This window comes from Pedobacter chinensis (genome assembly GCF_003339865.1).
GTDB lineage: Bacteria > Bacteroidota > Bacteroidia > Sphingobacteriales > Sphingobacteriaceae > Pedobacter > Pedobacter chinensis.
This window is the reverse complement of the sequence record NZ_QPKV01000008.1, coordinates 115344-173014: the sequence shown is the minus strand read 5'-3', so window position 1 is coordinate 173014 and position 57671 is coordinate 115344. Positions and strand designations below refer to the sequence as shown.

45 protein-coding genes are annotated in these 57671 nt (G+C 37.0%); 33 read left to right on the top strand and 12 right to left on the bottom strand.

Going from position 1 to position 57671, the window contains the following annotated elements:
* The first annotated feature begins 199 nt into the window (after positions 1-199).
* Entirely contained in the window at positions 200-775 is a 576-nt protein-coding gene (locus DU508_RS18495; RefSeq protein WP_115404252.1) for a hypothetical protein, read from the top strand.
* Between the two features lie 398 nt (positions 776-1173).
* Here DU508_RS18495 and DU508_RS18490 read toward each other — a convergent pair whose 3' ends face one another.
* Positions 1174-2808: an ABC transporter substrate-binding protein gene (locus DU508_RS18490; RefSeq protein WP_115404251.1), complete on the bottom strand. Its 1635-nt coding sequence runs from the start codon at positions 2806-2808 to the stop codon at positions 1174-1176.
* A gap of 46 nt (positions 2809-2854) precedes the next feature.
* Between DU508_RS18490 and DU508_RS18485 the strand changes: the two genes are divergently transcribed.
* Together DU508_RS18485 and DU508_RS18480 are read left to right on the top strand one after the other, a co-directional pair.
* On the top strand, positions 2855-3307 hold the full coding sequence (locus DU508_RS18485) for a substrate-binding domain-containing protein (protein WP_115404250.1): 453 nt from the start codon (positions 2855-2857) through the stop codon (positions 3305-3307).
* A 114-nt stretch (positions 3308-3421) separates the two neighbouring features.
* Positions 3422-4495, top strand: a complete 1074-nt coding sequence (locus DU508_RS18480) for a DUF2891 domain-containing protein (RefSeq protein WP_115404249.1) — start codon at positions 3422-3424, stop codon at positions 4493-4495.
* Between the two features lie 644 nt (positions 4496-5139).
* On the opposite strand, the gene DU508_RS18475 is transcribed toward DU508_RS18480, so the two are convergent.
* Entirely contained in the window at positions 5140-5661 is a 522-nt protein-coding gene (locus DU508_RS18475) for an NADPH-dependent FMN reductase (RefSeq protein WP_115404248.1), read from the bottom strand.
* A 182-nt stretch (positions 5662-5843) separates the two neighbouring features.
* On the opposite strand from DU508_RS18475, the gene DU508_RS18470 reads away from it, so the two are divergent.
* The 8 genes from DU508_RS18470 to DU508_RS18435 all read left to right on the top strand — a co-directional run bounded on the left by DU508_RS18470 (position 5844) and on the right by DU508_RS18435 (position 16869).
* A complete protein-coding gene (locus DU508_RS18470; RefSeq protein ID WP_115404247.1) occupies positions 5844-6647 on the top strand; it encodes a ParA family protein in 804 nt (267 codons plus the stop codon).
* Positions 6648-6655: 8 nt separating this feature from the next.
* Positions 6656-7564, top strand: a complete 909-nt coding sequence (locus tag DU508_RS18465) for a ParB/RepB/Spo0J family partition protein (protein WP_115404246.1) — start codon at positions 6656-6658, stop codon at positions 7562-7564.
* The gene (locus tag DU508_RS18460) at positions 7564-8289 is read left to right on the top strand and encodes a DUF5683 domain-containing protein (protein ID WP_115404245.1); all 726 of its coding nucleotides are present in this window, start codon (positions 7564-7566) and stop codon (positions 8287-8289) included. The genes DU508_RS18465 and DU508_RS18460 overlap by 1 nt, the downstream gene beginning before the upstream one ends.
* A gap of 10 nt (positions 8290-8299) precedes the next feature.
* Positions 8300-9034, top strand: a complete 735-nt coding sequence (gene dapB, locus DU508_RS18455; protein WP_115404244.1) for a 4-hydroxy-tetrahydrodipicolinate reductase — start codon at positions 8300-8302, stop codon at positions 9032-9034.
* Between the two features lie 181 nt (positions 9035-9215).
* Entirely contained in the window at positions 9216-10409 is a 1194-nt protein-coding gene (gene lepB / locus DU508_RS18450) for a signal peptidase I (protein WP_115404243.1), read from the top strand.
* Positions 10410-10549: 140 nt separating this feature from the next.
* Positions 10550-11740, top strand: a complete 1191-nt coding sequence (locus DU508_RS18445) for an ROK family protein (protein ID WP_115404242.1) — start codon at positions 10550-10552, stop codon at positions 11738-11740.
* 140 nt (positions 11741-11880) lie between these two features.
* Positions 11881-14940, top strand: a complete 3060-nt coding sequence (locus DU508_RS18440; protein WP_233509672.1) for a SusC/RagA family TonB-linked outer membrane protein — start codon at positions 11881-11883, stop codon at positions 14938-14940.
* 18 nt (positions 14941-14958) lie between these two features.
* Entirely contained in the window at positions 14959-16869 is a 1911-nt protein-coding gene (locus tag DU508_RS18435) for a SusD/RagB family nutrient-binding outer membrane lipoprotein (RefSeq protein ID WP_115404240.1), read from the top strand.
* Positions 16870-16976: 107 nt separating this feature from the next.
* Here the strand turns inward: DU508_RS18435 and DU508_RS18430 are convergent, their stop codons facing one another.
* The 8 genes from DU508_RS18430 to DU508_RS18395 all read right to left on the bottom strand — a co-directional run bounded on the left by DU508_RS18430 (position 16977) and on the right by DU508_RS18395 (position 28365).
* Positions 16977-18071, bottom strand: coding sequence for an Ldh family oxidoreductase (locus DU508_RS18430; protein WP_115404239.1), 1095 nt, complete (start codon positions 18069-18071; stop codon positions 16977-16979).
* A 73-nt stretch (positions 18072-18144) separates the two neighbouring features.
* Complete coding sequence (gene bshC, locus DU508_RS18425) at positions 18145-19731, bottom strand: bacillithiol biosynthesis cysteine-adding enzyme BshC (RefSeq protein ID WP_115404238.1); 1587 nt, start codon at positions 19729-19731, stop codon at positions 18145-18147.
* A 69-nt stretch (positions 19732-19800) separates the two neighbouring features.
* Positions 19801-21648, bottom strand: coding sequence for an alpha-L-fucosidase (locus DU508_RS18420; RefSeq protein WP_115404237.1), 1848 nt, complete (start codon positions 21646-21648; stop codon positions 19801-19803).
* 88 nt (positions 21649-21736) lie between these two features.
* Positions 21737-22927, bottom strand: a complete 1191-nt coding sequence (locus DU508_RS18415) for an aspartyl protease family protein (protein WP_115404236.1) — start codon at positions 22925-22927, stop codon at positions 21737-21739.
* 545 nt (positions 22928-23472) lie between these two features.
* Entirely contained in the window at positions 23473-23952 is a 480-nt protein-coding gene (locus DU508_RS18410; RefSeq protein WP_147273662.1) for a DUF6705 family protein, read from the bottom strand.
* Positions 23953-23988: 36 nt separating this feature from the next.
* The gene (locus tag DU508_RS18405) at positions 23989-25512 is read right to left on the bottom strand and encodes a hypothetical protein (protein WP_115404234.1); all 1524 of its coding nucleotides are present in this window, start codon (positions 25510-25512) and stop codon (positions 23989-23991) included.
* Positions 25513-25634: 122 nt separating this feature from the next.
* Positions 25635-27518, bottom strand: coding sequence for a DEAD/DEAH box helicase (locus tag DU508_RS18400; RefSeq protein WP_115404233.1), 1884 nt, complete (start codon positions 27516-27518; stop codon positions 25635-25637).
* 379 nt (positions 27519-27897) lie between these two features.
* The gene (locus DU508_RS18395) at positions 27898-28365 is read right to left on the bottom strand and encodes a DUF4293 domain-containing protein (RefSeq protein ID WP_115404232.1); all 468 of its coding nucleotides are present in this window, start codon (positions 28363-28365) and stop codon (positions 27898-27900) included.
* Between the two features lie 217 nt (positions 28366-28582).
* Between DU508_RS18395 and truA the strand changes: the two genes are divergently transcribed.
* From truA to rlmF, 11 genes are all read left to right on the top strand, one after another.
* Positions 28583-29335 carry a tRNA pseudouridine(38-40) synthase TruA gene (gene truA, locus DU508_RS18390; RefSeq protein WP_115404231.1) on the top strand — a complete coding sequence of 251 codons (753 nt, stop codon included), beginning with the start codon at positions 28583-28585 and terminating at the stop codon, positions 29333-29335.
* Between the two features lie 211 nt (positions 29336-29546).
* Entirely contained in the window at positions 29547-31319 is a 1773-nt protein-coding gene (locus DU508_RS18385; protein WP_115404230.1) for an ABC transporter ATP-binding protein, read from the top strand.
* A gap of 36 nt (positions 31320-31355) precedes the next feature.
* Positions 31356-31943, top strand: a complete 588-nt coding sequence (locus DU508_RS18380) for an RNA polymerase sigma factor (protein ID WP_115404229.1) — start codon at positions 31356-31358, stop codon at positions 31941-31943.
* 92 nt (positions 31944-32035) lie between these two features.
* The gene (locus DU508_RS18375) at positions 32036-33214 is read left to right on the top strand and encodes a FecR family protein (RefSeq protein ID WP_147273661.1); all 1179 of its coding nucleotides are present in this window, start codon (positions 32036-32038) and stop codon (positions 33212-33214) included.
* Between the two features lie 260 nt (positions 33215-33474).
* Complete coding sequence (locus tag DU508_RS18370; protein ID WP_233509670.1) at positions 33475-36696, top strand: TonB-dependent receptor; 3222 nt, start codon at positions 33475-33477, stop codon at positions 36694-36696.
* An 11-nt stretch (positions 36697-36707) separates the two neighbouring features.
* Positions 36708-38099 carry a RagB/SusD family nutrient uptake outer membrane protein gene (locus DU508_RS18365; protein WP_115404227.1) on the top strand — a complete coding sequence of 464 codons (1392 nt, stop codon included), beginning with the start codon at positions 36708-36710 and terminating at the stop codon, positions 38097-38099.
* 50 nt (positions 38100-38149) lie between these two features.
* Positions 38150-39247 carry a cyanophycinase gene (locus DU508_RS18360; RefSeq protein ID WP_115404226.1) on the top strand — a complete coding sequence of 366 codons (1098 nt, stop codon included), beginning with the start codon at positions 38150-38152 and terminating at the stop codon, positions 39245-39247.
* 6 nt (positions 39248-39253) lie between these two features.
* Positions 39254-40279, top strand: a complete 1026-nt coding sequence (locus DU508_RS18355) for an isoaspartyl peptidase/L-asparaginase family protein (protein WP_115404225.1) — start codon at positions 39254-39256, stop codon at positions 40277-40279.
* A gap of 85 nt (positions 40280-40364) precedes the next feature.
* Positions 40365-41207 (top strand): cyanophycinase, encoded by an 843-nt coding sequence (locus DU508_RS18350; protein WP_115404224.1) that lies wholly within the window; start codon positions 40365-40367, stop codon positions 41205-41207.
* Positions 41208-41338: 131 nt separating this feature from the next.
* Complete coding sequence (gene dctA, locus DU508_RS18345) at positions 41339-42607, top strand: C4-dicarboxylate transporter DctA (RefSeq protein WP_115404223.1); 1269 nt, start codon at positions 41339-41341, stop codon at positions 42605-42607.
* Between the two features lie 307 nt (positions 42608-42914).
* The gene (gene rlmF, locus DU508_RS18340; RefSeq protein WP_115404222.1) at positions 42915-43886 is read left to right on the top strand and encodes a 23S rRNA (adenine(1618)-N(6))-methyltransferase RlmF; all 972 of its coding nucleotides are present in this window, start codon (positions 42915-42917) and stop codon (positions 43884-43886) included.
* Positions 43887-43964: 78 nt separating this feature from the next.
* On the opposite strand, the gene DU508_RS18335 is transcribed toward rlmF, so the two are convergent.
* Together DU508_RS18335 and DU508_RS18330 are read right to left on the bottom strand one after the other, a co-directional pair.
* Complete coding sequence (locus tag DU508_RS18335) at positions 43965-44396, bottom strand: cupin domain-containing protein (protein WP_115404221.1); 432 nt, start codon at positions 44394-44396, stop codon at positions 43965-43967.
* 47 nt (positions 44397-44443) lie between these two features.
* Positions 44444-45004: a hypothetical protein gene (locus DU508_RS18330; protein ID WP_115404220.1), complete on the bottom strand. Its 561-nt coding sequence runs from the start codon at positions 45002-45004 to the stop codon at positions 44444-44446.
* Between the two features lie 290 nt (positions 45005-45294).
* On the opposite strand from DU508_RS18330, the gene sucD reads away from it, so the two are divergent.
* The 11 genes from sucD (at position 45295) to fabG (ending at position 57329) form a co-directional block, all read left to right on the top strand.
* On the top strand, positions 45295-46167 hold the full coding sequence (sucD, locus tag DU508_RS18320) for a succinate--CoA ligase subunit alpha (protein ID WP_010599460.1): 873 nt from the start codon (positions 45295-45297) through the stop codon (positions 46165-46167).
* A 648-nt stretch (positions 46168-46815) separates the two neighbouring features.
* The gene (locus tag DU508_RS18315; RefSeq protein WP_115404296.1) at positions 46816-47208 is read left to right on the top strand and encodes a GxxExxY protein; all 393 of its coding nucleotides are present in this window, start codon (positions 46816-46818) and stop codon (positions 47206-47208) included.
* Between the two features lie 802 nt (positions 47209-48010).
* The gene (locus tag DU508_RS18310) at positions 48011-48514 is read left to right on the top strand and encodes a methionine-R-sulfoxide reductase (RefSeq protein WP_199562743.1); all 504 of its coding nucleotides are present in this window, start codon (positions 48011-48013) and stop codon (positions 48512-48514) included.
* Positions 48515-48657: 143 nt separating this feature from the next.
* The gene (locus DU508_RS18305) at positions 48658-49038 is read left to right on the top strand and encodes a septal ring lytic transglycosylase RlpA family protein (protein ID WP_115404218.1); all 381 of its coding nucleotides are present in this window, start codon (positions 48658-48660) and stop codon (positions 49036-49038) included.
* 451 nt (positions 49039-49489) lie between these two features.
* Complete coding sequence (locus tag DU508_RS18300; protein WP_115404217.1) at positions 49490-50461, top strand: ribonucleoside-diphosphate reductase small subunit; 972 nt, start codon at positions 49490-49492, stop codon at positions 50459-50461.
* Positions 50462-50659: 198 nt separating this feature from the next.
* Positions 50660-53044: a ribonucleoside-diphosphate reductase subunit alpha gene (locus DU508_RS18295; protein ID WP_115404216.1), complete on the top strand. Its 2385-nt coding sequence runs from the start codon at positions 50660-50662 to the stop codon at positions 53042-53044.
* Positions 53045-53282: 238 nt separating this feature from the next.
* Positions 53283-53510: a cysteine-rich CWC family protein gene (locus DU508_RS18290; RefSeq protein ID WP_115404215.1), complete on the top strand. Its 228-nt coding sequence runs from the start codon at positions 53283-53285 to the stop codon at positions 53508-53510.
* Positions 53511-53794: 284 nt separating this feature from the next.
* Positions 53795-54664 carry a carbon-nitrogen hydrolase gene (locus tag DU508_RS18285; RefSeq protein WP_115404214.1) on the top strand — a complete coding sequence of 290 codons (870 nt, stop codon included), beginning with the start codon at positions 53795-53797 and terminating at the stop codon, positions 54662-54664.
* Between the two features lie 131 nt (positions 54665-54795).
* On the top strand, positions 54796-55149 hold the full coding sequence (locus tag DU508_RS18280) for a four helix bundle protein (RefSeq protein WP_115404213.1): 354 nt from the start codon (positions 54796-54798) through the stop codon (positions 55147-55149).
* Between the two features lie 249 nt (positions 55150-55398).
* Positions 55399-56475, top strand: a complete 1077-nt coding sequence (locus tag DU508_RS18275) for an agmatine deiminase family protein (RefSeq protein ID WP_115404212.1) — start codon at positions 55399-55401, stop codon at positions 56473-56475.
* A 110-nt stretch (positions 56476-56585) separates the two neighbouring features.
* Positions 56586-57329: a 3-oxoacyl-[acyl-carrier-protein] reductase gene (gene fabG, locus DU508_RS18270; RefSeq protein WP_115404211.1), complete on the top strand. Its 744-nt coding sequence runs from the start codon at positions 56586-56588 to the stop codon at positions 57327-57329.
* The last annotated feature ends 342 nt before the right edge of the window (positions 57330-57671 follow it).

Below are 57671 nucleotides of genomic sequence, written 5' to 3'. Positions count from 1 at the left end.
TATGATAATCCATCATTCTGTGGTGTTTTATGTCTGAAGGACTGATATGATGATAAAAAAAATATATAATTTAAGTATTTAAACCACGAAGAGACTAATTGTAGATTTGTATATGTTGATCACGTTGGATACGGGAGAAATATTATATTTATTAATTCTTTTAGTCATATATCTTTAACTTTAATTTAAAATATTTCAAATGAAATTTAATTACATTCTTTTATTTCTAACTGTTTTAATTTATTCATGTAAGAAACGTCCAACAAATACTTCAATAATGGAATATGTTGGTCACGAGCTAAAACCTAGTGAGTATGATGATTATTTTGATAAGTTAGGTTATAAATGGGTTGGTGCAAACGAGAGTGGCAGGATTTATTATTTAAAAAGTACTCATGTTTCTAATGAATATAATACAGATACGTTAGATTCATATATTGTAAAAGATAAAAGAGACCTAATTGATCTAAGCAGTTTTGATGAATTTGGTATTCCTTTTAAAGTCAAAAAAGATTCCTTAGAATATCCCAAAGATTTCATTCCAGATTCTAATCAAAAATATAAAACTATAACATTTAAAACTTATAATTTAAATACGTATTTGAGAGTTATTAAGGATGCTAAAAATGAAGGTTTCAAAGAGTCTGATGAAAATGAACCTGATCTTTCAGGTTATGAAGTGTTTACTCTGAAAAAAAATGGGTTGACTTTAAAACATAATAAGGAGAATACTGAAAAGGGTATAATGTATCGAGTTGTGTTAACAATACAATAATTATAATCTATTAATGATTATGAGGCAAGTTAATCTCTCGTATCCCTTCCTTTCGTCCCATTGCTCATCGAAGATAATCTTAAAGCTTTCTCTATTGAAAAACAAATTAGAAGATATCCAATTAATGGGATGTGACACAGAATCCTTAATATGTATCAATATGATTAGCACAGACGGGTCTTTAAAAGAATCATGGAAAATTTATCCAGTGCTTTAATTTCCAATCAAGCTGGAAATGACAAAACGCCATATCAACGTCGTCTTTCCTGTGCAAGTTCAAAACGAAATGAGGCCCAGCACTAAATAATTCTTGATATTTGCACTTAAACTGCCAACTGCCAACTGCCAACTGATAACTGCCAACTGATAACTGCCAATTGCCAATTGCCAACTGAAAACTAATCCTTCTTAATATTCTTAAGGATCATTAAGCTTAATGCATTAAAAGCATATCCGCTAATGTTATTTTGCAACATCACTACCGATTGATCATAGAATAATGGAACAACAGGGGCATTGTCCATAACCATCTGATCCATTTTACGATAAAGCTCAAAACGTTTTTCATCATCAACTTCGTAATAACTTTGCTCAAATAATTTATCGAACTCCTTGTTATAAAATGCAAAATAGTTAGGGCCGTACGGAACTTTGTTTTTAGAATAAAACATGGAAAGAAAATTCTCGCCATCAGCATAATCAGCAAGCCATGAGCCACGGAAAAAATTAACACTGTTTTTCGACATTAAATCTCTTAAACTAGCGCTAGGGCTCACATCAATTTTAACTTTGATTCCAACATTGGTCAGTTCTCCTTGAATAAATTCAATTAAATCTTTATAGGTTGTTGTTGTATTTAAGGTAATTTCTGGTAACCCCTTTCCATCCGGAAATCCGGCCTCACTTAATAATTTAGCAGATAGAGCCGGATTATAAGCATAACCGTGCACAGCCAGACTATCAAAGCCAGGCATTCCTTTTGGAATGAAACCTGATGTTGCGGCAATACCAATCCCATTTCTTAAATATCTGATCAATTTACTGCGATCAATGGCATAGTTGATGGCCTGCCTGATTTTCCTGAGCTTTAACGGCGATTTTTTGACAATAGCGAGATTCGTATCCACTAAAATTCCAACGTACTCAGTGCATAGATAAGGGCTTTTTGTTAAGCTGAACTTTCCCTTATATTTCGAACTCATGTTGCCGCTTTTGGTTAAAATATCATCGCGATAACTTCCGTCAACGTTGTAATAAAAATCTAAGTCTTTTTTTAAGAAACTCATGAAGCCACTTTGCTTATCGGTAATAAATGTGGCCTTTACCGCATCAAGATAAGGCAATTGAATGCCTTTTTTATCCTTTTCGAAATAATGTTCGTTTTTTAGTAAAACTAAAATTTCGCCTTCTTTCCAGTACTTAAATTTAAACGGGCCGGTACCAACGGGATGACTTCTAAAATCTTTTCCATAATGTTCCACAACCTCTTTTGGTACTACAGAGCAGTATTGCGTGGTGAGCAAATTCATAAAAGGAGGAAACGGGCGAACGAGTTTGATTTGGAAAGTAGAGTCGGTCAGCGCAATGAAACTGCTTTGATCTTTAACTTTATCACTAAAAATCCAGCCACCCGATGAGGCTACTTTCGGATCGATTAAGCGATAAAACGAGTATGAGAAATCGCCAGCAACAACCTTTCTGCCCTTGCCATTTTTAAAAATCGGATCATCCTGGAAGTAAACATCGTTACGAAGATTAAAAGTATAAGTCAATCCATCAGCAGAAACCTGCCAGCTCCTGGCAATACAAGGAATTGTTTGCAGTGAGGAATCTATCTGAACCAAACCATTAAAAATTTGATTGGTCATCCAGATTGCATTTTGATTACGGGCAAAAGCCGGGTCCATTGAAGTTAAGCCTTGATCCAGATTGATATTGAAGATTTTTTTTTCGTTGTGGTCGCTATTTTGTTTGCAGGAGATAATGATAATGCAACAAAAAATCCAAAATATATACTTAAATGAGCCTCGCATGCGATAAGGAATGTTATTTTTGCACAAATTAATAAATTTAATGCAGATGTCTTTTTTAAACGATTTATTTATTGGCCTGGATGCCGCAAAGCAAGAAGATTTACAAGAACGTTTAGATATTGTGGCGCATAAAATTAAGTTTATGGATAAAATGCCAGTGGCTTTACTGGATGTAAACAATAATCCGAGTTACCTGCTTTCGGAAGAAATTGCATTGGCGGGTGGTATGGTTGAATCAGACATATTAAGTGCGGTATTCATTATTTATTATGAACCTGGTAAAACACTTACAGATTTGATGCGTGAAATCCCATCTGTTTTAGATTCAGATTGGCAGGCAGTTAAAAACAATAGAATTATTCTGCTCAATGATGATGTAAATCGCGAACGCTCAGCTGAAAATGCAGTTTCATTGATAGAAGATATGGCCGAGATGCTACATCCAGGATCATTCATTTTTGGGCATGAGGGCGATAAATGGATTAGGTTTGGAGCCTGAAAAGTTAGAGGGCAGGAAGGTTTAAGGGTTCAGTTAGCAAACAATTGATGGGTCTGTGTTTGTGTATTCACAGATCTAAACAATCAGTAATTTTTAATTACCAACAATTCGATCATGGGGAAATTTATAATAATTTGTGTTCTGGTATTTTTATGTTTCACGTCAAATGCTCAGGTGGTTCCAACCTTAACCGCTGATGTTGCTGAGAAACTTTCTAAAATGCCAATTGGTTGTATTGGTCAGGAATTTCCTAATAAAACTTCTCACGTTGCGAATACCGCAGTTGATGGTCGCTTGTTGCCAAGTGAGCTGCATCCGGCTTTTTACGGTTGTTTAGATTGGCACAGTTCAGTTCACGGTCATTGGATGTTGTTGAGGTTGCTTAAAACAGTTCCGGGTCTTTCGAATAAACCTGAAATCGTTGCGGTTTTAAACAACACCTTTACACCTGAAAAAATACGAGCAGAGGCAGAATATTTCACTAAATATCAGGTTGCGAATACTTATGAACGTACCTATGGTTGGGCCTGGTTATTAAAACTGGATCAGGAATTATATACCTGGGATGATCCGGATGCTAAGAAATGGTATGCAGCATTGCAACCTTTAACACAACAAATTTTAAAACTTTGGAAAGCCTACCTGCCTAAACAAACTTATCCTAACAGAACAGGCGTTCATCCCAATACTGCATTCGGTTTGGTTTTCGCTTTAGATTGGGCAAGAACTTTTAAAGATACCGCTTTCGGAAAGCTGATTGATGATAAAGCCAAAGCTTTTTATTTGGATAACAGTGCAACACCAGCTTATCTGGAACCAGATGGATCGGATTTCTTTTCGCCAAGTTTGGAAATTGCCGATTTAATGAGGAGAGTTTTGCCTAACCAGGAATTTGTTAAGTGGCTTAATAAATTCTACGAAAAACGAAGTATCGATCGGATTAGCGATTTACCCGTAATTAGTGATATTAACGATTATCAAGGCGTTCATTTGGTCGGCTTATCGTTTACCAGAGCGTGGTGTATGAAAGGAATAGCAAAAGAACTGCCTAAAAATCATAAATGGAAAAAGCATTTTGAGGTAACAGCAGATCGGTTTTTAGCTAATGCTTTGCCTTTGGTGTTTGCCGGCAATTATGGTGGAGATCATTGGCTGGCATCTTTTGCAGTTTATGCATTAGAGAAATAGTTGCCGCCGCAGATTATTGGTTTATATTCTCATACTTGATCGAAACACTTAGCTTTTTTGCTTATTTAGGCGGCGTCATTGCGAAGATAATCCTTCATTGGCTGTGGCAATCTCATTGCTAATAATGCTGTTTTCAGGCAGGGGATTGCCACAATCATTACCGATAGGGGATCGGGGAATGATTTCGTATTCCAGGTTTATCATATTTCCAAAAATTACGAGGGTTTCTATGCGGTTTATGGCGACATAACGAAGTAATAAATAGTCTGTGAGACACAAACCACGGGATAGATGTTCCAAGTGGCTCATCTCCGCAACGTCATTGCTGAGGAGGAACGACGAAGTAATCTGTTTTGCTGTAGCAATGTTCAGTATTGGAAAGATTGCTTCACACCACCTCGCAAGCTCCTGCTTCAGTTCGCAATGATGAGAATTGGTTTCAGGCTACCGTACAGCTGGAAACTCGTTTTACAAGTGTTAATATTTAAGGTCTTGTAGCTAATCGTGGTCGCATCTTTCCTGCTATGCGTTCATATCATTAAGGTTCTGAAACAAGTTCAGGATGACGACCGTTCGTGTATAGCTTTTTAGGCGTTTGTGCAACCATTACGTTAAATGCACCCTCCCGTATTACAAGTCCCTGGTTAGAATTTCACAAACTTATCAATCTGTTCATTTGTAAATTTAATCGTATCCTCTTTTATTAAATTTCCATTGTCATCTAATTCAGTTCTGATGTTTGGAATGTGCAAACGCAGGGGCAAAACATGCAAGTGGATATAATGGCAAACACCGGTAAAATGATCTACGCCACGTATATTCCCATATTTACCTGATGAAACGCCAACAAGAGCGGCTTTTTTATCATAAAAACTATCAGGGAAATTACAGGCATCAATCAGCACTTTTAAAACGCCTGGATAACTTCCGTTATATTCTGGCATGATGAAAATAAATTTATCAGTGGCAGAAATTAAGTCTTGAATTTTTTGAAAATCCTCAGATCGTTTACCATACATATCTGTATTTAATACATCGGCAGGTAAATGCTCCAGACTGAACAAGTTAGATTGTACACCTCTAATTTCAAGTTGTTGTTTGTAATATTGGGCAACTTTTAACGTATTGCTATTGGGTCTGTTGGTGGCAGCTATAATTGTAATCATGGGTAAATTGTTAATAAGATGTTTAAAACCCGAGAGCCCTTATTGCTAAAATTGCCATATAGTTTGTATCTTAGCTGATTGAGAAAAAGGGCGTAAACAACGCAAAAATAGAACTTTTTGTCGATTAAAAGGCATAAATAAACAGCGCCCAAATAAACGTTAAGTAAATTTCGGATAGATAGATGAGCAAAATTATTGCATTAGCAAATCAAAAAGGTGGTGTTGGTAAAACAACATCATCAATAAACCTGGCTGCGAGTTTAGCCGTGTTAGAATACAAAACTTTATTGGTAGATGCTGATCCTCAGGCGAATTCAACTTCAGGCATTGGTTTTGATCCCCGAAATATTAAAGATAGTATTTACGAATGTATCATCAATGACATTGATCCTAATAAGGCGATTCAGAAAACGGATACACCGAATTTAGATTTACTTCCTGCACATATTGATCTGGTAGGTGCTGAAATCGAAATGATTAACCTGAATAACCGCGAATATAAAATGAAAGCGGTTTTAGAGAAGGTTAAAGATCAGTACGATTTTATTATCATTGATTGTTCGCCTTCACTGGGTTTAATTACCATCAATGCTTTAACTGCCGCAGATTCAGTGATCATTCCTGTTCAATGCGAGTATTTCGCGTTAGAAGGCTTGGGCAAATTATTAAACACAATTAAAATTGTTCAAAATCGTTTAAACCCTGAACTGGAAATAGAAGGTATTCTATTAACCATGTATGATGTTCGTTTACGTTTATCAAACCAGGTGGTTGAAGAAGTAAGAACTCACTTCCATGAATTGGTTTTCGATACGATTATTCAACGTAATACGCGTTTAAGTGAAGCACCAAGCTATGGTGTTTCGGTAATCATGCATGATGCCAATTGCAAAGGCGCTATCAATTACCTGAATCTTGCCCGCGAAATCGTAAAGAAAAACGGCTTGTTAAAGGAAGAAGAAAACATAGATACAGCAACTTTATAAATTTATAGATGACATCTTTTCAGCGAAAAACAGGTTTAGGAAGAGGGCTAAGTGCGCTTTTAGATGATAGTGAATCTTCTCATCCGCCGAAACAGAATGTAAATCCTGTAAGCGAAACCGAACAGATTGGCAATATCAGTCACGTAAGTTTAACAGAAGTTGAAACCAACCCTTATCAACCCAGAACGGAGTTTGATCAGGTGGCTTTAAATGAGCTGGCAGACTCTATTAAAGTGCAAGGCTTGATACAGCCTATCACAGTTAGAAAATTAGCTGCAAATAAATATCAGTTAATTTCGGGTGAACGGAGATTCAGAGCTTCTAAACTAGCTGGTTTAACGCAGGTTCCAGCCTACATCCGCAGTGCTAACGACCAACAAATGTTGGAAATGGCGCTGATTGAAAACATTCAAAGGGAAAACCTGAATGCAATTGAAGTGGCTTTGAGTTTTCAACGGATGATTGATGAAGTTGGACTAAAACAAGAGCAGTTGGGCGAAAGAGTGGGTAAGAATCGTACTACCGTCACCAATTATTTACGTTTGTTAAAACTTCCGCCAGCAATTCAGGCGTCCATCCGCGATCAGCGAATTACGATGGGGCATGCCCGAGCTTTAATTAATGTTGATGGCGTAGACAAACAATTATTCATTCATCAGGAGATTTTGGAAAAAGGATTGTCAGTTCGTAAGGTTGAAGAACTGGTTCGAAACTTACAGCATGCACCCTTAAAAACGGATGATAAGCCCAAAGCTAAAGCCGTTTCTTTTCAATATCAAAAGTTACAAGATGATTTGGCATCGAAATTTGCTACCCGTGTGAAATTAAAAGTAAGTCAGAATGGTAAAGGGGCAATCGAAATCCCATTTATGAGTGATGATGATTTAAACAGGATTTTAGAATTATTAGACTGGTAATGCGATTAAATAAGCTTTTAATACTGGTTTCTTTATTTACATTTTTTCTTGTAGGCCAGGCTTCAGCCCAGGTTGAAGATACGGTGTTAAAATCTACTGATACCTTAAAAAATCGTGTAGTAAAGCCAATTGGAACGGCAACACCACCTAAAGTAATGACCCGGCAAGATTCTATGAAAACCCGGTACGTTAACCCGGGTAAGGTAGCAGGCAGAAAAGCGGTAATCAAATCATTAATTCTTCCCGGGCTGGGGCAGGTTTATAATATGCAGTTGCTGAATGATGGTTATGGAACAAGGGCTGGTAAAAGCCAAACATTCCAGCGAATTTATACCATCGGTAAAATTGGCGCTATTTATGGCGGTTTTACGGTGTTAACCATGTCGTATATAGAAAGCAGTAAAAATTATACGGCATTTTTAGAAGAGCTTCAATATCGCAATGCCAATAATGATCAGCCTCCTCCCAATAGTCCATACGCAAGATATTCAACACAAGGTGTAACAACCGCAAAAGATACCTATCGCAGAAATAAGCAAATTGTGCTTTTTTCTTATGGTTTGGTTTATTTTGCCAACGTGGTTGATGCTTATGTGGCTGCTCGTTTACACTTCTTTAATATTGATGATAAACTATCTTTCAAGGTAGTTCCAACAATGATTAATTCAAATAGCATGTATAGTTTTAATGCTGCGCCGGCAGTAAAACTTTCTCTAACATTTTAAATTTTGAATCATGAAAATTGCGCTTTTAGGATATGGTAAAATGGGACAAATTATCGAGAAATTTGCCCTTGAACGTGGTCACGAAATCGTTTTAAAAATATCAGTTGATAATCAGCAAGATTTGACCAGGCAGAACTTGAAAACGGCTGATGTTGCAATTGATTTTAGCACACCCGATTCAGTTCTGAATAATATCAACGCCTGTTTCGATGCCAATGTTCCTGTTGTGGTGGGCACAACTGGTTGGTACGGGAAATTGCAGGAGGTTAAAAATGATTGCAATACCAGTAACAATACTTTGTTGTATGGGTCTAACTTCAGCATTGGTGTTAATTTATTTTTTAAATTAAATCAAACATTGGCAAAGCTGATGAACAATTATCCTGCTTATGAAGTGCAGGTAGAGGAGATTCATCATACACAAAAGCTCGATGCACCCAGTGGAACGGCCATTACTTTGGCAGAAGGTATTGTAGAAAACCTGGATCGTAAATCGGAATGGCTGAATGAGGTTGTAGGAACAGATGTTGAACTTTTTCCAAAAGCTGAACAGTTGCTTATTGAATCGCATCGTATTGAAAATATACCAGGAACGCATACGGTAATTTATAGTAGTGAAGTAGATGAAATTGAAATCAAACACACCGCACATAGCAGAGCAGGATTTGCTTTAGGTGCAGTTGTAGCAGCAGAATGGGTAAAAGATAAAAAAGGCTTTTTTAGCATTACCGATATTTTTGAATAAAACTGATAGACAACAAATTGAAGAGAAGTCCGAAGACGGTGGTCTGAAGATTAGTATGCAGAATCTGAAGAGCAAGTAATAATACAAAACAAACCAGTGGAATCACTTAATCTATGTGATTCACACCGAAAGAAAAGACTAAACGAAAATCGGTTCATTCCGAAGGAAAAAAATAAAATATATGAATTATAAATTCTGGCAGCGAAAAAAGGATGTCACAAAAAAGAAAAAATCTAAATCAAGAGAATGGGTAGATGCAATTGTTTTCGCGGTGGTAGCGGCAACTATTATTCGCGTTTTCTTCATTGAAGCTTACACCATTCCTTCCGGATCAATGGAACGTTCTTTATTAATTGGTGATTTTCTTTTTGTAAGTAAAGTGAATTATGGTCCACGTATCCCGATGACACCGGTGGCCTTCCCTTTTGCTCATCATACCATGCCACTAACAACATCAACCAAGGCTTATTGGGATGGCGTTCAATGGAAATATCATCGTTTGCCAGGCTTATCAGAGATTAAGAGAAATGATGTAGTGGTGTTCAACTTCCCGGAAGGTGATACCGTTGCCGTGGAAAACCAGGCAGACAGTTACTACAATATGGTTCGTAACATGGGACGTGAACAGGTAAGAAATAGTTTTACCATAGTTGATCGGCCAGTTGATAAACGTGAAAACTTTATTAAGCGTTGCATTGCCATACCAGGCGATGTAATAGCTATGAGTAATGGTGTCGCAAGCGTAAACGGCAAACAAGAACCATTAAAAAACACAGGGATGATGCCTTATCGTGTCGAGTTTAAAACAATGGATTTTAATTATGCTGTACTTGATGAATTTAAACTGGATTTAGGAAATAGTCCTGCTGTTGCTGAGAACACGTATGTGATTAATGCATCGCCTGAAATTGTAGATAAGCTTAAAACCTTTGATTTTGTAAAATCCGTAACCTTGAGTCCCGATCCGGTTGGGCCTGAACAAGGTGGCGTTTTTCCTCATGATCCAAACCGAAGCTGGAACAGAGATAACTTTGGGCCAATTAAGGTTCCTGCAAAAGGATGGACAGTAAAAATTGATAGTGTTACCATGCCACTTTATTATAGAGCAATCAGAACTTACGAAGGCAACAAGGTTGAAAAAAAAGACGGTATATGGTATATCAATGATAAGGTAGCAACAAATTATACATTCAAAATGGATTATTATTGGATGATGGGTGATAATCGACATAATTCAGCAGATTCCCGCTATTGGGGCTTTGTTCCGGAAGATCACATTGTAGGTAAGGCATTGTTTATCTGGATGAGTTGGGATAGCGAAGCATCTTTCTTTAGTAAAATACGTTGGAGCAGATTATTCAGAGGAATTCACTAGTTTTTACTTCAAATTCAATATAAAAAAAGGCTTAAAGAGATTTAAGCCTTTTTTTATTGGGAAAAATACTTTTAAAAAAAATTAATAAGTTTTAATAAGTTTTAAAATTATTTATTAAGTTTGTTTAAAAACCAAATAAAATGTCTGTTATAATCGAGAAAGGTCAGCGGCTTCGGGCCGATATTATTAAGTGTCTTTATTATAAGGGAGTATTATCGTTAACCGATTTGAGTAAGCTTACCAAGAAAAGTTTGCCGTTGGTTACTTCAGTCGTAAATGGATTAATCGGCGAGGGATATATTATAGAGCAAGGTTTGGCACCGTCAACAGGCGGTAGGAGGGCTTCCATGTATTTGCTTAATCCAAGTCACAAAAAATACATTGTTGCGGTTGCAATGGATCAATTGATTACGAGATTAACTATTTATGATCTTTCCCGCCAGGAAGTTTTACCCATTCAAAATCTCGATTTCAACATGTCTGATGAGGCATGTGATGTGAATATTCTTATTGATTTCATAAACGAAAGTATTAACCAATCTAAAATTAAGCGTAGCGATATTATAGGTGTTGGAATCGGAATGCCCGGATTCGTTAACGCAGAACAGGGAATTAATTCGTCATATCTTTTCATAAAAGACGGATCGACCCTTCGTGAATACCTGACTAAAAAAATAAAACTTCCGGTATTTATTGATAATGACTCCAGTTTGATTGCACTGGCCGAATTGAATTTTGGCGAGGCGGTTAATTTGCGAGATGTAATGGTAGTTAACATTGGTTGGGGAACCGGTCTTGGCATGATCGTAAACGGGCAGTTATATCGGGGCAGTAGCGGTTATGCTGGTGAGTTTAGTCATATTCCATTGTCAGATACCAATAACTTGTGCTCTTGTGGTAAGCGTGGCTGTTTAGAGGTTGATACTTCACTACTGGTTATGGCTGAAAAGGCAGAAAAAGCATTGGCAGAGGGTGCCGAATCGAGCATGCAGGAGTTATTCAAGGATAAAAGCAAGCATCACAGAGATCACTTTTTAGATGCCGTAAAAGCCCAAGACCCACTAGCAATTTCAATTCTTTCCAAAGCCGCCTTTCAAATTGGGAAAGGTTTGGCCACGCTGATCCATATTTTAAATCCTGAATGTATTGTGCTGAGTGGCAGAGGGGCAAAAGCCGGGAAAATGTTGCTGCCTCCTATACAACAAGCGATTAATGAGTTTTGTATTCCTAGAATAGCAGAACAAACCACCATAAAATTATCTACCCTGACTGATGAAGCAGAGTTGCTGGCAGCGGCAAGTTTGATGGTAGAAAATAGCCAATTTGAATAACCATAAACCTAAGCTTATGAAGTAAAAAAGAACAGCTGAGCTCCGAAAATCCTTAAACTAATCAATACTAACTAAAAACAAAAATTATGAAAAAAATGTACTTAAAGTGTTTAAGTATATTGTTGTTAACTTGTTTAACAATGACAGCTTTCGCACAAAAAACAATTACCGGAACGGTAATGGATGCATCAGGCCCGCTGCCTGGTGTTAGCGTTTCCGTAAAGGGAACCACTAAGGCTACTCAAACTGATGGAAACGGAAAATTTTCAATTGCAGCAGATGAGGGCAATACTTTGGTTTTTAGCTATTTGGGCTATCAATCAAAAGAAGTGAGTGTAGGCACATCAAGCAGTTTGAATATCAGCCTCGATGCGGCAAACAATGATTTAAATGAAGTAGTGGTAACTGCCTTAGGAATCAAAAGAGAACGCAAATCATTAGGTTATGCCGTTCAGGAAGTGAAAGGTGAAACTTTGGTTGAAGCCAGAGAGCCAAACCTGGCAAATGCTTTAACGGGTAAGGTTGCAGGTTTGCAGGTAACAAGGTCGAGCAACGGTCCTGGCGGTTCTTCTAAAATCGTTTTACGTGGCTATAATTCATTAACAGGCTCTAACCAGCCCTTGCTGGTTGTGGATGGAGTGCCGGTTGAAAACTTTACAGGTGCAAACAACAATGATTTCTGGAACCCATCATTGGATATGGGTAATGGTATTTCAGACATAAATGCACAAGACATTGAATCGATCTCCGTTTTAAAAGGCGGTGCGGCAGCAGCACTTTATGGATCAAGAGCAGGTAATGGTGTTATTTTAATTACTACAAAATCGGGTCGCAGTCAAAAAGGTTTAGGTATTTCTGTTTCATCGAGTACTGGTATTGAAAATATTTTTACAAATCCGGAAATGCAAAACGATTTCGGACAAGGACTAAATGGTATTTATGATGAACGATCTAATTTAAGCTGGGGGCCAAAAATTGCTGGTCAAACTGTTAAGAACTGGGATGGTTCACAAGTGCCATTAACTGCATATGATAACGTTGAAAATTTCTTCAGAACTGGTGTTTCTTTAAATAATAGTGTTGCTTTCCAGCAGCAATATAAAAATACTTCGGTTTATACTTCCTTCAATAGAATGGACGATAAAAGCATGATTCCTGGGGTAAAACTAACCAGAACAAACTTAATGGCAAAGGCCAATACAAAATTTGGTAAAGATGACAGGTGGTCGGTAGATACTAAAATCCAGTACAGCAATTCGGATGCAGTAAACAGACCAGTTTCAGGAACCAGGGGGGAAAATACTTTCTGGACGATTTACAATTTGCCAAGATCTCTGGATGTTACTCAATTCTCGGCAGCAACAGATCAATATCGTAAGATGATCTGGTATGGTGGTGGTAATCAAAAAAATCCATACTGGAATAACATGTACAACACCAATAATGATGTTCGTGACCGTTATATTTTAAATGGTGCCATTAAATATAATTTTACTGATTGGTTAAATGCAGAAGTAAGGGGTGGGGCAGATATGTATTCGGTTACCACAGAAAATAAAACTTTTTCAGGTAGTCCAAGTCCAACCAATGGAAGTTATGGAACCGGCAAACAAAACTTTACCGAAAGTAACTACAGTGGTATGTTAAATGCCCGTAAAGATGATCTTTTTGGAAAATTTGGTGGAGCAGCTATGGTGGGGGTCAACTTAATGTCGAGAAACTTTAGTTCGTTATCTGGAGGCGTTGGAGAATTAAATGTACCCGACTTTTTCTCTTTAAATAACGGAATTAGTGCTGCGGTGGTTGATCAGGGATTTAGTAAAAAAAGGATTAATTCTGTTTTTGGATCGGCACAACTTAATTATGATGAATATTTATTTTTAGATGCGACTTTTAGGAATGACTGGACATCCACATTAAGCAAAAATAACCGTTCATTCTTTTATCCATCAGTTAGTTTATCGTATGTAATTACTGATATGATCTCGAAAAATGGAAATACGCTACCTAATTGGTTAAGCTTTGCTAAATTGAGAGCTTCATACGCTGAAGTAGGTAATGATATGGAACCATATCAATTATACAATACCTATTCTTTGGGGAAAGATCCAAATGGCAATACCACGGCAGGTAGAAATGGGGTTCTTTACAATCCTGACGTAAGAAATGAATTTATTAAATCTTTCGAACTTGGTACAGAGATCAGATTTTTCAAAAGCCGTTTCGGAATTGATTTTACCTATTACAAATCGAATGCAACCAATCAGTTGATCAATTTACCACTCGATCCGCTGAGTGGTTATAATTCAATGAAAATCAACGCCGGCGACTTACAAAACAAAGGATTTGAGATTTCAGCAGATGCCAGAATTCTCAATAATCCAAATAGCTTCAATTGGAATTTAAGTGTAAATTATTCTAAAAACAACAATACAGTAAAAGATATTTATAACGACATTACACAATACAACTTAGGCGGTTATGATGATGTGAGCATTCGTGCGGTGACCGGAGAGCGATATGGCGAAATTTACGGGAGTCGTTTTTCAAGAGTAACCGACCCTTCCAGTCCTTTCAATGGCCAAATCATTGTAGATGCAAGTGGTATTCCATTAAAAGATTCTAACCCAGTGAAGTTAGGTAATCAAGGTGCAACGGGCCTGTTGGGCATAAACAATACATTTGCTTACAAAAGTATAAGCTTATCTTTCCAGGTTGATGCACGTTTTGGCGGTCAGATTTTCTCAGCATCCAATGCTTTAATGCAGGCGAATGGTACAGCAGCAGTAACAGTTGTAAATGGCGAGCGTGCAAATATTGTAGCAGATGGGGTATTTTTGAATCCTGCCACCAATGCTTATGAGAAAAACACAAAAGGAATCTCTCCGCAATTATATTGGCAAGCGGTAGCTGCTAATGGAAATATTGGTATTACTGAGGCAAACTTATACGATGCCAGTAACATCAGATTAAGAACAATTAACCTAAGCTATGATCTTCCTGGTAAAATATTGGCTAAAACTCCTATACAGCGAGCTAAAATCGGTTTCTCCGTTAATAATGCATGGATGATCAAAAGCCATATGAATGGTATTGATCCTGAATCTGTTTTTGCAACAGGTACAAATGCTGTAGGGTTTGAAAACAGTAGCCCTCCAACAACGAGATCTTATTTCTTTAATTTATCTCTAGGTTTCTAATCGATAAAAAATAATCAAATGAAAAATATATTCAAAAAATCAACTTTGCTAATCGCGGCTGTTATTGCGGTCTCTTCCTGCAAAAAATTTGATGAAATAAATGTAAGCCCTACTGCGGCAACCGCAGATCAGGTTCAGGTAGAATATTTTCTAAATAATTCGATCATTCAAGCACAAATGAATCCGGATGTGGCAGAAAGGTCATTTATTCTTTACTGGAAAACGGCTGCGCATCAACACAGAAACGGTGGTTTATCATCAGGAACTTATAACGATGGCTGGACAATTGCATACTATAATCAAGTAGCTGATTGGTTAAACGCTGTAAATACGGGGATTCAAATTGGCGAAAAACAAATTGCTGATAATAATATTAAGGTTTACACTAAAAATCTGGTTCAAATCGGACGCATTTGGAGGGCTTATCTGGTAAGTGAAATGTCTGATAATTTTGGTCCGGTTCCAATTAATGCATTTAATGGCACTAATCCTGAGTTTGTTGATGTGAAATCTGTTTATTACTACTGCCTGGCAGAAATTAAAGATGCAGTTTCAAAAATTGATGAAAGTGTTGTTAATCCAGGTAACTTATCAAACTTAGATCCTGCTTATGGATATAACTATGATAAATGGAAAAGATATGGTAACTCATTAAGAATGAGATTAGCTATGCGTTTATCAGAAGTGGATGCAGCCAAAGCAAAAGCAGAATTTGAGGATGCAGCGAGCGGTTCTAAATACATTACCACAACTGACCACACTTTCAAAGTTGCTGAAAAAGGTGGATGGGATGCTTTAACTGGTGTAATGAGTAGAGAGTGGAATGCTCAGTTTTTATCAACAACTTTAAACAATATTTACATTGGTTTAGGCGGAATTCAATCGCAAGATCAATTGGATGCATCTTTTGCAAGTGCTATTAAACCTGCTAACTATATTGGTTTAAGATTTACTGATCAATTTACTACCAGAACCAATGATCCTTCGGCTGGTTATTGGTTAGATGGATTACCAAATACTATTGACCCAAGAGCTTATAAAACCTTCATTATTCCTGGCGATTTTACCAATCCAAACTTTAACTCCTACCCATCCTGGACTGATGATGCAAAAATTACTGTTCGTAATTTATTAAATGCAAGTGGTGCGGTTGTTAAAACCATAGAAGCTAAGAATACTTGGAATACAGGTGTAACAGGAGATTGGGGTACAAAAGGCTCTCAAAATCAACTTTTAGGCTATGAGGGCACAACACCACGTTTAAGCAATCAATTTAGAGCAAGTGCTTCTCAGCGTATCTGGTTTGCACCCTGGGAAACTTATTTCTTATTGGCTGAAGCTTCAGTAAGGGGTTGGACAGTTCCAATGGGCGGGCAGGCTGCTTATGAGGCCGGTGTGAAAGCAAGTTTCGATTATTGGGGAGTTTCATCTTTCGCTGCTGCTTATTTAGCTTCAACCAGCTATAGCAGAACAGGAACTTCAGTGAGCTGGAACCATACCACAGAGCCACCGGCAAGTTATACTGTAAATTATGTGGATGGTAATACAAATGTTGCAGGTACAGCAACTTTAGTTTATCCTAAAAATGATCTTTATAAAAGCGGAACGGTTAAAAATGATTTGTTAACGAAGATTATTACACAAAAATATATTGCGCAAACACCTTGGCTGCCGCTTGAGGCCTGGAGCGATCAAAGACGTTTAGGATTGCCATTTTTTGAAAACCCTGCAATAGAAAATAATTTACCAAACTTACCTGCTTTAACCACAAGCACCTACATGACCAGTAGTGTAAGTTTCTTTCCTCAGAGATTAAGATATCCATCAACTTTGCCAAATACTAATAGCGCCGGTTATACGCAAGCCGTTACAGCTCTTGGAGGGCCAGATGGAGTGTTAACCCCTTTATGGTGGGCTAAAAAACCATAAGTACTTAGTTAGTTATCGCCGTGAGTGCTGGTTACACTCACGGCTTTTTTATGCCCGGATTTTTTAACAAAAAATCACAGAAAAGTTTTCTTATTCAACCTGAAAAATCAGTTAAACGAATTTAAACCTGTAATTCCAAGCTTATCAGCCAGTTCATTTAAATCTTTAACAACCACATCAATTAGCGGTATTCCGCTCACTTTTCTTTCCAGTTCAAATTCATGTTCAGGTTCGCCTGGAATAATTACTTTTTTATCGGGATTTACCGTTTTTGCACTTTTGAAACGTTCTACCCAATTATCTAAATGATTTTTAAAATCTTCAACCGGGCGGAAACCATCAACACGCATGGCACCCAAGAAGTGTCCTAAACCTTCGCCAACCGGATTTGCGGAGGGCTCTAAAAAAGCCACGAAAGGAGGAACCCATGGCCCGTAATTGGCACCGGAAAGCACAGCCGATAAAATATCAACTGTGGCGCTTAAACCGTAACCTTTATGGCTACCATGATCTTTATCGCTTCCTAAAGGTAAAAGTGAGCCACCATTTTTTAACTCGTTAGGATCAGTTGAGCCTGCTCCATTTTTATCCTGCACCCAACCGTCCGGAATATTTTTGTTTGCCCTTTGTGCAATTTCCAGTTTTCCATTTGCAGCTGCGGCAGTGGCCATATCTACAATCACGGGTGGGTATTTTCCAGCTGGAAAAGCATAACACATCGGGTTGGTTCCCAATAATCTTTCATTTGCATAAGTAGGAGCAACAAGTGGACTGGCATTCGTCATGCTAATGCCGATCATATCTTTTTCAACCGCCATTAAAGCATGATAACCCGCAATACCAAAGTGATTTGAGTTTTTAACTGATACCCATCCACTGCCATATTTCTCTGCCTTTTCGATAGCTACCTGCATGGCAAAAGGAGCAACAACCAAACCTAAACCCGCATCTCCGTCAACAGTTGCTGTTGTTGGTGTTTCATGAACGATTTTAATGTTCGGTGTTGCATTAATTCTTTTTTTCTCCCATAAACGAACATAGCCACTCAAACGGGCCACACCATGCGAATCAATTCCACGTAAATCAGAACGGATTAATACATCAGTAGCTAAAGTTGCATGTTCATCTGAACACCCCATTTTTTTAAAAACGTGGTAAGTAAAGGTTCTAAGGTGTGATTCTGTGAAGGTTATGAAGTTCATTTTAGTATCAAGTATCAAGTATCAAGTATCAAGTTCAACTGTGGGTTTTGGACTACCGACTCCGGACTGACGTTTATGGTAAAAGTAACGTGAAATCTCCTCCGAGCGGTTCAAAGTTTTCTATACATGATGAAAGAAAATCTTCGCCATAATTAACATACATAGGTGCAATGTTCAGGATGCGCTCCTGTAAGGTTCCATTCGGGAAAAGCCTTCTCTTAACATTCTCGATTTGAATCAGAGCGGTTTCATGTTTGCGTTTTTCGGCCCGGAATAGTTTTTTTTCCAGATTTTCCAGTAAACGGTTGGTTTTCTGTTTTGCTGTATCACTAGAAACAGAAAGGGTTTTATCAATTTTATAAGCATTCAGTTTAATCTGATCGAAAATGCTGTTGATGGCCCTGATTTCATCGGATAAGCTTAATTGTGCGGTAGAGTTTTTTCGAACCCAAAGATTTTTCAATTCCTCCAGAGGCAAGAACACATCTTCTAATGAAAAACCTAAGTTGTATAAATTTTCAGCACTCCGCTTATCTATCAACAACGCCGAATTTCGCAACAGCAACACCGGGAAATCAACTTTATAAAAATCGAAGTTGGCTTTCAGTTGCATCCAGTAAGCCACTTCTGCACCGCCACCAATGTAAGCGATGTTAGGTAAAATAACCTCCTGGTACATAGGCCGTATCACCACATTCGGACTAAAACGTTCCGGATGGGTATTGATTTCAGTTTTTAGTTCTTCTTCTGAAAAACGAATTTCAGTGTGGTTCACCACATACTTCCCGTTTTCAAAAATTAATCGTTCGCGTAAATCATCTTTCAAATAAAAGAAATTGATATCGCGACCATTAACCTGTGTTTTATATCCCAGTTCTTCCAGGTTTTTAGAGCTTTGCTCAATGTTTTTTGAACTATTGTGTTCAATAATATCTGAAGTGATAATATTTGTGAAAAGCTTTTTGAGTGATGGTTCATCGGCATTTACAATGACCAAACCATATTTTTCGAATAATTTATTAACCAGATAACGGGTTGCATCTGCTAAATTATCATGGTTTAAATAAGCACGCTCTACAAGTTTGGCAATGTGTTTGCCATTTTTTGAAATGCCTAAATAACCTTTATATGCGGTAACCGCTGCGGCAACGGTTTTAGTGCTCAATCTTCCGGTTGCTCCATTAGTTGTTTGAATCCAGCTAATGTTTTTCTCATCAACACTAACATGATTAATCTCATCAAAATCATGATCTTCTGTTGCCATCCAATAAACAGGAACAAAGTTTTGATCAGGATGAGCCATTTTTAGTTCGATGGCCAAATTGATGGTGGTTACTATTTTGTAAATAAAATAAAGCGGGCCGGTAAAAAGGTTGAGCTGATGACCCGTGGTTACTGTAAAAGTATTATCAAGACTTAAAAGCTCAATGTTTTTAGAAACCGATTTATTAGGTGTTAAATGTTGATACTGGCTTTTTAAAACCTCAACCAGAATATTTCTATCACCCAGGAAATGCCTTTTATCTATAGCTTCGGCTAAACCCTTCATATCAGGACGATAACTGTAGAAAGCCTTTAGCTGTTCCTCGTTATTGATATAATCCAAAACCAATTTTGAAAATGAACCGGTTTCCTGATAGGAGATATATTTTGCCTGCATAATTAGCGAAAGTACTGCAATTTAGGGATAATCATAAAGCTGAATAACTATTTTACAATTGTTAAATAATTACAAATTACTTTCAATGGCGCCTACTTTTTCACGATACAACTTTATCGGGCCATCCAATAGAACTGCAATAATGGTTAATTCCCGATCAAGTTTATCTTTTGGAATATCAATATAAACCATGCCCGGTATTTTACTCCAATAAAGTTTATTGTAAATTTCGTGATTAAGCATTGTTCCTTCTCCCACAATCCTTATTCTGCTGATGTTGTTAGCCAATCCTTTAATGGCAACAGGACCAGTTGGTATGCCTTCTACAAAAAGATATAAAGTTTGTTTATCAGCAGAAAGCACTGTATTGCCTATATAATGACCTTCGGGAATTCCAGCGCTTGTTTTATATAATGCTTCTGCATTTTTAATTACCCAGCTATTAATTTTTGGATTAAAGTTTTTTATGCCTGATTTAAAATCTAAACCATCAGCTGCCAAATTGGTGTTTTGAAATATATTTATGCCATCATTCAGGTTTTTGGCAAGTTTTCTTAAATTGAAATTGGTTAAATCAGGCTGCTGGGGAGCAGCAAATAAAGTTGCTAAAGAAATGGCTTCAGGCTTATCTTCAGATAACTCAATCGCTTCATTCAGGGTAACTTTTAAAACGGTTACATCGCTATCAAAACCAGCATCATTAAAGTTGAGAAAGTAATCTGTTCCATTTAAATCCGCAACGCTTACCGGTTCCTTACTTCCAACCAATTCTACTTTTGTTATTTTAGATTTTATTCCTGTTAGTAAAAAACCGTTTTTAGTGTGGTAATCTATATATAAGTATAAGGTTTTTTTATCTTTTGACAATGATGTTTTGCCTGAAAAATGATTGTTGGGTATCCCGGTTTGTGTTTCATAAATGGCTTCACTGTGTTTTTTAGTCCACCGGCCCAAATCTTTTAAAATTTTAACTTGTTCCGTTGCAATGGTTCCATCGGCTTTCGGGCCAATATCTAATAATAAATTTCCACCCATTGTGATACAATCAACCAACGTTCTGATGATCATATTCGATGATTTATAATGATGATCATAGGGTTGATATCCCCATGAATCGTTCATGGTGTAGCAAAGCTCCCAATACCTGGCTGTTGGTTTTACAACAGGAACACCTTGTTCTGGTGTATCATAATCGCCGTGTTGATCGAGTCTGGAGTTGATGATGATGTTTGGGTTTTTAGCCTTTAATAAGTGGCGTACTTTGTCGGTTTGCCATTCAGCTGGGGTATGTTCCCAGTCTCCATCAAACCAAACCAAATCTGGGTTATATTGTGTGGACAGTTCTTGAAGCTGTCCATGATAATAATTTAAAAAAGCATTCCACCTTTTCGGTTCTGTATTGATGTCGTATCGTTTTCTTTCGCGTGTGAAAACATCGTAATCCGGATAGCTCCAATCGGGGAGTGAGAAATACAATCCCGTTTTCAAACCAGCTTGTTTCAAATTATTTACGAATGGGCTGATCAGATCTTTTTTTGCTGCGCTATTTTTAACTGTGCTTGTAGCTTTTGCTGTTTGTGTATTCCATAATGCTACGCCATCATGATGTTTGGTTGTAATCACGGCATATTTGGCGCCGCTTTCCTTAATCAACGTTACCCATTCCTTTGGATTATATTTTTCAGCGGTAAAACCATTGAGCTGTTTCAGGTAAGCATCATGGTTAATATAATTGTTGAAAAACGACCACGATTCAGAAATTCCATTTACAGAATATACTCCCCAATGGATGAAGATTCCAAGCTTGGCATCGGCAAACCATTCCATTTTTTGTTGTTTTGATTCGGTTTGTTGTGCGAAAAGATTTGTGCTTTGCGAAAGGAATATGATTGTAATAAAAAGTTTCAAAGCCCGCATAATATGAATATAATTTCTTTAAGATTGAAATGTAATATTTAGAACTTTTGTTCAACGTTTTTTTGGATGAAACGGCATTTGGTGTTTCTTACTCTAACAAAATTGCCCTTTTTAAATTAAAATTTATTTTTCTCCCGTTCTTCGATATGGTAACTTTTGATGAATCTTTTCCCCTGAAGATATTGGTAAATGTAAAATAACAAGCATCTGCCTCAGTAAAATTAGATACGTTTCGGCCATCGATTTCTACAATCTCATCATTAACAGCCATGCCCAATTGTTCTGCATCCGTGTTTTTAAAGATGGAAGCAATAACAGTTTTGTTTTCTATAAATTTTAATCCGATTCCAAAACGATTTAATTTTGAGAAATCGAAATTCGATACCTCAGGCAAATATATTTTGTGCATATTCCAATCAATTATCACTTTATAGTGTTGTAAAATGCCGTTGCCAATATTACCTGATTTTCCATTTCTGAAAGGTACAATCTGGTTGATTAATTTTAATGTGCCGATTTGCATTTCAGGAACTTTTATATAGGTTGTAACTGATTCTCTGCCTTCTCCATAAACACCTGTACCACCAATGCCAACCGACTCTGCTTTTTTTAAGTTTTTAACAGCATCCAGATAGCCTGTTAAGCCTAAATTAAGATCTCCGTTTGATCCGGTATCAAATGTAATGTAGGTTGTTTTTGAATTAACGGTTACAGGTATAAGAGGTGTATTTTGAATTTTTACAGGAAGAAAATCTATTGTTTTGACATCTTTTGGGATCTCAAAATTTGATAAGTTATTCGTTGCAGTGATTATCTTGTTCTTATAATCGAGTTGCCATATCGCTTTTGACATCTGGTTAGCACCAATAATTCCATCTACATTTAAGCATGCCATTTGGAAAGTCTTTTTCATGTCGATGATCAAGGCTCCAGTATTTTCAAAAATAAGATTCCCAATTTTTATTTCAGGAATAATAACAACATCCTCTTTTTTCTCATAACCTTGCGAATCAGAATTTTTTGATTTTTGTAGTGATTTTAAATTTAAAGTTCGTGCCAGCTCTGGTGATAGTGTAGTTGGTGCGCCGGTATCGAATAAGAAATTATAACTTTTGTTACCAATATTTACTTTAATAATCGGTACACCGAAATCAAAATTGAAGGGAATTTTCTCTATAAATTCAGTTTGCCTCAAATTCCCTGTATTTAGGATTCTCCTAACCGGATTACAAGAAATAAATAAGGAGATGAAAATGGCTAGATAAAGGACTTTCTTCATTAAGGGTATTTAAGATAAGCAATATAATGCAATTTTTATGTGCAGGCAAATATGAATAAATAAACGTATTTGTTCTAGAAATGCTTCATTACACTAAAACCTATTATAAGGTTTGATCGATAACTCTCCAATTTCAAAATTATTTGACGCCTTGTAATGCGGAGCCTAAGAGATTAATAATACATCCGAGAGGAAAATATTATTGAAAGGAAATATGCCAGCCTTTATTCATAATTATTTAATAAAGTTTGAATATAAAATTTCAGGAAAAAAAAGCCGATCTCATTTTGAGATCGGCTTGTAAAATATTTGGTTTTAGTGATTTGCCATTTTTTTCTGCGTTCGCTGCTTATTCTTTAGAAAATGTTATTAAACAAATTATAACGATCGTTTTTTCATAATGTGGCATCCATTTGTAAAACTCTAAACGCACCAGAATTGTAATCTAATTTTAAAGCTTGATGCTTGTAGCAGTAGATAGAATAATTATTAAAAAATCATACAATTTTCTCCTTCATCGAAAAAGAACAGGTGTAAAAGAAGTTTTACTTTATTTTTCTTCTCAATATTGTATCTCCTAAAGGGAAGATAGTTGAAGTACCCGGGGCATACCTGGTATTTACATTTAATTTTAAAGTGTTTTTATCTATATAATAAAGTTTAATAATGATATCATCGCCAGTAATGGGGTCTTTGAGAAGAACACTTCCGTAACTAGTTGCATTACCCAAAAACATAAATGGTTCCTTTAATTTTTTGGCCACATCATCCTCTTTATAAATACACTTGGTTACTTTTACATAGATAGGATCGTAATAATAATCATCCTCTTTGTAATTATGCCGAGTTTTTTTTGTTGTAATTACCAGTTCCAATTCGCGGTTATTACTTGTCCATTTACCTGTAAACCTTTTTACAAATGGATTTTTAAAATATTTACCTGATTTTGTGTCGTCATCTACACCTTGCGCTTTAGCTGTAAACATCAAAAGTAATAAGGTTACGAGTATGGTTATATGCTTCATTTTTTTTATAATTAGTTATTTTATGAATAAATTAAACTATTCAACACTTCCTGTACCAACACCACTACAATTAATTATGACAAGGTTGCCATTGGCATCAAGCGTTAAAACTTTAAAATTGCCTGTTGATGAATCTTTTTTAAGTAATTTAATTCCGCTATTTTTTAAAATTTTTAGCAAATTGATTTCATTAATGCTTCCTGAATTTGTCTCTAGGATACCGCCAGTTGCAGCATTAAAAGATTGATATAGTTTGAGTGAATTTGAAAAATCGTTAATTGTGTCTTGCAGGTATGAATTAAATATATTCCAATCATCTAGCACTAAAGTATAGGTGCCGTAACTAGTAGTTACTCCGAGGCTAAATGTATTGACATCAGCAACTTTATTTGATCCTAAAAATTTTCCGAATGTAAAAAAATCATCAAAACCGAATATACTCAATGCAGTAGAATCAACATAATGAGTATGAGTAATATATTCTAAAGAATGGTCAGTTAACTCACCGATTTGTGGGATATTAAAAAGCATTCCAGTAGTTCCTGGATCGCTATAAACTGCCGGAGAACCAACTTTTTTGATATAACCGACTTCTCGTTGTAAATTCACGTCAGCAACTTTATTTTTTAAATCATTCGTTTCATCTTTGTAATTTGTGTTTTCATTTAAAGCCTTAGCTTTAGCGCATGGATCAGGTTTCGGTGGGTCTTCTGGTACAGTTGGTGGTGGTGTAACCGGTGGGTTGTAACCCCCGCCGCCCGAGCCTCCCTCGCTACCTCCGGTTGAGTAGCATTGCACGGTATAACTCACATCTACTATAACCCAAACGCATGTTGTGTAGCTTTGGCTTTCAGGTATTTCTGGTATAGGGTCTATAGTAATGCATTGTTGGCCATAAACAGGTTGAGCAGATATTACACAATTAATGTTTTCTAACATTAATTTCTCACCCCTGTCAAAGGCAGTATGGTCTGCATTAATTTTGATTGAACCAAGATCAGCATCTGTAGCTGGGGCAATGGTGTGGGTAATATTTCCACTATTGTAAACCCAGCCATTTGCAAATTTACCGGTTAAGGTGTAATATATAACTGTTCCGGTAAAACCTGGTAAATCTTTATAGTTAAGTTTCTTTGTAATATTTCCCGTTGCTTTAATCATCATAAAAGCACCACTCAAAATATTATCGCTATTTTGAAACAGTAAGAGCTTTATAGTGGTATGCTCAAATTGCGCTTGTTTTTTGGTATCATCAGTTAATTCTTTGCCAAAAGTAAATTTGTTAGGGTTTTTACAATTTATTTCATATACCGTTTGCCCATTGTGTTTGCTGATATAAACTGAACCCCAATCGGGTTTTAATTGGTATAAAAAAATAGATTGATCTTGCTGTTGTATAAGGCCATTATACCATTGGTTTAGCTGAGTTGTATTTTTATTTTCAAAAATACTTTCTTCATGTTTATCTTTTTTGCAAGAAAAAATTAATATAAGCGCAAACAGTAATAGATTCTTTGATATTAATTTTTGTAAAGAGAGGTTTGGAGCGCAATTTTTCATTTACTGTATTTTAAATTTTACAGTGAATTTACCTAATGAGTTTTAATTTAACAATATATAAATAAAAAAAAGCCGGTTTCGAATAAACGAAACCGGCTAGTAAAATATTTGGTTTTAGTGATTTACCATTTTTTTCTGCGTTCGCCGCTTCCACCTTCACGATTTCCGCCTTCTCTGCGTCCGCCAGAATTTCCACCTTTGTCATCACGGCTACGTCCAGAGAAATCTCTGAAACCACCACCGCTGTTTCCACCTTCACGTCTTCCGCTACCACCAGATCTTCTGTCGCCGCCACGGAAACCGCCGCCTCCGCCTCTGCGTTCTCCGCCGAAACCACCACGTCTTTCTCCGCCACCGCGTCTTTCACCACCTTCACGTCCACCATCTCCGCTTTTTTCGATACGTACCTGACGGCCATTGAATTCAACAGATTTGAAACCTTCGAAAACTTTATCAGCAACATCATCTTCTACTTCAAAGAAAGAAAAGACACCTTTAAGGTCGATTTTACCAACGCTTTTGCCAGCAATTTTTCCGTTGTTACAGATAAATGATAACATATCGCCACGGGTAAATTCATCTACAGAGCCCAGGTTGATGAACAAACGAGTATAACCTTCGCTACCACGTCCGCGTCTCTCACCTCGTTCGCCTCTTTCTCCACGATCATCACCAACCGCAGCATTCAAATCTGGCGCTTTAGAATAATAATCAAGGAAACGGTTAAACTCTAATGAAGCAAAACGTTTGATCACATCTTCTTTTGATAAATCAGCAAATTCATCCATAATACGAGGAATGTACTGATCGATTTGTTCGTTATTAACTTCTACATTATGTACTTTGTGTACCAATGAGAATAATTGTTTTTCACAAACATCAAATCCTGTAGGTAATTCGGCTTTGGTAAATTGTTTACCAATAATACGCTCTAACTGACGGATTTTACCCAATTCTTTAGAGTTGATGATACAGATCGAAATACCGGTTTTCCCTGCACGACCAGTACGGCCAGAACGGTGGGTATAACTTTCAATCTCATCAGGTAAAGAATAGTTGATTACGTGAGTTACATTGTTTACATCGATACCACGAGCAGCAACATCAGTAGCAATTAACAATTGCATGTTACGCTCACGGAAACGTTGCATTACTTTATCACGTTGTTGTTGCGATAAATCACCGTGTAAAGCATCAGCATTGTAACCATCTTTAATTAAATGCTCAGCAATATCCTGTGTATCCAATTTGGTTTTACAAAATACTACAGCAAAAATTTCAGGGTTGAAATCTACAATACGTTTTAAGGCAGCGTATTTATCACGGGCACGAACAATATAGTATTCGTGTTCGATATTAACGTTACCGGTGTTTTTTGTGCCCATGGTTAATTCTACAGGGTCGTTCATGTATTTTTTAGCAATACGGCGAACTTCTGCAGGCATTGTAGCCGAGAATAACCAGGTTTTTTTGTCATCAGGAGTGGTTGATAAAATGTCGTTGATGTCATCCTGGAAACCCATGTTTAACATCTCGTCAGCTTCATCAAGCACAACATATTTAACGCTTGTAAAATCAATGGCTTTACGGCCAATGATATCCAACATACGGCCGGGCGTGGCCACTACGATTTGAACGCCTTGGCGTATTTCACGTAGTTGTTGCATAATGTTCGCGCCACCGTAAACGGCAACAACGTGGGCATTAGCAACGTTTTTAGAAAAGTTTTTAAGGTCGTTAGCGATTTGCAAGCATAACTCACGGGTAGGGCATAAAATCAATGCCTGTGGTTTATTAACTTTAAAATCGATTAGTTCTAACAGCGGCAAACCAAATGCGGCTGTTTTTCCTGTTCCTGTTTGGGCCAAACCAACAAAATCATTAGTGCCTTCTAACAGTACAGGAATACTTTGCTCCTGAATAGGCGTTGGAGTTTCAAATCCAAGGTCCTTTACGGCATTAACGACGTCATCACTTATCCCCAATAATTGAAATGGGTTTGTCATTCGTCTTTTTATTTTAATTGAGCCGCAAAGGTACGGTTAATATTTGGTATTTCACAGAGAGTCAAGTAAATAGTTTTTGCTGCTAATGATTTGAAAATAAGGGAGAAAGAAATTAGGAGAGATGTATGAGGGGAAATAGAGGAAGGATTGGCTTGAAATCAACATCAATTTCCCTGATTGGAACTTGCTGACTTTTAATTTTTTGAAAAAGGAAATGCTGTAGGGGGCTGGATAAATCAGGCTTCATTTAGCTGTCATGCTGAGGCAGGAAGCATCTGTTTCATCGGAGAGGGATGCTTCGTGCCTCAGCATGACAGCATCTTCAAGGTTGCTGCAGATTAAAAAGTATTTTTCTGGATATGAAGTTTACAATCAAACCCTAACGTAATCTTTCCGCCGAACGAATCAATCTTTCATCTTTATTAATCCCGAAAATAGCGAGGACAACAAATAAAATGGCTAATGCTGGTAAATAAGCGCCAACACCAAAACTGGCACCTTCAATTCCACTAGGAAGTTTTTTTGCATAAACGCTGCACCAAAATGCAAATGCGCCAATAAACACAATAGATAATATTGCAATTCTTTTTTGAAAACTTCTGCGTTTATAATTGAAAATATTAATTAAACATATAAAAGCAACTGCAATATTAGTGATCACTAAAGGCAAAAACGACTGAGTTTTTAAAGCTATTCCTGCTTTTATGGTAAGGGTTTGATATAGTCCCGTGGTATATACTGCAGATTCAGTTCCGGCAATATCTTTAGTCGCAATAGGCAAAAACAACATTAAAACCAAAGTTAAAGCCGCTAAAAAAAACCAGATGGTTTGTATTCTTTGTATCATGTTAATTTAAAATTTATGGCAAAATTAGCTTATTTATATCATTAGTTCAATAGCCATTGGTTCTATTAGTTCAATAGTTCATTGGGTTCATTAGTTCAATAGTCATTTGCCATTAGTTGTTTTTTACTCTTTGGACTCCCAACTCAGAACTCCCAACTCTCAACTCAGAACTCCCCGACTTCCGACTTTCCTCTTTAAACCGTACTTTTGCATCGTTTTGATTAAAAAAAGATATTTCATACAAATCGCTTATGATGGCAGCTTATACCATGGTTGGCAAATTCAACCCAATGCAATTACTGTTCAGGAGTTGCTTGATAAAGCCATGTCAACATTTTACCGCCAACCGATAGAAACTTTGGGTTGCGGCCGAACGGATACCGGTGTACATGCCACAGGTTTTTATGCGCATTTCGATGTGGAGAATCTTGAAGAATCAAAAGTGCTAAATGCAGTTGCAGGAATAAATGCAATGTTACCTTATCAAATAGCAGCAAAAAAAATTGTTCCGGTAAGCGATGATGCTCATGCTCGTTTTGACGCCATTTCCAGAGCGTACAAGTATTATATCCATTTTGAAAAAGATCCTTTTAAATTAAACAGATCGTGGCTGGTTAAAGATAAGTTGGATGTTGATTTGATGAATCAAGCCGCAAAATTGTTGTTAGATTATACTGATTTTTCTTGTTTCAGTAAATCGAATACACAAACTTTTACCAATAATTGCAAAATTACAACAGCTGTTTTTGAAGAGAAAGAAAATGGATTGGTATTTACCATTCAGGCTGATCGTTTTTTGCGAAACATGGTTCGGGCAATAATGGGAACGTTGGTGAGAATTGGTAAGCATGAAATTAACCTGGAAGATTTTAAAACGATAATAGAAAGTAAAAACCGGAGCAATGCTGGTCAATCGGTACCCGCTTGCGGTTTATATTTGGTAAAAGTAGAATACCCATATTTAAGGTAGAAGGCGGAAGGTGTAGGGTAGAAGGTTTATTATCCTATTAAGATGGGCTTGATATTGTTTAAAACTTATGTGGGTATTTGAGGCTTAACCCCTAACCGCTAAACCATAAACAGGCCAGTCATCGCCTTAAAGATGAACTAGATAATTTTTTGAAAATTTGTGTAAAGTGAACGGAACTTTAAACCCTAACCTTACACCTTAAACCATAAAAATGGCAGTAACAGGCGACGTATACAACACAGGATTACTGAAACGTATTTTTCAATATGTAAAGCCTTATCGTGTTGTTTTTATTTGGTCGGTGATTTTAACCATTTTGTTAGCCGGAATATCTCCTGTTCGGCCTTTTTTGATCAAGTACACCCTCGATCATTATATTTTAACGGGCAAATATTCTGGCCTGGTCAATATGACCCTGCTCATGATTTTCATGCTCATCCTGCAAACACTGATTCAATACAGTCACACACTCTTAACAAACACTTTAGGGCAATCGGTTATTAGAGATTTGCGAATAAGGGTTTTTAATCATATTACCAGTCTCCGTTTAAAATATTTTGATAAAACACCAATAGGACAACTCATTACCAGAACCGTTTCTGATTTGGAAACCATTGCCGATATATTTTCAGAAGGTTTAATTTCCATGATCGGTGACTCGTTGCAGGTAGTGGTTATTGTTGGTGTAATGCTTTATACCGATTGGGAATTAAGTTTAGTGGTGCTTTTGCCCATTCCACTATTGATCATTGCGACAAGAAAATTTCAGAAGGCCATTAAAGTTGCTTTTCAGGAAGTTAGAAATGAGGTTTCTAATTTAAATACCTTTTTACAAGAGCATATTTCAGGAGTTTCAATTGTACAATATTTTGCAAGAGAACGCCAGGAGTATAAAAAATTCTATAACATTAATAAGCGTTACCGCGATGCCAATATCCGTTCTAACTGGTATTATTCAATATTTTTTCCCGTTGTGGAATTAATCTCGGCCATGTCTTTAGGTTTACTGGTTTGGTATGGTGCCAAAAGTATTTTAGCTAAACCGTTAGATGTTACACCAAGTACCATTACTCAGTTTATCATGTATTTGGGAATGGTTTTTACACCGATCAGGCAGTTGGCAGATAAGTTTAACACCCTGCAAATGGGAATGGTTGGTGCAGAACGTGTGTTCAAGGTGTTGGATACTGATGAAAAGACACCAAACGAGGGAATCCAGAAACCTGAAAATTTAACTGGAAACATTGTTTTCAAAAACGTTTGGTTTGCTTATACCAATGATGCTTATGTTTTAAAAGATTTAACTTTTAATGTAAAAGCTGGCGAAACAGTGGCATTGGTAGGCGCAACGGGTGCGGGAAAATCATCAACCATTAATATTCTAAATCGCTTTTATGAAGTGAAAGCAGGAGAAATTACCATTGATGGCATTCGGATTGAAGATTTCGATCTGGATTATCTGCGCAAAAATATCGCTACAGTTCTTCAGGATGTGTTTTTATTTTCAGATACCATTCTCAATAACATCACTTTAAATAATCCGGATATTTCCATCGATGAAGTGGTTAATGCTGCAAAGAAAGTTGGTGCCCATGAATTTATAGAGCGTTTGCCAGGTGGCTACCAATATAATGTGATGGAAAGAGGTGCTACACTTTCTGCCGGACAAGCACAGTTAATCTCCTTCATCAGAGCCTTGGTCCACAATCCTGCTATTCTGGTTTTAGACGAGGCTACCTCATCGGTAGATACTGAAACCGAATTACTGATTCAAAAAGCGATTGATAATTTAATGGAAGGAAGAACTTCAATTGTGATTGCACACCGGTTATCAACCATTCAGAAAGCAAATCAGATTATTGTACTTGATAAAGGGGAAATAAAAGAGAGCGGCACCCATCAGCAATTGCTTAAGCTAAACGGTTATTACAAAAAGCTTTACGATCTGCAATTCTCTTCAGAAGGTATAGCTAAAAGTTCTTAAAAATGATTATGTTTGGTTTCCTAACAAACGTAATTTTTGAAAGCCTCAGGAAATAGTGAAAACGATAAAGCACTTTTTGACTTATTAAAGCAAGGAGATGAGGCTGCATTTAGCAAAATTTACAAGCTTTACTGGCTAGATCTTTACAATGCCGCTTATAAGCGATTGCCTGAAAAAGAAAAATGCCAGGATGTGATTCAAAATGTTTTTACCGATTTATGGAATAGAAAAGCCGAATTGAATTTAGAAAACCCATTGGCTTACCTGCATACCGCTGTTCGCTTTCAGGTTTTAAAACACATTGCCAGAACACCCAAAAACAATTTTTTCACTCAATCTTTCGAAAACGAGTTGATTTCTCCTTTGCAGGCTGATGGGGAATTGTTAGAGCGGGAGGTTAAAGGATTAATTGAATTATTTATAAAAGCATTGCCTGAAAAAAGGAGAAAAATCTTTTTGCTGCATTATTTTGAAGGCTTATCAACCGCTAAAATTTCAGTTCAGTTGAATGTATCTCAAAAAACCGTTCAAAATCAATTAACAACGGCAACTCATGCTTTAAAATTCCGGTTAACTCATTTGTTTTTAGTTGCGGTGGCTTTTTATTCTGCTTTTTTTAGATAATATTTTCAGATTTTTTGCTGATTTGTAAAATATTTAAAATTCTTTTGGGATATTTTCCTTTTTCTGGTACATACTATCATAAACCAGAAAAAATGAATCCCTTTCATTACAAAAAAGACATACAAAAGATTATTGAACGCTACTTGTTTGGCAAGGCAACAGCAGAAGAAATTCTTTTTGTTGAAGAATACTATAAATTTTTAGGTAAAGCTGAAGATGACTTAAGTTCCGGCAATGTTGATGAAATTCAAAAGCTGGAAGAGGAAAACTTTAAAGCTATTCAACAAAAAATAGCTTCATTTAAAAAGTCAAAAACGATTTCGTTCTACAGGTATGCCTCTGCAGCTGCAATATTGATTTTAATAGGTAGTGGTTTTTACTTTTTCTTAAAAACCGATTCTATTTCGAAAACATCAAATTTAACAGTAAACAAACACCTGGATGTTTTACCAGGAACAGATAAAGCTATTTTAACGCTGGCAGATGGCTCAAAGATTGTTCTTGATGAAAAAACTTCTGCCAATATCAGTGATAAAGATGGAATCAAAATCACTAAGACTAAAGATGGTCAATTGGTTTATACTGTTCTTAACCGGGAGAATTTTGATAAAAAAAATGTTTCTTATAATACCATTCAAACGCCAAAAGGTGGCCAATATCAGGTTATTTTGCCCGATGGCACTAAAGTCTGGTTAAATGCTGCATCATCTTTAAAATATCCTGAAGCATTTGTTGGTAATCAGCGTTCAGTTGTGCTTACGGGAGAAGCCTATTTTGAAGTTGCCAAAAACAAGGCAATGCCTTTTCATGTAAAAAGCCTGAATCAGGATGTTGAAGTGCTTGGAACGCATTTCAATATTAATGGTTACATGGATGATGAAATCATTAAAACAACCTTGTTAGAGGGAAGTGTGAAAGTGAGCAACCTCAAATCAACCAGGATTTTGAAGCCAGGAGAGCAAGCCGTAGCGGGTTTGTCTGGAAATTCTGCCATCCGGTTAGTAACGGATGTTGACACTGACGATGAAACCGCCTGGAAAAACGGACTATTTCAATTTAATGATTCGGACCTGAAAATCATCCTTAGCCAGCTGGAAAGATGGTATGATATTAAGATTGATTATTCTTCAATCCCTAATAAAAGATATAATGGAATGGTTCCCCGCAAATCTAAACTATCTGAAGTTTTAAAAATGCTGGAGAAAACAGGAAACATCAGGTTTGAACTAAAAGAAAACCGTCAGCTAAAAGTATTACCGGAAAATCAATAGCCTATGGCAAAATAATGAAATAGCATCAAAACCAGAGAACACAAAAACTAATCAATTAAACTTTAAACCAAACTGAATGTATGAACTTTTACACTCGAAGTAGTCATCCCGCGGCGAATAAACCAATGCGCTTTACTGCAAATTATCTAAACCAACAATTTATTAGGGCTATGAAACTTTTTATTTTTTTAATGACTGTTTTATGCGTCTAGGTAAGTGCCAATGCATTTTCACAACGCATAAATATTAGCCAAAAAAACATGCCTTTAGTGCGTGTTTTAAAAGAAATTAAACGCCAAACGGGTTATTTCTTTCTATATGATACAGATATAGTTCAGCAAAAATCTAAACCGGTAACCATCGATTTAAAAAATGCAGAGCTTGCCGATGTGTTAACACAAGCTTTAAAATCACAACCCTTCGGTTGGGAAATTAAAGAAAATACCATTTTAATATTTCCTAAAGCAAACATTGGTGAAAGCGTAAAAGCCATTGATGTTACGGGTAAAATCGTAGATGAAAACGGAAATCCAATGCCGGGTGCTTCAGTACGTGTTAAAGGCCAATCGGCAATTTACGTAACAGATGGTAACGGAAATTTCATGATCAGAAATGTGGATGAAAATGCAGTATTGGTTATTTCTTATATTGGTTATGCAGATAAAGAAGTAATTGCTAAAGCACAATTAGGTTCAGTTAAATTAACCCCAGCCACAGGGAGTTTGAGCGATGTGGTGGTTACAGGCTATACCAATTATACTAAAGCGCAATCGGCTAATGCAACTTCATTAGTAACTGCTGATAAAATAAATGATGTTCCTGGCTTAACTGTTGATCAGATTCTACAAGGTCGTGTTCCGGGGATGAGTGTAATCTCTACATCAGGGCAACCCGGGCAAAGTGCCGCTGTTGTGATTCGTGGTATTGGTAGTATAAATGGTTCTTCTGCACCACTTTTTGTTTTAGATGGTGTGCCAATTGAAGCAGGTTATTTTCAAACCATCAATCCTGAAGATATTGAATCGGCAACGGTTTTAAAAGATGCGTCAGCAAAAGCGCTTTATGGATCAAGGGGTTCGAATGGTGTGATTGTATTGACAACCAAAAAAGGTAGAGCAGGTAAATTGGCCGTGAATTATACTTCTCAATATGGTTTCTCTAATTTAAGCAGGCCAAATTTTGAAATGATGAACACACAACAACGTTTGCAGTTTGAAGAAGAAATTGGAGCAAGCTTTGGTCGTAACATTGGACCAGGATGGACTTATTCTCCAAAAAATCCAACTTACGCTACAGGAACAGCAGCAACTCGTGCCCGTGCTGATTTTATTTTGGATAGTTTAAGACAAATAAATACCGACTGGAGAGATATTTTCTTTCAGAGAGGTAAATTTCAGGAGCAACAAGTGAGCATTAGCGGAGGTAATGAAAATTTACGTTTCTATAACTCATTAAATTATTACAGCCAGGAAGGCGTAGCAAAACGTACCGGCTTAGATCGTTACTCACTAAGAAGTAATTTGGATTTTAAGGATGATAAATTTAGCGGAAGTGTTAACCTTTCATTAGGATATTCTCAATCTAGCTTTACCGAAGGAGAGGGTTCTACAAGTGTGGGAACTGCTATGTCGGCCGTTTACTATGCTCTGCCCTACGAAAAACCCTATGCATCTGATGGAACTTTGGTACATCCTGGAAATAGATCTTCATATTTTATTTTAGATCAAAGAGAGGGAAGTCAGGCGTTAGAGCGTTTACTAAATTCATCAGATAAAACAGATCAGTTAAAATCTATTATCAGTACATCATTTGCATATCAAATTTTGCCTGAATTAAAAATCACAACGAGAGCAGGTATTGATTACAGACAATCAACAGATCAGGTATTTATCAATCCTGATTCTTATTATGGATCAAGAAGTGTGGCCAATACCTTAGGTGGCAAAGGGCGTTTAACCGATGCAAGCAGAAGAAATTTCAACATCATTTCCACTACGGGCTTAACTTATGCCAAGAAGTTTAATGAAGTTCATGATTTTGAAGCTTCAGCTTTCTATGAGTATGTTTACAACAACTATAACTCATTCGGCTTTAGCGCTTATGGTATTGATGGGCGTTTACCGGAGACACCAGCAGGGGCAACAAACGGCAGTGCAACATTTTTACCATCTACAACGGGCGGTAAAACCAAAAATGCACTAGCATCATTCATGGGGGTTGCCAGATACACTTATGATGAGAAATATACCTTAACAGGAAGTTACCGTTATGATGGCTCGACAAGAGTAGCGCCGAAAAACAAATGGCATGGTTTCTATTCGGTTGGTGCCAATTGGAATGCTAAGGCTGAAGAATTCTTAAAATCATCTGATTTGATTTCTGATTTAAGAATCCGCAGTAGTTACGGTATCACCGCAAGTCCATTTGGTGGTGATTTCTTATACTTACCAACCTATGCTGTGAATACTTCTTATGGTGGTGTAGCTGCAATAAGAGCAACAACCCCTGGAAATGCTGAATTTGACTGGGAATACGTAAAGGAATTTAACACCGGGTTCGATTTAGCAATGTTCAAAAACAGATTGCGTGTAACTGTTGATTACTATAATAGAAAAACAACCAACATGTTTATCAATCAACCATTATCTGCAACATCTGGTTTTAGTGAATTAAACTTGAGTGCTGGTATAATGAGAAATAGAGGTGTGGAGTTTGAGGTAAGCGGAGATGTGATCAGATCTAAAGATTTTATCTGGACATTAGGGGTTAATGCAGGTTACAACAAGAATAAAATTCTGCATGTTACTGATTTGGTGGATTCATATCCTGACGGTGATACCCGTATTTTAAAAGTAGGTTTACCTTACGGAACTTATTATGCTCCAGATTGGGCAGGTGTAAATCCACAAACTGGAGAGGCTCAATATTATAATCTTGATGGATCTATTACCACAAATTATAATGTGAATACTCAAAGCACAACCAACTCAGGAGGCTTATATCCAACATTTACAGGAGGCTTTAACACTTCATTAAGTTATAAAGGCATTACGGCTTCTGCATTATTCTCATTTGTATCAAATGTGATGCGTTGGAACAACGAAGATTTCTACAATGAAAACCAGCGTTATGCAACCAGTAACCAAACAGTAAGAATGTTGGAGAACAGATGGCAGGTTGCTGGCGATACAGGTAATGATGCTATTCTTCAAAGGTTTGATATTCCAAGAAACTTTACTTCAAAAGATATTCAGGATGCATCTTTCTTAAGATTGAGAAACCTGACTATTGGTTATTCTATTCCAAAAACCATCTTGGAAAAAACGCGGATCATTAAGGGAGTAAAAATCTTTGTTCAAGGGCAAAATTTATTTACCTGGACGAAATGGAGAGGATTAGATCCAGAAAATAACGCCGTTTATGGTCGTTTTCAATATCCAAACACCAGAACTTATACCGCTGGTTTAAATGTTAACTTTTAATAATTACAGCAATGATTAATAAAATATATCAAAAATACATACTTATATTCTCGTTATTGTTTATTACCGCATCTTGTACAAAGTTAGATTTGGTGCCAACGGATACAATTTCGCCAGATAAAGCATATAGGAATATAAGCGACATAAATTTAGGCATTTTGGGTGTTTATGCGCTGCTGGATGGTGGAACTATCGGCGTTGTGTCGACAGTTTCTGATGAAGCCACGTTTCCTACAGAAAATACGGTTGGAAACAGTGATGCTTTTAGATGGTTATATACAGCTGGAAGTGGCTCGGTAACTTCACAATATGGAACCTTTTATGTTGCTATTGATCGCATAAACAGAACCATCGCAGGTTTAGATGCGTTAACTTTAACAGGCGCAGATGTTACCTTGGGTGCCCGTTACCGTGGTGAATTATTAGCTTTGCGTGCCTATTTTCATTTCGAGCTTTTACGCAATTATGCTGCATCGTATCAAACTGGTGCTTTGGGAGTGCCATATATGCATGAATCTAAAATTAGTTACCCATCAAGAGATAATTTCGAAGTGGTTATTGCGAATGTAAAGGTCGATTTAGTAGCTGCAAAACCGTTAATCCCAACAACCTTTACCGATAAAACACGTATTACCAAAGCTGGTGTTTCAGCTATTCAGGCGCGTGTTGCATTGTATGAGAAAAATTGGGGAGAAGCCATTACTTACTCTACAGAAGCTATAGATGCTTTTCCTTTGGCTACTAAAGCACAGTTCCCAGGTTTGTGGACTGATGCTAATGACAGCGAAGTAATTTGGAAAGCTAAACGTGTAGGTACAACCGACTCCAGATTGGGAGATTTTTATTATCGTCAAACTGGAGGTATTGTACTTTATGCTCCTGCCTTTAAATTAATTGCATCTTTTGATCAGATAAATGATATTCGTTTTCCAGCTTATATTAAATATGATGCCACTCGCGTTGCTCCGAAATCGCAGTATTTGGTTAATAAATACATTGGCGGTACCTCAACCGCTCCGGGTTTAACAGATATTAAATTATTTCGTACCGGAGAAATGTATTTAATTAGAGCAGAAGCCAGAGCAGAATCTACCGGTGATGCTGCAGGAGATCTGAATGCTTTACGAGCGGCTCGCATTAATGCTTATGTTAATGCAACTTTTGCAGATAAAGCAACTTTAATTGCCGCAATAATGGAAGAAAGGTATAAGGAATTGGCTTTTGAGGGGCACCGTTTCTTTGATTTAAAAAGAAGATCATTACCTGTTGCCAGATTAGCTGCTGATGCCGTAAATGCATCAGGTGCAGTAACTTTGTTACCAACACAAGCTCAATATTCATTTCCAATTCCGGCATCAGAAATTTCAGTGAATAAAAATACAGTTCAAAATCCTGGTTACTAGGAATTATATTCTGGCGGATATTTTTTTCGCCAGAATATTAAAATCAACTTATGAAACAATTACTTATCGTTTTATTGATGGCATTTTGCATATCTTCTTTAGGGTGTGGAAAATCAGATAATCCAACCCCGGGTACAGGGGACGGTGGCACAATTCCCCCAACAACTCCGGTAGCAAAAAAACGCCCTGCATCAATAGGAATTGTTGGTGATAGCAGTAATGTTGTTAAGGCTACCAATGGAGGTATGGTTTTAATGGGTGGTGGTACCGATGTTGATGCCGCGTTTAAATGGATGATTGAGAGAAGTGGAGGTGGTGATGTTGTGATTTTACGCGCTACCGGCACTGATGCCTATAACCCTTACGTGAATGGGTTAGGTAGCGTGAACTCTGTGGAAACCTTGTTAATCAATACTAAAGAATTGGCTAATAATGATACCGTGGCCTACATTATCCGCAATGCTGAAATGGTTTTTATTGCCGGGGGTGATCAATCTGATTACATGAAATACTGGAAAGGAACGAAAACTGAGCAAGCTTTAAATTATCTTTTAAATGATAAAAAGGCTCCTGTTGGTGGCACGAGTGCTGGGTGTGCCATTTTGGGTGGTTTTTATTATAGCGGCGAAACCGGCGGATTAACTTCGGCTCAAGCGCTTGCAAATCCTTATGATACTAACGTTACACTTTACAACAATGATTTCCTAAAAGCACCGTATTTGCAAAATGTAATTACCGATCAGCATTATTTAACCCGCGATCGGGAAGGAAGATCTGTGGTGTTTCTAGGTAGAATCAACAAAGATTGGAAAGTACCGGCAAAATGTATTGCAGCAGATGAAAGAACAGCTGTTTGTATTGACAACGATGGAAAGGCACAGGTTTTTGGTGATTACGCTGTCACAAGACCATACAGTTATGCCTATTTCATTATTTCTGATGCAGGTAAACAGCCAGAGCAAATGGAGCCCTATAAAAAAACAATCTGGAACAATGGCGAAAAAGCAGTTTCAGTTTACGAAATTCCTGCATCGGTAAATGGTGGTGGAAACTTTAATGTTGCTAACTTTAAGGCCAGTGAAGCTACCGGTGGAAAATGGTATTGGTGGTGGATTGATAATGGAGTGTTAAATAAAAAAGATCAATAAAAGAATATGAAATCATTAAGATTATTTGCAGTGCTGTTTCTTTCAGTACTGGCATTAAACGTTTCTGCGCAACAGAAAAAATATGTAATGGTTATTCACGGCGGTGCGGGTACCATTCTGAAGAAAAATATGACTCCTGAAAAGGAAGCCGCATACATTGCTGCATTAACAAAAGCGTTGAACGCAGGTTATGCAGAAATTAAAGCCGGTAAATCAAGTCTTGATGCTGTTGAGGCAACCATTCACGTTTTGGAAAACGACCCTCATTTTAATGCGGGTAAGGGTGCTGTTTTTACGCATGATGGTAGAAACGAACTGGACGCCGCCATTATGGATGGAAAAACTTTAATGGCAGGATCTGTTGCCGGAGTAACTACGATCAAAAATCCAATTTCAGCCGCAAGAGCAGTAATGGAAAAATCTGAACATGTGATGATGGTTGGCGCGGGTGCAGATCAGTTCGCCAAAGAAGTAGGTTTGGAAATTGTAGATCCAAAATATTTCTGGACTAAAGAGCGTTGGGATGGTTTACTGAATGCCATTAAGGAAGATTCTACCAGGGCTGTTCTCGATCACGGAAGTAAAAAATCAGAGTTATTGGGAAGTAAAAACCACGATTACAAATTTGGTACAGTAGGGTGTGTGGCATTAGATAAGGCAGGTAACCTGGCTGCGGGAACTTCAACCGGTGGAATGACAAATAAAAAATATGGCCGTGTGGGCGATGCACCGATTATTGGTGCCGGAACCTACTGCAATAATGAAACAGCTGCTATTTCCTGTACAGGTTGGGGCGAATTTTATATTCGTAATGTGGTGGCAAAAACCATTTCCGATTTAATGGAGTATAAAGGATTATCGGTTAACGAAGCCTCAAAAATTGCATTGGAAAAAGTAGGTAAAATGGGCGGTGATGGCGGCTTAATCGCTCTGGATAAGAAAGGTAATATAGCTATGCCTTTTAATACTGAAGGCATGTATAGAGGCGCAATTACGGCTGATGGTAAAATTGAAGTGAGCATTTATAAATAATAATGAAACCATCATGATTTGACTAAATTCTTAAAAGAAACTAAAGTCATGATTGCTTCACTACAAATGAAAACGAACTAAATAGATGAAAAAACTATTTCTGCTAACCATTTTTCTTGGAATAGCTTTGATGTTAAATGCACAAAGTAAAGCTGCAAAGGGCAATTTGTTTATTATTGGCGGAGGAAATCGTTCTGATGCCTTAATGAAAGAAATGCTGAATACTGCTGCTTTGAAAGCCAATGACTATATTATCATTTTACCAATGGCCAGTGAGATTCCCGATTCTGGTTTTAAAAGTATTTCTGCTCAATTGAAAAAGCTGGATAACAGAACGATCAGAAATTTCAATTTTGCCAAACATGATGTAAATGATAAAAAATGGATTGATTCTTTAGCTGGTGCAAAATTGATTTACATTTTGGGCGGTGATCAAAGCCGTTTTATGAAAGTGGTGTTAAATACACCGGTTTATGCGGCAATCCATAAAGCTTATCAAAATGGTTCAACCATCGCCGGAACAAGCGCTGGTGCAGCAGTAATGAGTAAATATATGATTACCGGAAAGCAGTTGCTCGATACCGCTTACACAGAGACTTTTAATAAACTATGGGATAAAAACGTGGATTTTTCTCCAGGCATGGGGCTGCTGGAAAACACCATTATCGATCAACATTTTTTAAAACGTAACCGCTATAACAGATTGATTTCTGCTTTGGCGGCCCATCCTGATTTGGTTTGTGTTGGGATTGATGAGAGTACTGCTATTATTGTTCATGGCAACAAAGCAACTGTAGCAGGTGATAGTCAGGTTATTCGTATGGCCAATCCAAAAGAACTTAAGAAAACAGATAAAGGTTTATTGAAATTCAATCAGGCTGAATTCGGAATTTTTACTGCCGGAGATGTGATTGATATTAAGCCATAATTTAACCTTGGTATGAAAAGGCGTGTTTTGAGCAATCAGAGCACGCCTTTTGCTTTAAATCGAAATTCCTCATTCTTATAAATTTTAAGCAAAAGAAAAATTATTCTATATTTCATTTTCGAAAACAATAAATGAAGTCAATTCTTTCCAATTTAACATTCCAGGTCTTGGTGGCCATTACTATAGGCATTATAGTTGGCGCGTATTTTCCAGGTTTTGCGCCAACGGCCAAATTAATCAGTCAGGGTTTTATTAACCTGATCAGTATGCTTATTGCGCCCATTATTTTCTTTACCATTGTTTTGGGCATCGCCCACATGGGCGATATGAAAAAAGTAGGCAGAGTTGGCGGAAAGGCTTTATTATATTTCGAAATTGTAAGTACTGTTGCCATTGCAGTTGGATTGCTGGTTGCCAATGTGCTTAAACCCGGAGCAGGGATGGTGGCAAAAACAGGCGATACAACAAAAATTGCTGGCTATGCAGAGCAGGCAAAAGATATGAATTGGGCAGAATTTTTCTTGCACATCATCCCGCATAATGTGATTGCCGCTTTTGCAGAAGGCAATATCTTACAGATATTATTATTTGCAATTCTTTTCGGGTATGGGCTTAATAAACTTGGAGGAGAAGGTACTTCTGTTTTAAATGCTTTTGATAAAATCTCAAAAGTATTGTTTAAAATCATGAAAATAATTATGCGTTTAGCCCCAATTGGAGCCTTCGGCGGAATGGCTTTCAGCATCGGGACGCATGGATTACAAAGTGTTTTCGGGATGGCCAAATTAATGGGTTCTGTTTACCTGACCTGTTTCTTGTTTATTTTTGTAATTCTGAATGGAATATGCCGATACTATAAATTTAGTTTATGGCAGTACTTAAAATATATCCGTCAGGAGATTTTAATTGTGTTGGGAACCTCTTCATCAGAGTCTGCACTGCCAAGTATGATGCAAAAGATGGAAGCCATTGGTTGTGATAAATCAGTGGTTGGACTGGTTATTCCCACGGGTTATTCTTTTAACCTGGATGGAACCGCGATTTACCTGGCGATGGCCGTGATATTTCTATGTCAGGTTTTCCATGTCGATTTATCCATTGGCCAGCAAATTACTATTTTGGGCGTGCTCATGGTAACTTCAAAAGGTGCTGCGGGTGTTACCGGAAGCGGTTTTATTGTATTGGTTTCTACATTAACCGCACTTAAAATTATGCCGATTGAGCATATTTCCATATTGATTGGTGTTGATCGCTTTATGAGCGAAGCCAGGGCCATTACTAATGTAATTGGAAATGGCATAGCTACCATTGTAATTGCTAAAAGCGAAAATCAATTTGATGAAGCTAAGTATTTAAAGGCCATTCAGCCTGCGGCAATAGAAAAGAATGAGGAAGAGTAGTGAGTTTGGAGTTTTTGGCTTGGAGTTTTGGATGCCCATTCTTAAGCTTCCAATACCTAATCCAACAAACCTGGTCTTAGCGTCTCGCTAAGACTTTTGAATATAATAGGCAGTAATTTTAATTGTTAGGTTACTCACAACTAAAAACACAATCCTGGTCTTAGCGTCTCGCTAAGACTTTTGAATATAATAGGCAATAATTTTAATTGTTAGGTTACTCATAACTAAAAACTCACAACTCCAAACTATTTAAACTACCTTTGTAGCAGAAACATGCACACAGCTTGTTTAATTAATCCAGATCACATTGGCCCAACAAGAACAAAATAACCGCAAAGAAAAAAGCGAGTTACATGCGCGCAACAAACACCGTTCGCGTTACAATTTCAAACAACTTACCGCTGCATCAAAAGAATTAAAACGTTATGTTTTCAAAAACGAACACAATGATGATTCAATTGATTTTGCCGATCAAAGTGCAGTTAAAGCGCTTAACAGGGCATTGTTAAAATATTTTTATAACATTTCTCAGTGGGATATTCCTAAAGATTTTCTTTGTCCGCCTATTCCGGGCAGGGCAGATTATATCCATTATGTTGCCGATCTTTTAGGCTCAAGTGCTAAAGGTAAAATACCTAAAGGTGCTAACGTGAACGTGCTTGATATTGGTGTTGGAGCAAATTGCATTTATCCGATTATTGGCCATCAGGAATATGGTTGGAACTTTGTTGGTTCTGAAATTGACCCACTTTCTGTTGATTCTGCTAAGCGTATTATTGATGCAAACAAACCTTTGCAGGGCGCTATTGAAATTCGTCAGCAATCTTCAAAAATGGGTATTTTTAGAGGTATTGTTGGTGCTAAAGAGCGTTTTGATGCTGTTGTTTGTAATCCGCCGTTCCATGCATCTTTAAAAGAGGCAGAACAAGGCACCCGACAGAAATGGCGTAATTTGGGAGGCAATGAAAAAGAAGTAAAACATGTTTTAAACTTCGGTGGAAACAAAGCTGAACTTTGGTGCCCAGGTGGCGAGCGTGCTTTTGTAGAGCAGATGATTATTCAGAGTGCACAAATTAAAAACCAGGTTTTATGGTTTACCTCTTTGGTTTCGAAAAGCGCAAATTTAAAGAGTATTTATAGTGCTTTGGTTAATGCAAATGCTTTCGAAGTTCGCACGGTTCAAATGAGTCAGGGCCAAAAAATAAGTCGTTTTGTAGCCTGGACTTTCCAGGATGATGATGCGCAGGCGGAGTGGGCAAAGGGATGGAATAAGTCTTGAGTTCGGAGTCTTTAGTCACTGGCGAACGAGTAAAGTATAAGCAAAGCCGGATGAACTAAAGTTTGTCTGGCTTTTTTATTATTTCTTCTCATAAACAATTAAAATGACCAAATCATTATCCTTATTTGGTGCAATGCCATGCGAGCTTCCGGGGCGGGTTAAAATGGCATCTCCGGGTTTTACCGGAAAAGTTTTGTCATTCATTTGCATTATTCCGTTTCCGCTGATCACATAATAAATTTCATCTTCTTTTTGTAAGTGATAACCGATGGATGAACCTGATTTTAAAATCCTTTTCCGAAAAATTGTTTTAAGATTCTTAACATCGCCGAAGAAGTTATAGCCAATGGTTTCGCCACTGCCATGATGTGTTCCAGGTTCTGTTTTTGCTACTTCTGTATCGTTTTGAAGGATGTATTTAGTGGTATCAGTTTGTTGTGCGTTTGCAGATAAGGTTGAGAAACCAACAACTGAAAATAAAAATACTGCAAATAGAAAGTAATATTTCATGCAAAGGTTTTAAAGTCTATGTAAAACTGGTGTTTTGTCTTTAAATTTTACTTCCAAATAATCGAAATATCTTTAAAAACAAAGTTTAGGTTTTTGAAATCATTTGTTGTTGTGCATTTCAGCTCAATCATTTTTAATAAAGCTGTTGAAGGAAGAATGCCAGGAAATACAATGGTTAGTTTAGTTGGTATATCTGTTTCTAAGTCGGCAGCGTATTTATTCGGTCCGAAAATTATGTTATTTGCTTTTAACGTATTGCCTTGTAAATCAATTGCTTTTCCGTAGCTGTCTGGCGAAAACAAAAGATTCTTCTTTATATCATTGTTGGTAAGCAAAAATTGTAGTTTAACCGTCTGATCCTGTTTATTGCCCTCACAACTGAGCATGGTACAGTCAATTTTTGAATTGGAAATGGTTTTTATTTTCTCCTCAAATATTTTTAAAGTTTCTCTAAAATAATCATTTTGTTTCTTTAATGTGGTCAGTTCATCTTGTAAAGTTTGATTTTGACTTTTTAATTTATTGTTTTCTTCTTTAAGAGCTTGTAGATTAGTTTGAGCAAATCCTATTTGTCCAGATAATAATAGTAGAAATAGAAATTTTTTCATGATTAAATGTGGTTAATTGTTAAACAGCATTTCATTCTAATATGGGGATAAATGCTTGTAAATGCAAATTATTTGCTTTGATGTGCTTGATTTGTTTTAAGAGTTGACAACTTTAATAGCGAACTGAAAGAAAGTTGTCAACTCTATAAATTAAAGATTGAAGTGAAAGCGGGGCTGAAGTAGCCATAAACCAATTCCTTACATTTCCCTGAAAAAATGGGGTAAATAATATGCTTTTCGGTTTGACTTTCCAGTCAATAATATTAGCTTTGCACAAAAAAAATTGATACATGAGCGTTTTAGTAAATAAAGATTCTAAGGTTATCGTTCAGGGTTTTACCGGAAACGAAGGAACTTACCATGCTGAGCAGATGCTGGCCTATGGTACAAACGTAGTTGGTGGTGTAACGCCTGGCAAAGGTGGGCAATTGCATTTAGATAAGCCTGTTTTTAATACTGTTAAAGATGCCGTTGATAAAACGGGAGCAAATGTATCGATCATTTTTGTTCCACCGGCTTTTGCTGCTGATGCCATTATGGAAGCCGCAGAAGGTGGTATTAAAGTGATTGTTTGTATTACTGAAGGTATCCCGACTAAGGATATGATTCAGGTTAAAGAATATATTTCGGATCGTGATGTTACTTTAATTGGTCCGAACTGCCCGGGTATTATTACTGCTGATGAAGCTAAAATTGGGATCATGCCAGGTTTTATCTTCAAAAAAGGTAACGTTGGTGTGGTTTCTAAATCTGGAACTTTAACTTACGAAGCGGTTGACCAGGTTGTTAAAGCTGGTTTAGGTATCACAACAGCTATTGGTATTGGTGGTGACCCGATTATTGGTACACCAACTGTTGAAGCCGTTAAATTATTAATGAACGACCCTGAAACTCACGGGATCATCATGATTGGTGAAATTGGTGGTGGAATGGAAGCTGAGGCTGCTCGTTGGATTAAAGAAAACGGTACTAAACCTGTAGTAGGTTTCATCGCTGGTCAAACTGCGCCTCCGGGACGTAGAATGGGCCACGCTGGCGCTATCGTTGGTGGTGCTGATGATACTGCAGCTGCTAAAATGAAAATTATGGCTGAGTGTGGTATCCGTGTAGTAGAAAGTCCTGCTGAAATTGGCGCTGCAATGGCAGAAGAATTAGCAAAGTAAGATTTTAAAATTTACATAAATGAAAGCGCTTCGATTAATTTCGAGGCGCTTTTTTCGTTTAACCGCAAAGAAACGCTAAGACTATTATGGCTCCAGATACGCAAAGAACACAAAGAAAAAATTATCTTTTCCCAACAAAGAGAGTAGTTTGGTAAATAATTACCGTCACTCTTCTTTGGCAAGTAAACCCCATTGAGATTATTTCAGCTACAGACCTTAAAATAAATTCAGGGTAACGACAATTCATAACAAACGCTAAAAAAGATGCCTGGACATATAGTCTAACTTAGGTTTAAACCACCAACTTTGTTTCCCTCTCTTTAAGGAGAGGGACTTGCAGAAAAGAGCATAACTTACAAACTTTGTCAGGGAGAGGTTTATGTGTCTGATTTTTAACTCTCCCTATTTAAGTTAGTGGTTTGACAAATAATTGCTGTTCCTCTTAGAAGAAAGGAATTATGCTCAATGGATAGAAACATAAAGTTGCCACTGATGGTAAAGCATTAGGCATTTACATAAATGAAAGCGTTTCGATTAATTTCGAGGCGCTTTTTCGTTTTAAAGACTTGCCACGGAAACACAGAACGCACGGAAAAGAAAAAGGAGAAAAATATTGAAATTATAATTATTTTAGTTAAAATATTAATTATGGATTATCATGTTAACTCAGATAATCGTCCCTATAAAAATGAAACAGATTTAATTATCAATGCGGCAATTGAGGTTCACAGGAATCTGGGCGCTGGCTTTTTAGAGATTGTTTATAAAGATGCACTTTGCATAGAAATGGATGGCAGAGGCTACTTTTATGAAAGAGAAAAGCGCTATTCTGTTTACTATAAAGATGTTTTATTACCACATAGCTTTTATGCCGACTTTATAATTTTTGATACTGTTATATTGGAAATCAAGGCTAAAAGTGGAATAGCAAATGAAGATCTGGCTCAAACGATTAATTATTTAAAATGCTCAGATTGCAGAGTTGGTTTAGTTTTAAACTTTGGGAAACCAACCTTAGAAATAAGGCGTGTTGTTTTTTAAAATAATTTTTCTGTGTATTCAGTGCTTCCGTGGTAAATGTTAGTTTGTCCCTTGAGTGCCATCATCTCACATCGTGTTTGAAGCTTGTGCATAACATGTATTGTTTTTAAAATAATTTTTCTGTGTATTCAGTGCTTCCGTGGTAAATGTTAGTTTGTCCCTTAAGTGCCGTCATGCTCAAAGCGTGTTTGATTCTTGGGTATAACATGTCATATATTGTTTTTGAAATGATTTTCCGTGTATTCCGTGGCAAATGTTAGTTTGTCCCTTAAGTGCCGTCATGCTCAAAGCGTGTTTGATTCTTGGGTATAGCATGTCATGTGTTGTTTTTGAAATGATTTTCCGTGTATTCAGTGCTTCCGTGGTAAATGTTAGTTTGTCCCTTGAGTGCCATCATCTCACATCGTGTTTGAAGCTTATGTATAACATGTATTGTTTTTGAAATGATTTTCCATGTATTCCGTGTTTCCGTGGCAAATGTTAGTTTGTCCCTTAAGTGCCGTCATGCTCAAAGCGTGTTTGATTCTTGGGTATAACATGTCATGTGTTGTTTTTGAAATGATTTTCCGTGTATTCAGTGCTTCCGTGGCAAATGTTAATTTGTCTCTTGAGTGCCATCATGCTCACATCATGTTTGAAGCTTGTGCATAATATGTATTGTTTTTGAAATGATTTTCCGTGTATTCCGTGTTTCCGTGGCAAAAACATTTAATTTACAAACTCATTTATCATCCCATTGTAAACACTATTCCAAACCCTTAAACCAGCAAACCAAAATAAAATCTATAGCGTATATTGATATATGAAAACGATGTTAAATAAACTATTTTTGATCTCAACTGTTGTTTTAATCACTACGCTTTCGGCTTGTGCACAAAAGCAAGATAAAAAAGAAACAAAGCAGACACAGCAATCAGAAAATATTATACCAAAAAAGAAAATGAACTGGAATCCGTTAACACCTGAAGAAGAAAGAGTAATCGTAAATAAAGGTACTGAATATCCTGGTACTGGTAAATATGAACACACCACTGATAAAGGAACATATACCTGTAAACGTTGTGATGCACCATTATACCGATCGGAAAGTAAGTTTGATGCCCGTTGCGGTTGGCCGGCTTTTGATGATGAAATAAAAGGTGCGGTTAAAAGAATTCCGGATGCGGACGGATCCCGTACAGAAATTGTTTGCGCCAATTGTGGGGCGCACTTAGGTCACGTATTTTTAGGTGAAGGATTTACCAATAAAGACACTCGTCACTGTGTAAATTCCATCTCTATGAATTTCGTACCTGATCAAAAATAAGGTGGGTATAGTAGGGTTAGGTAGAGGCGTACAGCGAAAGTTGTACGCCTTTTTTGTTGCTGAAAATCAAAGTGTTTTTCCACAATTTACTGATTATAAACTAAATGCTTATATTTGCAGGCTCGATAAAGAAATTTTAGCCTATGAAGTATTTTCTGTTATTAAGTTTTTGTTTCCTGTTTTTACAAGGTAAAGCACAAAATTCTGATTCCTCAAATGAGCCGGATAGCATCAAAAAAACAGTTCTTGCCACTTATTATCACAGAAAGTTCGAAGGTCGCCGAACAACAAGCGGCGCAAAATACAGGGCTAAAAAATTCACAGCCGCTCATCGTACATTACCGATGGGAACAATGATCACAGTAACCAATCCAGATAATGGAAAATCAGTTATTGTCAAAGTAAACGATAGAGGCCCATTCTCAAAAAGACTAGCTATTGATCTGTCAGAAAGTGCAGCAAAAGAGATCGGTATCTTTAGAAAAGGCATTGCCAAAGTCAACTTAAGTTACACCATTGAGTAATACTCCTTTTTGCTCTATTTCACAGTTGTTATACACCTCAAATTTAAGTTATTAACACTCATTTTGGTTTGCTAAACCCTTGAAAAGAAACGATTAGCTTTTTTTTTCCTTGAAAATGATATTTAACTGATGGTTTTTCCCCAGTAAACAGGTAGGGTGTTAACAACTTTGGTTCACAAAAAAGCCCCCCCGTATATATATTTGTTATAACAAAGTTCTTTAACTTCTCGTGTTTGAAAACAAATATAAAAGCTTAGTTTTTAGTAGTTTATAGGTAAATCTCTCTGATTACAAATTTAAATTTCATAACTAAAAACTCAGTTGTTTGCCGAACGCAGGGGTTAGCACTTTCACTAGAGTTTTAATACAAAACATTTCAATCATCATATAAAATTGATGGGTGCGTGGTTTTGTCGGCTCTGTTTAAATTGAAAACATTAAAGTATCAGCTATGGAACAGGAATTATTACTACAAGAAAACAAAGACAGGTTTGTGCTTTTGCCGATTAAGTATCCGGCAATTTGGGAAATGTATAAAAAGACCGAAGCTAGTTTCTGGACAGCAGAAGAAATCGATCTTTCTGATGACCAAAAACACTGGGATAATCTGAATGATGGGGAAAGACATTTTATTTCTCACATTCTTGCTTTCTTTTCTGCTAGTGATGGCATTGTTAACGAAAATCTGGCTGTAAACTTTATGAGTGAAGTGCAATTACCGGAAGCACGTTGTTTCTATGGTTTTCAGATTATGATGGAAAATATCCACGCCGAAACTTATGCTTTGTTAATTGATACTTATATTAAAGATCCTGAAGAAAAAGACCGTTTATTCCATGCAATTGATACTGTTCCGGCAGTGAAAAGAAAAGCAGAATGGGCTTTACGCTGGATTGAAAACGGAACTTTTGCAGAACGTTTAGTTGCTTTTGCTGCGGTTGAAGGTATTTTCTTCAGTGGAAGTTTCTGTTCTATCTTCTGGTTAAAGAAACGTGGTTTAATGCCTGGATTGACTTTCAGTAACGAGTTAATCTCCAGAGATGAAGGTTCTCACTGCGAATTCGCTTGCTTATTGTACAGCATGTTAAGTAATAAATTAAGCGAGGAACAAGTGCATTCTATCATTAGCGATGCGGTAGAAATTGAAAAAGAATTTATTACTGATGCATTACCAGTTGCTTTAATCGGTATGAATGCAAAATTAATGAGTCAGTATATCGAATTTGTAGCCGATAGATGGTTACAGGAATTAGGTTACAAAAAAATCTACAATGCAACCAATCCATTTGATTTTATGGAAATGATTTCATTGCAGGGTAAAACCAATTTCTTTGAGAAACGTGTGGGCGATTATCAAAAAAGTGGTGTGCTCACAGCTGCTGATAACAAAGCTCAGGCATTTTCTTTAGATGAAGACTTTTAAGGTTGAGGGTTAAAGGTAGAAGACGTAAGGGATATAGTTTTTAATCTTGATACCTGATACTCACTACTTGATATTATAAAAAAATATAAAAGCGAAAGGTTAAGTCTTAATACTGATACTCGCTACTAAATACTAAACTTGCCTTTAAAAGCCCTCCCTTTTGGGGAGGGTTGGGAGGGGCTCTAAATCTCATAAATTATGTTCGTACTAAAAAGAGATGGCCGCAAAGAAGCGGTGCAATTTGACAAAATCACAGCCCGGATTCAAAAACTGTGCTATAGTTTAAATTCAGATCTTGTAGATCCAATTGATGTTGCCAAAAAGGTAATTGAGGGTTTATATGATGGTGTAACTACATCAGAACTGGATAACCTTGCTGCAGAAACAGCAGCATCATTAACTACAAAGCACCCTGATTATGCTTTGTTAGCATCGCGTATTGCAGTTTCTAACTTGCATAAAAACACCACAAAATCATTCTCGGGTACGATGAAAATGTTGTACGAATATTTCGATCCGAAAGCACAAAAAGCAGCTCCGCTTATTGCTGATGATGTTTATGAGATTATTGAAAAAAATGCAGAGATTTTAGACAGTTCTATCATTTACGACCGTGATTTCGGATTCGATTATTTCGGTTTCAAAACTTTAGAGAAATCTTATCTGTTAAAAGTTAACAATAAAATTGTTGAGCGTCCTCAACATTTATTTATGCGTGTTTCGGTTGGGATTCATAAAGAAGATATCGAAAGTGCAATCAAAACTTACAACCTGATGAGCGAGCGTTGGTTTACGCACGCTACACCAACATTATTCAATGCTGCTACACCAAAACCTCAAATGTCATCATGTTTCTTGTTAACCATGCAGGATGACAGTATTGAAGGTATTTATGATACATTAAAACAAACTGCTAAAATTTCTCAAAGCGCAGGTGGTATTGGTTTAAGCATCCATAACATTCGTGCAACCGGTTCATATATTGGTGGTACAAATGGTACAAGTAATGGTATTATTCCGATGTTACGTGTATTTAACGATACTGCCCGTTATGTAGACCAGGGTGGAGGTAAACGTAAAGGCGCCTTCGCAATCTATTTAGAGCCCTGGCATGCAGATGTTTTCGAATTCTTAGACCTGCGTAAAAACCACGGTAAAGAAGAAATGCGCGCCCGTGATTTATTCTATGCGCTTTGGATTAACGATTTGTTTATGCAACGCGTTAAAGATAATGGCGACTGGACATTATTCTGCCCGCACGAAGCACCAGGTTTAGCAGATTGCTTTGGTAAGGAATTTGAAGATTTATATACTAAATATGAAGCTGAAGGCCGTGGACGTAAAACCATCAAAGCGCAAGAACTTTGGTTTGCCATTTTAGATTCGCAGATTGAAACGGGTACACCTTACATGTTGTTTAAAGATGCGGCGAACAGTAAATCTAATCAGCAAAATTTAGGTACCATTAAAAGTTCTAACTTATGTACTGAGATTATTGAGTATACCTCTAAAGATGAAGTTGCGGTTTGTAACTTAGCATCGTTAGCATTACCTCGTTTCGTAATTAATGGTCAGTTCGACCACCAGAAATTATACGATGTAACTTATCAGGCTACTTTAAACCTGAACAAAATCATCGATCATAACTATTATCCGGTTCAGGAAGCTGAAAATTCTAACCGCCGCCACAGGCCGGTTGGTTTAGGCGTACAAGGTTTGGCCGATGCCTTTATCTTATTGCGTTTACCTTTCGAAAGTGATGAGGCAAAGCGTTTAAACAAAGATATTTTCGAAACGATTTATTTCGCATCGATGACAGCATCTCATGATTTAGCAGTAAAACATGGCCCTTACGAAACTTTTAAAGGTTCACCATTATCGAAAGGTAAATTCCAATTCGATTTATGGAATGTAACGCCAGATAGCGGCCGTTGGGACTGGAACGCATTACGCAAAAAAGTAGTTAAAGATGGTGTGTACAACTCATTATTGGTTGCGCCAATGCCAACTGCATCTACATCTCAAATTTTAGGTAACAATGAATGTTTTGAGCCATATACTTCAAACATTTATACCCGCCGTGTATTAAGCGGAGAGTTTGTGGTGGTAAACAAACACTTATTGAAAGATTTAGTGGCGTTAGGTTTATGGAATAACGATATGAAAAACAAAATCATATTGGCTAATGGTTCAATCCAGGCCATTCCGGAAATCCCTGACTACATTAAAGAATTATATAAAACCGTTTGGGAGATTAAGATGCGTAACATCATCGATATGGCTGCAGACCGCGGCGCATATATCTGCCAATCGCAGTCATTAAACTTGTTTGTAAACGCACCAAATACTTCAAAATTAACTTCAATGCACTTCTACGCATGGGAGAAAGGTTTAAAAACAGGTATGTATTACTTGCGTACACAAGCAGCATCGCAAGCGGTTAAATTCACTGTAGAAAACCAGGGCGGTAAAGCCATTGAAGCAGTTATTCCAGCTGAAATGACACCAGATCAGGTTGCAGAAGAAATCGTTGACGGACCAGTTTGTTCAATGGAAGAAGGTTGCATTAGCTGTTCAGGTTAAATTGGTTCAATAGTTCATTTGTAGTTGGTTCATTAGTTTTCAAAACACCAAAATGAACTAATGACTAGTGAACCCATGAACATTCATCATAAAGCAATAAAATAGATAAGGTTTTGGGCAAACGCTCAAAACCTTATTTTTTGTCCTTACTTTTGTTTTTTAGTTCAATAGTTCATTAGCCAATGGTTCATTAGTTTCTAAAGCGCCAAACACCAATGAACTGATAACCAGTGAACCAATGAACCATCATAATGCCTTAAAACATAGCAAACACGAAATCATTCCTTGCGAAAGATGCGGAACGGCTATTGAATGCAAGGCAAATGCTTATACCAAATGTCAGTGTAGTGCAGTACACCTAAGCATAAATGAAGTGCAACATATTTCAGAATTGTATGATGGTTGCTTATGCGCAAAATGTCTTTTCGAATTGCAACAGGAATATCGTGAAGAGATTGGGGTATAAATTTTCTAAAGGGAATAAAAATGGCAGCCTTTTGCTGTAATCCTGGGCTTTTGTAAAAGACAGCAAAAGCTATAATGAATAGCCCGACTGACAACGATCTGAAGCAAAACCTTTTCTTTTCTAATATTTTTAAAACAAACCTTCGCCCCTCAACCTTTATACCTTAAAGCTTTTTTGTAACTTTGCATCCTAATTTTGAATAAGTGAATTTCGAATGAATGTACAAAAGCAAAATAAAAACATTTAATCATCACTAATTCTCTAATTCAATCATTTTGAAAAACATGAAGAAAGTAAAAGTTGGTTTAGTACAGATGAGTTGTACTAAAGATAAACAGGAAAATTTAGATAAAGCAATTGTAAAGGTACGTGAAGCTGCAGCTAAAGGGGCACAAATTGTATGTTTACAGGAGCTTTTTACTTCCTTATATTTTTGTGATGTTGAAGATTATGATAACTTCGATTTAGCAGAATCTATTCCTGGCCCATCTACAGATGCTTTACAAGTTGTAGCTAAAGAATTAGGTGTGGTAATCATTGCTTCTTTATTTGAAAAACGTGCAGAAGGTTTATACCACAATACAACTGCTGTATTAGATGCTGATGGTTCTTATTTAGGTAAATATCGTAAAATGCATATCCCTGATGATCCGGCTTACTACGAAAAATTTTATTTCACTCCGGGTGATTTGGGCTATAAGGTTTTCGAAACCAAATTTGCCAAAATTGGCATTTTGATTTGCTGGGACCAGTGGTATCCGGAAGCATCACGCATTACCGCTTTGATGGGAGCCGATATTATGTTTTATCCAACAGCAATTGGCTGGGCAACTGATCAGGATGAAGAAACAAATAAAGACCAGTATAATGCATGGCAAACCATTCAACGTTCTCACGCAGTAGCCAACGGTGTACCAGTGGTGAGCGTAAACCGTGTTGGTTTTGAACAAGATGGAGCAATGAAATTTTGGGGTGGAAGTTTTGCCACCAATGCGCAGGGAAGAATACTTTATCTGGGTTCTCATGATCAGGAAGAAACTGAAGTGGTAGAACTGGATTTAGCAGAATCTGATTTCTTCCGTAAACACTGGCCTTTTTTAAGAGATAGAAGGATTGATTCTTACCAGCCGATTACTAAAAGATATATTGATTAGAGTCGGAGGTTAGGAGACCGAAGTCGGAAGTCTGAAAGTAGAGAAAGTTAAATTTTTTAAATATTGTTATATTAGTTATCAATATAATACACTTTGTCTTCTGACCTCGGACCAAAAACTCCTAACTCACTATGGCCTTTAAATTTGAGAAACTAAAAGTCTGGCAAAAAGCTTTGGACTTAGCAGATGAGATTGATAAAATGACTAAAACTTTTCCGAAAGAAGAAGTTTATGTTTTGACATCGCAAGTTAAACGTGCTGCCGATTCTATCTCCATGAACATTGCCGAGGGAAGTACAGGACAGAGCAATGCTGAATTCAAGAGGTTTTTAGGTTATGCGCTAAGGTCAGATATTGAAGTTGTTAATTGTTTACATTTATCCATCAGGCGTGGCTACATAACAAATGAAATTTTTCAGAAACACTATCAAGTATGTGAAGAAATTTTGATAATGATTTCTGCTTTAATCAAATCGTTAAAATAAGTCCAATGTCGGAAGACGAGAGTTCGACGATATCTGACCTCAAACATTTGACTTTAATAAACACAATATCTTCCGACCTCGGACAGCCGACTTCGGACTTATTATAAAACACAATATCTTCCGACCTCGGACAGCCGACTTCGGACTTACTATAAAACACAATATCTTCCGACTTCGGACAGCCGACTTTCGGACTAAATAAATACTAAATCATCGGACTTCGGACATCCGACTTTCAGACTAAAAAATATGTCAAATTTCCCTCCAAGAGAAGATTTAAATATTAATCAATTCGATTATTCTCCAAAGCAGCAAGGTTATTCTTTCCCTGCTGAATGGGCAAAACATGAAGCAACCTGGTTAAGCTGGCCACATAAAGAAGCAAGCTGGCCGGGAAAAATCGAAACAATTTACGAACCATATTGCCAATTTATTAAAGCCGTTGCTGAAGGCGAAAAAGTTCGTATCAATGTTAAAAATGAGGAAATGAAAGCCTTTGCCATTTCTGAATTGACAAAAGTTGATGCTGATTTAAGTCAGATTGAATTTTATTTCAACGAAACTAATGATGCCTGGTGCCGCGACCACGGACCAGCATTTGTGCTTAAAGGAAATGAAAAAGCAGTGGTTGATTGGGGTTACAATGCCTGGGGTGGAAAATATCCTCCATTTGATTTGGATGATGTTGTACCGACCAAAATTGCTAAACATTTTAATTTGCCCTTATTTACACCAGACATTGTAATGGAAGGCGGTTCTGTGGAATTCAACGGAGCAGGAACGGTTTTAACCACTACAGCTTGTTTATTGAACGAGAACCGTAATCCACACTTAACCAAAGAACAAATTGAAAAGTACCTGCTTGAATATTATGGGCAGGAACAGGTTTTATGGTTGGGAGATGGTATTGTTGGGGATGATACCGATGGGCATATCGATGATATTACGCGTTTCGTAAATGAGGATACCGTTTTAACTGTGGTAGAAAGCAATCCGCTAGATGAAAACTATGTTTTGTTGCAAGAGAATTTAGAGGCTTTAAGAGCAATGAAATTGAAAGATGGCCGCTCATTAAATATTATAGAATTACCCATGCCATCGCCAGTGATTTATGATGATACCCGTTTGCCCGCATCTTATGCTAATTTTTACATTGCAAATGCAGCGGTAATCGTTCCTGTTTTTGATGATGTAAACGACCAGAAAGCGCTGGACATCATTCAAGGCTGTTTCCCGGATAGAAAGGTCATAGGCATCAACTCAGTAGATATTATTTGGGGATTAGGAAGTTTCCACTGTTTGAGTCAGCAGGAGCCGGCGGTTTAGTTTGCAGTTAATAGTTGCCAGTTTTCAGTCAACGCTAAACAGTTAAATAATATTTCATTAGAGTTATTAACTTTACAACATTAAAACATTTCAATTTACAACATTTCATAATGAAATTATTAGAAGGAAAAACAGCATTAGTTACAGGCGCATCAAAAGGCATTGGTCGTAAAATAGCTGAAAAATTTGCCGAGCAGGGTGCTAATGTAGCATTTACCTATTTATCATCAGTAGAAAAAGGTGAAGCGCTGGAACAAGAATTACAAAGCTTTGGAACCAAAGTAAAAGGATATCGTTCTGATGCATCTAAATTCGATCAGGCAGAACAATTGATTAATGATATTGTTGCTGAATTTGGAACAATTGATATTGTAGTGAACAATGCGGGTATTACCAAAGATGGTTTGTTAATGCGCATGAGCGAAGAGAATTGGGATGATGTGATCAATATCAATTTGAAATCGATTTTTAACGTAACCAAAGCAGCATCTAAAGTGATGATGAAAGCCCGAAAAGGCGTTTTTATTAATATGAGTTCAGTTGTTGGCGTTCAGGGTAATGCTGGGCAAGCCAATTATGCTGCATCAAAAGCAGGAATCATCGGTTTTACCAAATCAGTGGCTAAAGAATTGGGTTCAAGAAATATTCGTGCCAATGTAGTTGCTCCCGGGTTTATCCGTACTGAAATGACTGAGGTTTTAGATCCTGCTGTTGTTGCCGGATGGGAAAAAGATATTCCATTAAAACGCGCTGGCGAAACCGAAGATATTGCTAATGTTTGTGTGTTTTTAGCATCAGATATGAGTGCTTATGTAACAGGTCAAACTTTATCGGTTTGTGGCGGGATGCTGTAAAGAAGGCAGAAGGTCAAAGGTTTAGGGTGGATGGTTTTCTTTCCAAGCCATTAAAAATTTCTAAAAGGCGTAAGTTGGGCATTAATCCTAAATTTTCGCCTTTTTTCTTTATGCTAAAAATTTATGAGTTTGGTTATAGCTTCTATTAACCGCAAAGATCACTAAGTTTTTCTAACCACTAAGACGCAAAGAACACAAAGCTATTTGTAAATAAACCTTTGCGATTTCTTTGCGTGAATTCTTTGAGTTCTTTGCGGTTAAAATTATGAGTTTTGGTTAAAGCTTCTATTTTATCATAGAGCATACCAAGGCCTTTGCTTTTTGTGATTTACGTCAGTTCCT

What these genes read in the sequence shown, in the direction of transcription:
- DU508_RS18495 (WP_115404252.1), top strand. Translation starts at nt 200, where the DNA reads ATGAAATTTAATTACATTCTTTTATTTCTAACTGTTTTAATTTATTCA.
- DU508_RS18490 (WP_115404251.1), bottom strand. Translation starts at nt 2,808, where the DNA reads ATGCGAGGCTCATTTAAGTATATATTTTGGATTTTTTGTTGCATTATC.
- DU508_RS18485 (WP_115404250.1), top strand. Translation starts at nt 2,855, where the DNA reads ATGTCTTTTTTAAACGATTTATTTATTGGCCTGGATGCCGCAAAGCAA.
- DU508_RS18480 (WP_115404249.1), top strand. Translation starts at nt 3,422, where the DNA reads ATGGGGAAATTTATAATAATTTGTGTTCTGGTATTTTTATGTTTCACG.
- DU508_RS18475 (WP_115404248.1), bottom strand. Translation starts at nt 5,661, where the DNA reads ATGATTACAATTATAGCTGCCACCAACAGACCCAATAGCAATACGTTA.
- DU508_RS18470 (WP_115404247.1), top strand. Translation starts at nt 5,844, where the DNA reads ATGAGCAAAATTATTGCATTAGCAAATCAAAAAGGTGGTGTTGGTAAA.
- DU508_RS18465 (WP_115404246.1), top strand. Translation starts at nt 6,656, where the DNA reads ATGACATCTTTTCAGCGAAAAACAGGTTTAGGAAGAGGGCTAAGTGCG.
- DU508_RS18460 (WP_115404245.1), top strand. Translation starts at nt 7,564, where the DNA reads ATGCGATTAAATAAGCTTTTAATACTGGTTTCTTTATTTACATTTTTT.
- dapB (WP_115404244.1), top strand. Translation starts at nt 8,300, where the DNA reads ATGAAAATTGCGCTTTTAGGATATGGTAAAATGGGACAAATTATCGAG.
- lepB (WP_115404243.1), top strand. Translation starts at nt 9,216, where the DNA reads ATGAATTATAAATTCTGGCAGCGAAAAAAGGATGTCACAAAAAAGAAA.
- DU508_RS18445 (WP_115404242.1), top strand. Translation starts at nt 10,550, where the DNA reads ATGTCTGTTATAATCGAGAAAGGTCAGCGGCTTCGGGCCGATATTATT.
- DU508_RS18440 (WP_233509672.1), top strand. Translation starts at nt 11,881, where the DNA reads ATGACAGCTTTCGCACAAAAAACAATTACCGGAACGGTAATGGATGCA.
- DU508_RS18435 (WP_115404240.1), top strand. Translation starts at nt 14,959, where the DNA reads ATGAAAAATATATTCAAAAAATCAACTTTGCTAATCGCGGCTGTTATT.
- DU508_RS18430 (WP_115404239.1), bottom strand. Translation starts at nt 18,071, where the DNA reads ATGAACTTCATAACCTTCACAGAATCACACCTTAGAACCTTTACTTAC.
- bshC (WP_115404238.1), bottom strand. Translation starts at nt 19,731, where the DNA reads ATGCAGGCAAAATATATCTCCTATCAGGAAACCGGTTCATTTTCAAAA.
- DU508_RS18420 (WP_115404237.1), bottom strand. Translation starts at nt 21,648, where the DNA reads ATGCGGGCTTTGAAACTTTTTATTACAATCATATTCCTTTCGCAAAGC.
- DU508_RS18415 (WP_115404236.1), bottom strand. Translation starts at nt 22,927, where the DNA reads ATGAAGAAAGTCCTTTATCTAGCCATTTTCATCTCCTTATTTATTTCT.
- DU508_RS18410 (WP_147273662.1), bottom strand. Translation starts at nt 23,952, where the DNA reads ATGAAGCATATAACCATACTCGTAACCTTATTACTTTTGATGTTTACA.
- DU508_RS18405 (WP_115404234.1), bottom strand. Translation starts at nt 25,512, where the DNA reads ATGAAAAATTGCGCTCCAAACCTCTCTTTACAAAAATTAATATCAAAG.
- DU508_RS18400 (WP_115404233.1), bottom strand. Translation starts at nt 27,518, where the DNA reads ATGACAAACCCATTTCAATTATTGGGGATAAGTGATGACGTCGTTAAT.
- DU508_RS18395 (WP_115404232.1), bottom strand. Translation starts at nt 28,365, where the DNA reads ATGATACAAAGAATACAAACCATCTGGTTTTTTTTAGCGGCTTTAACT.
- DU508_RS18385 (WP_115404230.1), top strand. Translation starts at nt 29,547, where the DNA reads ATGGCAGTAACAGGCGACGTATACAACACAGGATTACTGAAACGTATT.
- DU508_RS18375 (WP_147273661.1), top strand. Translation starts at nt 32,036, where the DNA reads ATGAATCCCTTTCATTACAAAAAAGACATACAAAAGATTATTGAACGC.
- DU508_RS18370 (WP_233509670.1), top strand. Translation starts at nt 33,475, where the DNA reads ATGCCTTTAGTGCGTGTTTTAAAAGAAATTAAACGCCAAACGGGTTAT.
- DU508_RS18365 (WP_115404227.1), top strand. Translation starts at nt 36,708, where the DNA reads ATGATTAATAAAATATATCAAAAATACATACTTATATTCTCGTTATTG.
- DU508_RS18360 (WP_115404226.1), top strand. Translation starts at nt 38,150, where the DNA reads ATGAAACAATTACTTATCGTTTTATTGATGGCATTTTGCATATCTTCT.
- DU508_RS18355 (WP_115404225.1), top strand. Translation starts at nt 39,254, where the DNA reads ATGAAATCATTAAGATTATTTGCAGTGCTGTTTCTTTCAGTACTGGCA.
- DU508_RS18350 (WP_115404224.1), top strand. Translation starts at nt 40,365, where the DNA reads ATGAAAAAACTATTTCTGCTAACCATTTTTCTTGGAATAGCTTTGATG.
- dctA (WP_115404223.1), top strand. Translation starts at nt 41,339, where the DNA reads ATGAAGTCAATTCTTTCCAATTTAACATTCCAGGTCTTGGTGGCCATT.
- DU508_RS18335 (WP_115404221.1), bottom strand. Translation starts at nt 44,396, where the DNA reads ATGAAATATTACTTTCTATTTGCAGTATTTTTATTTTCAGTTGTTGGT.
- DU508_RS18330 (WP_115404220.1), bottom strand. Translation starts at nt 45,004, where the DNA reads ATGAAAAAATTTCTATTTCTACTATTATTATCTGGACAAATAGGATTT.
- sucD (WP_010599460.1), top strand. Translation starts at nt 45,295, where the DNA reads ATGAGCGTTTTAGTAAATAAAGATTCTAAGGTTATCGTTCAGGGTTTT.
- DU508_RS18315 (WP_115404296.1), top strand. Translation starts at nt 46,816, where the DNA reads ATGGATTATCATGTTAACTCAGATAATCGTCCCTATAAAAATGAAACA.
- DU508_RS18310 (WP_199562743.1), top strand. Translation starts at nt 48,011, where the DNA reads ATGAAAACGATGTTAAATAAACTATTTTTGATCTCAACTGTTGTTTTA.
- DU508_RS18305 (WP_115404218.1), top strand. Translation starts at nt 48,658, where the DNA reads ATGAAGTATTTTCTGTTATTAAGTTTTTGTTTCCTGTTTTTACAAGGT.
- DU508_RS18300 (WP_115404217.1), top strand. Translation starts at nt 49,490, where the DNA reads ATGGAACAGGAATTATTACTACAAGAAAACAAAGACAGGTTTGTGCTT.
- DU508_RS18295 (WP_115404216.1), top strand. Translation starts at nt 50,660, where the DNA reads ATGTTCGTACTAAAAAGAGATGGCCGCAAAGAAGCGGTGCAATTTGAC.
- DU508_RS18290 (WP_115404215.1), top strand. Translation starts at nt 53,283, where the DNA reads ATGAACCATCATAATGCCTTAAAACATAGCAAACACGAAATCATTCCT.
- DU508_RS18285 (WP_115404214.1), top strand. Translation starts at nt 53,795, where the DNA reads ATGAAGAAAGTAAAAGTTGGTTTAGTACAGATGAGTTGTACTAAAGAT.
- DU508_RS18280 (WP_115404213.1), top strand. Translation starts at nt 54,796, where the DNA reads ATGGCCTTTAAATTTGAGAAACTAAAAGTCTGGCAAAAAGCTTTGGAC.
- DU508_RS18275 (WP_115404212.1), top strand. Translation starts at nt 55,399, where the DNA reads ATGTCAAATTTCCCTCCAAGAGAAGATTTAAATATTAATCAATTCGAT.
- fabG (WP_115404211.1), top strand. Translation starts at nt 56,586, where the DNA reads ATGAAATTATTAGAAGGAAAAACAGCATTAGTTACAGGCGCATCAAAA.